The sequence below is a fragment of the Gemmatimonadota bacterium genome, assembly GCA_016712265.1.
In the GTDB taxonomy this organism is placed as follows: Bacteria; Gemmatimonadota; Gemmatimonadetes; order Gemmatimonadales; family Gemmatimonadaceae; genus RBC101.
The window spans coordinates 922,238-979,908 of the sequence record JADJRJ010000031.1; the positions used below are offsets into that span (position 1 = coordinate 922,238).

Here is a 57,671-nt window from a genome sequence, read left to right on the forward strand (position 1 = left end):
ATGCGATGGATGCGTATTGCGCGACCACCGGGACGAAACATGGGGCGGGCGCCGTGGGCATCCTCACCGCGGGACTCGTCGATCGCGCGCAGGCCTACGAGGTGCTCGTGGCCTATGCGCTGGCGCCCCTGTTGAGTGCACCCCTCTGGGCACCGGAGCCGCGATGACCGCGCCGTTTGTGATTCGTGAATACGTCCGCTGGGCCGACGTGGACATGGCCGGGATCATCCGGTACGACGCCTACACCCGCTTCATGGAGCTTGGCGAAGCCGAGATGTTCCGGTCCGTTGGGATTTCGCACCTCGACTTCCTCACGCGCTTCGATTTCACGATCCCGCGGCGCGCGATGCACCTCGACTATGAGTCGCCGCCGACCCTGGATGAACAGCTCACGGTCGTGGTCTACATTCCGAAAGTCGGCACGACCTCGCTGACCATCGCCTTCGACTTTGTCGGGGCTGGCGGTCGACGGCGCGCGTCCGGGTCCCTGGTCCTTGTGTGCGCCACGGCCGGGCACACCAGGTCGCAGCCCTGGCCGGCGGCCTTCCTGGAGTTGCTCGCGCCCTTCCGCCTGTCCGCAGACGAGGCGCGGTCGGCCTTGGCCCGGATGACCCCGTGACCGAGCCGCAAGAGACCTACTTTCGCAAGGGCCTCGGCGCGGCCGCCATCGTCCAGGGTGAGCTCGAAGCGGCCTACGCTGACGCCCTCGTCGATCGCCTCCGCGCCAATGACTATCGCCTCGTCGTTGGCGACCTCACCATCCTGCTCGCCAGGGAGTTCGGATTCTGTTACGGCGTGGAGCGGGCCGTGGACTATGCGTACCAGGCCCGTCGTCGCTTCCCGGATCGGCGTCTCTGGTTGCTGGGAGAGATCATCCACAATCCGCATGTCAACGAGCGGCTCCGCGACCTCGGGATCCAGGTCATGGAACCCCGAGTGGGGGCGACCGATGGGACGCCGCGGTTCGACTACGCTGCGGTAGATGCCGCGGATGTCGTGATCCTTCCCGCGTTTGGCGTAACCTACGCCGACTTCCGGGCCCTGCGGGCGCATGGATGCGTCGTGGTCGACACCACCTGTGGATCGGTTCTCAATGTCTGGAAGCGTGTGGAGCAATACGCCCGCGATGCACGCACCGCGTTGATTCACGGCAAGTGGTACCATGAGGAGACGCGAGCGACCGCGTCGCAGGTGCTCAAGTACCCCGGTGGCCACTACCTCGTCGTGCGCGACATGCCGGAGGCCGAGGTGGTGATGACGTACATCGAGGCGGTGGCGCGACACGGCCACGGCGATCGGGATGCCTTCATGGCGCGCTTCGAGCGCGCCGTATCGCCCGGCTTCGATCCCGACCTTCACCTGCGACGTATCGGCGTGGCCAACCAGACCACGATGTTGGCCAAGGAGTCGCTGGCCATTGGCGAACAGGTGGGGCAGGCGCTGGAAGCGGCCTACGGCGCGGACCATCGCGCTGAGGCGTTTCGTACCTTTGACACGATCTGCTCGGCCACGCAGGATCGACAGGACGCCGTCCTCGACGTGCTGGCGGCGGCGCCCGACGTGATGCTGGTGGTGGGCGGCTTCAATTCCTCAAACACCATCTCCCTCGCGGCGTTGTGCGCCGAGCGCGTGCGCACCTATCACATGGAGGATGCCGAGGGGATCGATCCGGTCACCGGTCGCCTTCACTACCGCGTCGCAGGGGTGGCCCACGTCGAGGCCGAGGCCGAGGCGTGGCTGCCCGCTGGACCCGTGACGGTGGGGATCACAGCAGGGGCGAGCACCCCGAACAACAAGATTGGGGCGGCCGTGGCCCGCGTGCTCGCGACCCGCGGGGAGCGCGTGCCGGGGTCGTGAGGCTCCCGTTCCTTCGCAAGCGCCCGCCGGTCCTGCCGGCCCCGAGGGACTTCCCGTTCATTGAACTGCGTGCGGGGGAGTCGTCGGTGCTGGTCGTACCATCGTTAGGCGGCAAGCTGGCGGAACTCTGGCTGGCGGGGCGCCAATGGCTCTGGCAGAGCGACATCACCCCGATGGCGCCCGGCGCAGACGGTGCGTCCTATGTGGAAACGGCGGACACCGGCGGGTGGGACGAGTGTTTTCCCACGGTCGGCGCCTGCCGGGTGCCTAGTTGGGTGAAGGGGGTGGGGGGCACCTCGCTGCCCGACCATGGAGAACTCTGGTCCCGGGCGGCCGAGGTGGAGGTGGCCACCGGGCCCGATGGACAAACGGCGACGTGCCACTGGGTGGGCGTGCGGTGGCCCTATGCGTTCGAACGGTCGGTCCGCATCGACCGGCAGGGCATGGTCCACCTGGGATATGCGGTCGCGAACCAGGGCACGGATCGCCTGCCGTTCCTCTGGAGTGCCCACCCGCTGTTCCCGCTCAGCGAGCGCACGCGCCTGGTGCTGCCGGAGGGGACGCGGTTGCGCGCGTGGGCGCGTCACGGGATCGACCTCGGCGAACTGCGGTCGGAACACCAATGGCCCTGGGTGCGAGCCGGCTCGCGCGCGTGCGACTTCCGGGCGCCCTTCGACGTGGCCAAGAAGTATGCGTGCAAGCTGTTCCTGGACATGCGTGAGGGGCTCGCGATACTCCAAGAGGGTGAGGTGGAGCTGGCCATGCACTGGGATGTCCGGGAGATCCCGCACCTTGGGCTCTGGTTGAACAAGCGCGGGTGGACGCCGTTCCGCAGCGAGCTGCCGTACCTCAACCTTGCCGTGGAGCCTGCCATTGGGGCGCCGGACACCGTGGACGACGCGTTAGGTGACTGGAAGTCGGCGGCATGGCTCGACCCGGGTGAGCGGCGCACGTGGACCCTGCGGTTGGAGGGCCGCGCCGTCACGCCGGTGTAGCCGCGGGCTGGCAGGACGGGGTGCGCGACGCATATTGGGCGCGCACTCACCCCGGAGCGTGTCATGCGCGTCGTCCTGCTACTGTCTGTCCTCAGCGCGACAGCCGCGCCGGCCCAGTCGGGCTATGACATCATCATCCGGGGCGGCACGATTGTCGACGGTACGGGGCAGCCACGCTTTCTGGGCGACGTCGCCATTCGCGGCGACCGTATCGTGCGGGTGTCGCGACTGCGCCTGCGCGGCGGTCCACAAACGCGGGTGATCGAGGCGACGGGGAAGGTGGTCGCCCCCGGCTTCATTGACCTGCACGCGCACCTGGAACCACTGCTGACGCTTCGTGGGGCGGAGAGCCATGTGCGACAGGGGGTGACGCTCGCGGTGGGTGGCCCGGATGGTGGTGGCCCGCTGCCCCTTGCTCCATACCTCGACAGCGTGGCGCGCGGTGGGGTAGGGATGAACGTGGCCTACCTCGTCGGCCACAACACCATTCGCGAGCGCGTGATGGGTGACGCCGCACGGGACCCGTCCACGGCGGAGCTTGCCCGCATGAAGGAGTTGGTCGCCCAGGGGATGCGCGACGGGGCCTTCGGGCTGAGCACCGGTTTGCGATACATCCCGGGCTACTATTCGAAGACCGCGGAGGTGATTGAGCTGTCCAAGGTTGCGGCCGCGTCGGGCGGGATCTACACCTCGCACCTGCGTGAGGAGGGACTTGGCCTGATGGACGGGGTGCGTGAGGCCATCGAGATCGGGCGGCAGGCCCGCATCCCCGTCGTCCTCACCCACCACAAGGCGGTCGGTCGCCAGATGTGGGGAAAGAGTGTTGAGACCTTGGCCATGGTCGACGCCGCTCGACGGCGTGGCATCGACGTCATGATCGACCAGTACCCGTACACGGCGAGCCAGACCGGGATCGATGTCCTCGTGCCGCCCTGGGCACTGGCGGACGGCGACACTGCGTTTGCGCGACGCGTCCGTGACCCGATGCTCCGCGACTCGATCGAGCGCGGGATCCTGGATTACCTCATGAACGACCGGGGCGGCGGTGACCTCAAGCGCGTGCAATTCGGCCAGGTGGCGTGGATGAAGGAATTGGAGGGAAAGACGCTCTACGACTTCGCCGTGATCCGCGGCGTCGAGCCGGTGCCTGAGAAAGCGCCGCCCCTGGTGATCGAGGCGGTGCTCAAGGGCGGTGCCCGGATGATCTATCACATCATCGATGAAGGCGACGTGCGTCGGATCATGCAGCACCCCCAAACGATGATCGCCTCGGACGGCCGATTGACGCGCCCCGGGGATGGCAAGCCGCACCCGCGGGCGTATGGCACCTTTCCACGTGTGCTCGGACGCTACAGCCGCGATCTCCAACTCCTCACGCTGGAGCAGGCCGTGCACAAGATGACCGGCATGCCGGCACGTCGCCTGGGGTTGGCGACACGAGGGGTGCTGCGTGAGGGCGCGTTCGCCGACGTCATGGTCTTTGACCCGGTCCAGGTCTCGGACCGAAGCACCTTCGAGGATCCCCACCAGTATCCCGTCGGTATCGAGTGGGTGTTCGTGAATGGCGTGGCGATGGTCGACGCTGGCCAGTTCACAGATCGCCGGCCCGGGCGGGCGCTCCGTCGCACGCCGCTGGTCGCCCCGCGACCGGCGCCACGGCGCCGGTAACGCGCGGGGTTGCTTGACGGCGCATGGTACGGACTGCAAGCTAGGCCGCGTAAGTGCTTTCTCATGGAGCGGCTGAGATGACGACGATCACGATCACCGTCAACGGCAAGGCCGTGACGCGTGAGGTGGAACCGCGCACGCTGCTCGTGCATTTCCTGCGCGAGCAATTGAGCTTGACTGGCACCCACGTCGGCTGCGACACCAGCCAGTGCGGTGCGTGTACCGTGCACCTCGATGGCCGGGCGGTGAAGTCCTGTACGGTCCTCGCCGTGCAAGCGGACGGGAGTGCCGTCACCACCATCGAGGGGATGGCGCGTGGCGAGGCGCTGCACCCCTTGCAGGCCGCGTTCAAGGAAGAACATGGGCTGCAGTGCGGCTTTTGTACGCCGGGGATGATCATGAGCGCGGCGGACTTGCTGGCGCGCACGCCGCAGCCGTCCGAGGCGGAGATCCGCGGGGCCCTCGAGGGCAACCTGTGCCGCTGCACGGGCTACCAGAACATCGTGCGTGCCGTCCAGACGGCGGCCCGCACGATGGCCAAGGCGTGAGGAGGGCCAAGCGATGATTGGCGCGAGTGTCAGACGAAAGGAAGACGGTCGGTTCATTACCGGGCGAGGCAAGTACACGGACGACATCAACTTGCCGGGGCAGCTGCACGCGGCCTTCGTGCGCAGTCCCTATGCGCACGCGAAGATTCGCGCGGTGGATGCGGCGGCCGCCCGTGCAATGCCGGGGGTGCGTGCCGTCTTCACAGGCGCGGACCTCAAGGCTGGCGGAGTGAACCCGATCCCGGTGGGGTGGCTGCACGCCGGGATCAACGTGGCGGAGCACCATGCCATCGCCGTCGATACCGCACGGTATGTCGGCGAGGCGGTGGCCGTGGTCCTGGCGGAATCCGCCGCGGGAGCGCGCGATGCGGCCGAGGCGGTCGCGGTCGACTACGAAGAACTGGCCGCGGTGGCATCTGCCGTGGACGCCCTGCGCGGCGGTGCGCCGCAAGTGCATGGCAATGCCGCGGGGAACGTGGCGTTCACCTGGCAGTTGGGGGATGCGGCGGGGACCGACGCGGCGATCAAGGGCGCCAAGACCGTCGTCCGGCAGCACCTGGGGAACCAACGGCTGATCCCCAACGCGATCGAGCCGCGCGCCTGTCTGGCGAGCTTCGACGCGGCCAACGACGAACTGACGCTGTACGTGACGTCGCAGAACCCGCACGTGCATCGCCTGATCATGGGGGCATTTGTCCTGGGGATCCCCGAACAGCGCTTCCGTGTGGTGGCGCCCGACGTGGGCGGCGGCTTCGGCTCCAAGATCTTCATCTATCCTGAGGAGGTCGTGGCGTGCTGGGCGTCGAAGCAGGTCGGCGCACCGGTCAAGTGGACGGCCACGCGCAGTGAGGCGTTCCTCTCGGACTCGCACGGACGGGATCACGAGACGGATGTCGAAATGGCGTTCGACGCCACTGGCAAGATCGTTGGGCTGCGGGTCAACACGGTCGCCAACATGGGGGCACACTTCACCCTGTTCGCGCCGGCGGTCCCGACGTACCTCTACGGAACGCTGCTGTCTGGTCAATACGACATCCCCGTGATCCACGTCTCGGTGACGGCCGCCTACACGAATACCGTGCCGGTGGACGCGTACCGCGGGGCCGGGCGCCCCGAGGCGACGTACGTGCTCGAGCGCACGCTCGACATCGCCGCCGGCACGCTGGGGGTGGACCCGGCCGAGCTGCGGCGCCGCAACTTCATCGCGCCGACGAAGTTTCCGTACCAGACGGCTGTGGCCCTGCAGTATGACTCGGGGAACTACGCCCCGGCGCTGGATAAGGCGTTAGGCATGGTGGGGTATGCGCAGCTGCGGTCGGAACAGGCGGCCGCCCGCGCCAACGGACGGTACATCGGCATTGGGCTCTCCAGTTATATCGAGGCGTGTGGCCTTGCCCCATCCCATGTGGTGGGATCGCTGGGCGCCCAGGCTGGCCTCTACGAATCAGGTGCCGTGCGTGTGCACCCGACGGGCAAGGTCACGGTCCTCACCGGCTCACATTCCCACGGGCAGGGACACGAGACGACCTTCGCCCAGATTGTCGCTCACGAGCTTGGCTGCGCCCTGGACGACGTCGAGGTCGTGCACGGCGACACGGCGAAGATCCCGTTCGGAATGGGCTCCTACGGCTCCCGATCTGGCGCCGTGGGTGGATCGGCCCTGTTCATGTCGCTGCAGAAGGTGAAGGAGAAGGGGCGCCGGATTGCCGCACACCAGTTGGAGGCGGCGGTCGAGGATGTCGACTTCAAGGATGGGACGTACTCCGTCAAGGGCGCGCCGGGCAAGCAGAAGGGCTTTGGGGAGATCGCGCTGGCGGCATATCTCGCGCACAATATCCCGGGCGACATGGAGCCGGGGCTCGACAGCACGTCGTTCTTCAACCCGTCCAACTTCGTGTATCCCTTCGGGACGCACGTTGCCGTCGTCGAGGTCGATGCCACGACCGGTCAGGTGATGCTCATGAAATACGTCGCCGTGGATGACTTCGGGAACGTGATCAATCCGATGATCGTGGATGGGCAGCTGCACGGCGGCATTGCGCAGGGGGTGGCCCAGGCGCTGTGGGAGGGCGGCGTCTATGACGGAAATGGCCAGCTGCTCACCGGCTCCCTCATGACCTACGCACTCCCGAAGGCCCACTTCCTGCCCATGGTCGAAACCGACCGGACCGTTACGCCTTCGCCGATCAACCCGTTAGGCGTCAAGGGTGCCGGCGAGGCCGGCACGATTGCGAGCACCGCCGCCACGGCCAATGCGGTGCTCGATGCGCTCGCTCCCTTCGGTATCACGCACCTCGACATGCCGCTCACCCCGGCGAAGATCTGGGCAGCCATCCAGACGGCCCGGGGAGGACACTAAACATGTATCCCGCATCGTTTGAGTATCATCGCGCCACCTCGGTGCCTCACGCGCTCGAGTTGCTGGCGACCTTTGGGGACGACGCCAAGGTCCTCGCGGGAGGGCATTCGCTGCTCCCGGTGATGAAGCTGCGCTTCGCGACCCCCGCGCACCTGATTGACCTGGGGCGGGTGCCCGGGCTATCGGGCATCACGGAGGCGGGTGGGGTCGTCACCATCGGGGCGATGACGCGGCACGCTGACGTGGCCACCTCGGCCGTGGTGCGCGCCAAGGCCCCACTCCTGGCCGAGGTCGCCGGCCACATCGGTGACCAGATGATCCGCAACATGGGGACGATCGGCGGATCACTCGCCCATGCCGATCCCGCGGCGGACCTGCCGGCGGCCATGCTCGCGTTAGGCGCGTCGCTGGTACTGCAGGGGAAGAACGGGAGCCGCACGGTGGGGGCCGACCAGTTCTTTGTCGACACATTCCAGACCGCGCTCGCCCCGGGTGAGCTGCTTGTCGCGGTCCAGGTGCCGGTGTCCAGCGCGGCCTGCGCCTATGCCAAGCATGCCGATCCGGCGTCAGGGTATGCGATCGCCGGCGTGGCGATTCAGCTGGGAGCGTCCGGCGGGCGTGTCGCCCTCACAGGGCTCGCCCCGCGACCGATGCGGCTGGCTGCCGTGGAGGCTGCATTGGCTGCGGGCGCCGGTGCCGCGGCCGCGGATCGTGCTGCCGATGGGGTGGAGTTCATCGAGGATGCACGAGGCAGCGTCGCCTACAAGGCCAACTTGGCCAAGGTCTTCACGCAACGCGCCCTGGCTGCAGCGATCGGCAGGAAGTAGTCACCGGCAGCGAGGACCTGGCGGAGGGGTCGGATGAACGTCCGACCCCTCCGCGCGTTCAGGAGCGTCCGAGCAGCCGCTTGATCCAGTCCACCAAGCTTCGCCAAAGGAGGGGCAGGAGCCGCAACTCCCTCGGTGCCTCCACCGCTGGCGGGGCCGACGGGCCGGTCACCGTGGTGGGCGTGGCGAGTACCGCCGTCTCTGGTGCCCGCTCCAGCTTCTCCCGCGCGGCGACTACGAACTGCTGGAAGAGCTGCTTCGACACCGACTCGATCAGGCCGCGGCCAAACTGCATGATGCGTCCCGCAATATCGATGGTGGCATCGACGGTGACGCTCGTCGAGCCGTCCGCGGTGGCCGTTGCGACCGCCACCATGTGCAGGCGCGCGGACCCGCTGCCACCGCTTTCCTTGCCTTCGCCGGTGATCGTCACGCGCCGCAGGGCCGGGTCCACCTCGGTGAGGACCGCCCGTCCCGCGTAGGCCGTGCTGACCGGTCCCACCTTGACCCGGACGCGCCCCACATGGGTGCGTGCGTCAATGCTTTCCGTCAGCTCGGCCCCAGGCAGGCACGTCACGACGTCCGCCGGGTTATTCAGGAAGGCAAAGACCCGGTCCGGGCTTGCCTGCACCGTGAACGCTTCGTGTATGACCAGGGACATGGGGTCGCCTCGCGCGAGATCCCAACGATATCCCCATCCCCGGGCGACCGGCAGGGCACCCGTCGGAGCCGCTGGGCAAGTGTGGCGAGGGAGCCCGCCAGGTCAGTAGTTGAACTGCGCCTGCAGCCGGAGGAATCCGCCCTTCTGTCTGTAGTTGGCTGGAAGTGCGGCGTCGAGCGTCAGACGGTCTGAGCGCGTGTACTGTGCCGTGAGCTCAAAGCTGGATGTCGGCAGCCATTCGACTCCTCCTTCGTATTCATGGACCTCGTAGTGTCGGGCGTCCTGCTCGACCTTCTTGCCACCAGAGTAGAAGTGCGCCCGGACGAACGGCTGGATGACCTGGCCGTCGACCTGCCAGCGATACATGGACTGCACGAAGCCGCCGCGCAGTCGCCCCGTCTCGATCGATCGGGTGCTCGCCTCATACTCTGGTCCCTCACCCCAATTCCACTCCCCGACCAACCCAAAGGGCTGCGCGTACCAGACCAGGGAGACGGCGACCCGGTCGTCGGCGTACTCCGGAAGTGCACGAACATTCGCCGTGCGCGAGGGAACGACGAACCGGCCCTTGTATCCCTGGACGCTGGCCTCGATGAACTGGCCGTTGGAGAGCCGGAACGGGTAGGTAGCGCGCGCCACGGCGTGGAGTGAATTGTTGGCCTCCGGCCGGTTGGCCGTCTGGCCATTCATGAGGCCGACGCCAAACACGCCGTAGTCACCCGTGCCCTTCAGGCCGCTGTCGGTCAGGATCCGGAAGCGACGGCGCGCCGTGCTTGAACTCCAATAGTAGAACAGCCCAAAGTCCCGCTCGTTCGGTACGGCGCTGTTCAAGCCGTCGTGCCGGTCGAGGGGGAGTCGATTGGAGCTCGATTGCAGGTTCTCGAACCCAAACGGGACCTTGCTCTGGCCAAAGCGCAAGCGGTGCTCCTTCGCGCCGTCCAGCCAGAGATCGAAGTACGCATCCCGGAGCTGCAGGTAGTGCGCAGTGCCGGCGGCGTCGGACGCGTAGTCCGGCTGAACGTAGATCGAGACCCGATTGTTGATGTCACCGGACAGGATGAGGCGGCCTCGACGCAGGAACAGGCCGCCGTTGTTTCCGATCGACCGGTCACATTGCGGGCAGGTCAGCTGCTTGTTGCTCTCAAGGAGTCGGTTGTACCGGATCTGGGCATACCCCCTGAGGCTGATCCGATCGTACCAGGCGCGCGAAGGCGCGGCCTGCGCCGGTGCGGCACTCTTCGGCCGGCCCGAATCCGCCGGTGCTTGCGCCACCGCGCTCTGGGCGACGCCGAGCAGGAGAATGACGGCGAGTCTGCGACGCGGGGCGAGGAAGGGATGGGGCACGGGAGTACGGGCGAGGTGCGGAAGGTGGCCGTTACAATTGTGCCTCAAGCTTGTTACAAATCTTATCGTTACAAAGCATTCTCCTTGCCCGTGACGACATCGTTACAGAATACCCCGCGCTCTGCCCGCGACGCGGTGCCCGCGCTATCGTCCAGCCGAACCCCATTCCCGATTCCGGGTTGTGAACGAGCGAATTCGTGAGATCCAGCGCGCGATGGAGGCCACGGCATACGTCACGGATCGGGACGTGGCGACAGCGGTCTTTCTCGCCACTACCCTCCAGAAGCCCCTGCTGGTCGAGGGGCATCCGGGAGTCGGGAAGACCGAGATCGCCAAGGTCCTGGCGCGGATCCTCAACACCGACTTGATCCGACTTCAATGCTACGAGGGGCTCGACGCCTCCAGCGCCCTGTACGAGTGGAACTACCCGCGGCAGCTGCTGCACCTGAAGCTGCAGGAGGGGTCGGCCACCCCCGCGGCGGAACGCGAGCGGACCCTCTTCTCTGAGGCGTTTCTCCTCAAGCGACCACTCCTCGCCGCGATCACGCACCCGGACCGCTCACCCGTCCTGCTCATCGATGAGGTCGATCGCGCGGATGAGGAATTCGAGGCGTTCCTGCTGGAGGTCCTCTCTGACTTCCAGGTGAGTATCCCCGAACTGGGCACTATCCGTGCGACCTACCGACCGGTAGTGATCCTCACGTCGAATCGGTCCCGGGACCTGTCCGAGGCATTGCGCCGCCGCTGCCTGTACACCTGGATCGGGTATCCGTCGTTTGACAAGGAGTTGCGGGTCGTGCGGGCCCGGGTGCCGGGAATCACGGAGCGCCTTGCCCGGGAACTCACGGCCTTCCTCCAGTCCCTGCGCACGCGCCGACTCGAGAAGACACCGGGGGTCGCCGAGTCGGTTGACTGGGGGCTGGCACTCGTTGCGCTCCACGCGGATCACCTGGATGCCGAGGTGGTCCAGGCCACCCTGGGCTGCGTGCTGAAGGACGAACGTGACCACGCGCTGGTGAGCGCCGCACTGGCCGACGGGCAGCTGCCGGCCATGCTAGCTGTCGGTAACTAGTGCACACAGCACCCACGGGGTTGGACGCGGCGGTGGTGCGCCTGGTGCGGCAGCTTCGCGCGCGAGGGATGGCCGTCGGCGCGGATCGCGCGGCGGCCGCGCTGGATGCCCTGCTGGCGGTCACCCTGGCGGACCGTGAGGACGCGCGGTTGGGGCTGCACGCGGTGCTCCTCACTCGGCCTGAGGATGCGGCCATCCTTGATGAGGAGTTCGCGCGGGCGTGGGGCGACGTTGGTGGGCCTGGCGACGCGCCGTCTCCCGGTGCCCCTGTCGCCGACGCCGCGCTCGCACCCCGGAAACCGGTGGCGGGGGTGGCGCCCGTTACCGTGGCCAACTGGATGAAGGGTGAGACCGCGGACCCCGCGGGATCCGTGGAGTTGAGATCGCCGAGTGCCACGGAACGCCTCAGCCAGCGTGACTTCGCGCAATGGGCCACCGTGGATGAGCCGGCCCTGGCCCGCGTGGCGGCGCGGCTGGTTCGACGGTTGACGCTGCGCCGGAGCCGACGGTGGCAGCGCGCCAACCGTGGGAACATTGACCTGCGCGGGACGGTGCGGGCCTCGACACGAGACCTGGGGGAGATGATCCGCCTGGTGCGGCGACAGCGTCGCGTCCGCCGGACGCGCATCGTGGCCGTGTGCGACGTGTCAGGTTCCATGGAGCTGTACACCGCGTTCCTGCTGCCCTTCTTGCACGCGCTCCAAAACACGGGGGCCACGGTGGAGACGTTCTTCTTTGCGACGCGACTCACTCGCGCGACGCACGCGATGCGCGGTGCCCGGTTTCGTACGGCACTGCGCGATCTGGGTCAGCTGGTGCGCGACTGGTCGGGCGGCACGCGGATTGGCGACGCGTTGGCGTCGTTGGTTCGCGGCTACCCCGGGCTGCTGGATCGACGCACGGTGGTGCTGGTCCTTTCTGACGGATGGGATGTTGGCGACCCGGAAGATCTTGGCGACGCCCTGCGCGAACTGCGTCGGCGCGTGGGACGCGTGATCTGGCTCAATCCGCTGATGGGGGCGCCGGGGTTTGCGCCGGAGACGCGGGGCATGCGGGCGGCGCTACCCCATCTGGATGCGCTCGTGCCGTGCCACAACATCGCCGCGCTCGAGGCGATCATTCCCCGGTTGGCGGTCTGATGGCGATGGACGGCGCCGTCACCGGTGGCGAGACTTCTCCGGATGCCTGAAGCGGGAGGAAGGACATGACAGCACCAACGCCTGGGGGGTTACCCACGCGACGCGCGGCAGTGGCGACCCTGATCGGGACCACTGGGTCCTCGCCGCGGACACCGGGGGCGCGCATGTGGGTGGACGAGGACGGGAGCATCGTCGGGGCGGTGACGATTGGCGGGTGTGTGGATGCTCGCGTCGTCGAGGCGGCGCAGGAAGTCTTGGTCTCAGGTGAGGCGCAGGTGGTGGAGATGTCCCTGGGCGAGGCCGATGCCGCGGCATTGGGGATGACCTGTGCCGGATCCGTGGAGCTGTTGATCGAACCCGTTGCACCCGTGCCGACCGACCCCGTCACCCGTGGACTCGAGGCGGTGCGAGCCGTGGTGGATGCGGGGCGAGCGGTCGCCCTGGTCATTGATCTGTCGGGATCGCGGGAGCGGCTGCTGGTTCATGAGGATGGGACGATCGAGGGGACGCTGGGTGGAGGGGTCGACCCGCGCCTCGCGCGCGAGCTCGCCCAGGTGCGCCTGCGCGACCGCGTGAGTGGCATCGAGGTCGTCGCCGGATCGCCGCCGCGTCGGCTGTACGTTGAGGTGCACGCCCCGGCTGCCCGCCTGGTCATCTTTGGGGCGACGCACGTGGCGCAGCCGCTGGCCGAGTTGGCGCGGGTGCTGGGGTTGTGGGTCGTCGTGGTGGACGGGCGCGAGCGGTATGCCACGACCGCGCGATTTCCGTCGGTCGATGAGGTCCTGGTGGGAATGCCCAGCGACATCGCGGGACGGCTGACCCTGCATCGTGACACCATGGTGGTGCTGCTCTCGCATGACTACAAGTATGACCTGCCGGTCTTGCGTCGGGTGCTGGAGAGCGAGGCCGGATACATTGGCTGTTTGGGGAGTACGCGGCGCGGCCAGGCGATGCGGGAGTTCCTGGCCGACCAGGGAGTCAGCGCGGCGTCGCTGGCGCGGGTCCGGATGCCGGTCGGCCTGGACATCGGCGCCCGCACGCCGGCGGAGATCGCGCTAAGTGTGCTGGCCGAGGGGTTGGCATCGCTGCGCGGTCGACCTGGGGGGGCGATGCGGGATCGACCGCCGCGGGAGCCGGGGGCCGGCCGGTGACGCCGTGGGTGCTCACGCGCTCGGCGTTAGGCACCGCCGTGCTGGAGGGATCCCTCTGCACCGTCCCCGTTCGGGACGGCGCGGGTCATGTCGTCCTGGAGAAGGGGACGCAGCTCGGCGACGGCGACCGCGTGCGCCTGGCCGATGGCGTATGGGAGGCGCTGCACCTGGTCCGGTGTGACGCCGGGGACCTGGTCGAGGCGGTGGCTGGGGGGCGCGTCGCACGCGCGGCGGCCGGCTCGGGCGTTCACGTGGATACCGTGACGCGCGGCCAGTGGCCGCTGACCGCCACATGGCGGGGGGTGTTGGAAGTTGACGCCGGGACACTCGCGGAGCTGAACCGCCATGAGGACCTCGCGGTGTACACCCTGTTTGATGGGCAGGTCGTCGAGCGCGATGAGGTGGTGGGATGTGCGAAGGTGATCCCATTCGTGGTCGGTGAGGCGGCGGTCGCGGCGGCCGAGGTCCTCATGACCACGCGAGGAGCGCCGCTTCGGGTCAGGAGGTTCTCGCCGCATCATGTCGCGGCGGTGGTGCTCGAGCGCCTCGGGGAACGGGCGCGCGCCAGGTTCGGCGAATCGTTTGGCGAGAAGGTGCGGTGGTTTGGCGGGACGCTGAATCGGGTTGACCATGTGGCACCGGACGCCATGGCGGTGCGGGAGGCGATCGAGCGGTCGGGGCGCGACTGTCACGTGACCGTCGTGGCGGGAACACGAGCGATGGACCCCCTCGACCCGGTCTTCCAGGCGCTCGATGCGTTGGGGGCACGGCGCGTCCGACGCGGGATGGCGGCGCACCCTGGCAGCCTCTGCTGGATCGCGCAGCTGGGTGACGGGTGGGTGATCGGGTTGCCAAGTTGCGGGGTCCTCTCGCAAGCCACCATTTTCGACCTCATCTTCACGTGGGTCTTTGCCGACATGGCCATCACGCCGGAGCGTTTGGCGTCCGTTGGGCACGGCGGCTTGCTCACGCGGGACATGGCGTATCGTTTTCCGCCGTATCGCGCCCAGCGCGAACGTGGCGAGGTGGAGTGACCTGGTGACGCTGCCGTATGGAGAGACGATCTTCGAGCATTTTCGGCGCCCGCGAAACCAAGGCGCCTTGGCGGCAGCGTCGGTGTCGCAGGAAGGGAGCAACCCCCTGTGTGGTGACCGGGTACGTGTTGAGCTGCGACTCGAAGGGGAGACGGTGGTGGAGGCCGGGTTCACGGCCAACGCCTGCGCCGTCTGCGTGGCCGCTGCCTCAGTGCTGACGGACCTGGTGCGCGGGGCGCATATTGAGGATGTGGCCACCTTTACGAGTGACGAACTGCTGCGCGCGTTAGGCGCCGAGTTGCCCCGCAGTCGGGTCTCGTGTGCGACGCTTCCACTGACGGTGCTGCATACCGGGGTGACCCTGTACCGGCAACGAGCACGGGAGGGCGTGCCATGATCGGAGCGATTGTGCTGGCGGCCGGGCGCGGGGCACGGTTTGGCGGGGTCAAGGTCCTGGCCATGCACGCCGGTGCGCCCTTGGTGGTCCACGTGATCGACCAGCTGCGCGCGAGTGGGCTCGACCGGGTGATCGTGACCGCCGGTGACCATGCCGAGGAGATCTCGGCGGCGGTCGCAGGTCGCGACGTCACGGTGGTGACCGTGGATCCCGAAGGCGGGATGAGTGCCTCCATCCGCGCCGGGATCGGTGCGCTTCCCAGGGAATGCGATGCGTTCCTCGTCGCGCTCGGCGACCAGCCGGGAATCGATCCTGCGGTGGTGCGACGGGTGATCGAGACCTGGGAAGGGTCCACTTCTGCGGCCGTCGTTCCGGTGTATCAGGAGGGCGTGCCCGGGCATCCGGTGCTGTTGGACGCGACGCTCCGACGCCGGCTCGAGCTCCTCGAAGGTGACCGCGGTGCGCGCGACCTGCTTCAGGCGCTGGGGGATCGGGTGGCCTGGATGCACGTCGACGCCTCGGTGCCGGTGGATGTCGACGTGCCGGCGGACCTCGACCGGCTTGGGAGCTAGACGCTCGCGCGGTGCGTGGTGGCGCGGTACGTTCCCGCCTCCCCAACGCCCCCGGCATGGCACTCAAGCGCACGTTAGGCACGACGGACCTGACCCTCCTCGTCATTGGGAATGTGATCGGATCCGGTATTTTCCTGGTTCCGAGTGAGGTGTTGCGCACGACGGGCGGATCGGTGACGACGGCGAGCCTGGTGTGGTTGCTCGGCGGCGTCCTGTCCCTCCTTGGGGCCCTGTCCTACGGGGAACTGAGTGCGATGGATGGGGGCTCCGGTGGCCTGTACGGGTTCATCCGCGACGGATTCGGTCGCCTCCCCGCGTTTCTGTACGGCTGGACCCTGTTTTTTGTCATTGGGTCGGGCACCATCGCCACCCTGGCCGTTGCGGCCGCCAACTACCTCGGCCAGTTCACGGAGTTGTCTCCGACGGCACGCAAGGTCATCGCGGACATCTTCCTGCTGGGCATCATGGTCATGACCGTGCGCGGGACGCGCGGCAGTGCCTCAGTGCAGAACGTGGCGACCGGAGTAAAGGTGCTGGCGATCCTCCTCATGAGCGCACTGTTGTTCGCCCTGGGAGATGGTGGAGCCGCAACGTCCGGTGCCGCGTCGGTGAACGCGCCGTCGGGGCTGACACTGAGCACGGCAGGGCTGGCGCTGATTCCCGTGTTGTGGGCCTACGAGGGATGGCAGTACGTCACGTTCAGCGATGGGGACGCCCTGGATCCCCAGCGCTCGCTTCCGCGCGCGATCGCGCTTGGCACGGTGGCGCTGGTCGCGATCTACCTCGTCGCGAACTTCGCGTATCTCGCGGCGCTCGGTCCGGCCCGGGTGATGGCGTCCGACCGGGTGGCCGGTGAGGCGGTGGCCGCGGTGCTCGGGGATCGGGCGGCGCAGCTGTTGGCGCTCGCCATCATCATCTCGATGTTGAGCGCGGCGCTGGCGACGGTGCTCACGGCACCCCGCGTGTTCTACAACATGGCAAACGACGGGGTGTTTTTCCGTGCGTTAGGCGCGGTGAATCCGCAGTATGGCACCCCGGCGCTCGCCATCATGGCGTGCTGCCTCTGGGCGATGGTGTTTCCGTGGGTCGGGACGTTCAGCCAGCTCCTGAACTACGTCGTCTTTGTCGGGTGGATCTTCTATGGACTGGGGGCGGCGGCGGTCATCGCCCTGCGCATCAAGCGGCCCGAGGCGCGCCGCCCCTTCCGTGTACCTGGGTATCCCCTGACGCCGGCGTTGTTCGTGCTCGCGGCATCGGCGATCGTCGTGAACACGGTGATGTCGCAGCCCCGTCAGGCCGCGATCGGGATCGGGATGGTGTTGCTCGGCGTGCCGGCGTACTACGCCTGGCGTCGCCGCGCGCGCGCCTGACACCGCCATCTGGTGCGACTGCGCGCAGGCGCGTATCTCTGTATGCAAATTGGAGTCCTCAACAAGGAGGGGTGATGCGTGAAAGGAAAACCGCGAGTCCGGGATGGGGAGCTGGCTGGCGACACCTCGCAGCTTTCGTGCTGTCGCTGGGGTTAGCCGCCCCCCCCGTCGTCGCGCAAACAGGCGTCGTCGGCGGCACCGTGGTGGACGCTCGAACGCTCCGCGGGCTCGACGGAGCCCAAGTGCAGGTGGAGGGAACGACGCTCGGGGCACAGACCGATGGATCGGGCGCTTTCCGTATTACGGGGGTGACGGGTGCGCAGGTGACACTCCAGGTGCGGCGGCTCGGCTTCAAGCCGGCGACCGTCACCGCGCGCGTGGGCCAGACGGATGTGCGCGTGACTCTGAGTGAGCAAGTGGCCTCCTTGAGCGAGGTCGTGATCACGGGAACGGCGGAACCGGTGGAGAAGCGCGCTATCGGCAATTCGGTGACCAAGGTCGACGCGGCGACGATTCAGGCTCTGGCGCCAGCCCCGGACATGACCACTCTGCTGAACGGCAAGGCGGCGGGGGTGGTGATGACGGGTGGGTCCGGGGCGGTGGGATCGGGGCCACGCATCCGCATCCGCGGCGCGGCCTCGCTCTCTCTGAATGACCAGCCGCTCATCTATGTCGACGGTGTGCGTATCGCCAATGACGTCTCCACGGGGCCCCGCTCGCAATTCTTCTCGTCCGGGGTGATTTCGCGCCTCAACGACATCGACCCGGAGAACATCGAAAGCATCGAGGTGATCAAGGGGCCAGCGGCCGCGACGCTGTACGGGACCGAGGCCAACAATGGCGTCATCCAGATCATCACCAAGCGCGGCAAGGCCGGGCGCTCCGTCTTTTCCCTGAACGTGCGTGAGGGTGGCAGTTGGTTCCAGAATGCCGAAGAGCGCATTGGGCAGACCTATCGCCGGTTGGCGGATGGAACGATCTCCGCCTGGAATCCCGTGGCGATCAACCGCGAGGCTGGCCTCGGCCTCTTCAAGACCGGGCTGTCGCAGTCCTACAACATGGGACTCAACGGCGGCACCGACGTCGTCAAGTACAACTTCAACGGTTCATACGACAACGACAAAGGCATCGAACCGACCAACTCCCTGTGGCGCTGGTCCGGCGGTGGAAACGTCGCTTTGTCGCCATACAAGAACCTGGATATCCAGGCCGTCTTCAACACCAACCAGTCGGTGGTGAACGTGCCGCTTGAGGCCGGCGGCGGTGCCTGGTTCTCGCTTTACTTCGGGCAGACCCCCGTCACCGATGCCGAGAAGCTGCGTCGGGGGTACTTCTCGGCGCCGCCCGAGGCGTTCTGGGGTGCGTTCAAGCAGTGGCAGGCGGTGAAGCGCACCACCGGGTCGATCCAGATGAACCACCGGTTGGGCACGTGGCTGAACCAGCGGCTTGTGGTTGGCAACGACCTGACGGGCGAGGACAACGTCAACCAGACGCAGCGCATGGGGCCGTTCTACCGGCAGTTCTTCACGAACCCGGTGGACCAGAACGGCAACAAGGCCACGCGCCGTCGCGAGCTGAGCGTCACGTCGATCGACTACGCGGCGTCGCTCAAGAAGGCGCTTTTCGGCCTGCAGACCAGCACGAGCGTTGGGGCACAGTACTTCCGCCGTCAGACCTACGCCGTAGCCGCGCGTGGTGAGGGCTTTCCGTCCGGTGGACTGACGCTCGTCGACGCCGCCGCCACGACGTTTGGCGGCGAGGACTTCTTTGAGAACTCAACGGTCGGGTTTTATGGTCAGGAACAGCTGAACTTCAACGACCGGATGTACCTCACGGCAGCACTCCGGGTGGATAACAACTCGGCCTTCGGTGAAGACTTCAGCTGGGTCACCTATCCCAAGGTCTCCGGGACCTGGGTCATCAATGAAGAACCCTGGTTCAAGCTCGGGTGGATCAACTCGCTCAAGCTGCGGGGCGCGTATGGGCAAACGGGCCAGCAACCGGACGTGAACACCGCGCTTCGCACCTATTCGGCGACCACCGGTGGTGACGGGAACCCGGCGGTGTCCCCCCTGTCCCTCGGCAATCCCGACCTCAAGCCGGAACGTGCGGGCGAGATCGAACTCGGGTTTGATGGGACCTTTCTCAGCGAGCGGGTGAGCGCCGAGGTGACCTGGTATCGTCGTGACACCAAGGACGGCATCCTGTTCCAGGACGTGCCGCCGTCGAGCGGGTTCGCGGGGCAGCGGGTGGTCAACATCGGCGGGATCCGCAGCACGGGTATTGAGCTGCAAACGCGGTACAACGCCCTGAACATGCGCAACCTGAACCTGGACTTCGGGTTCAACATCTCCAACAACAACAACCAGATCACGAGCCTGGGCAACACCGCTAACCTGGCGAAGGACCCGTTGGGTAACCCGTTCATCCAGATTGGTGGCAACCGCAACACCATCGGGAAGGCGGTGATGACCTGGTATGACTACAAGGTCCGTAGCGCGACGTACAACGCCACGACCCGCCGCGCCGAGAACATGAAGTGCGACGACGGCCTCGGGAAAGGCGGCGTGGTCGACTGTCTCACGGCCGCGGGGCAGCCCAATGCGCCGCGGGTCTTCATCGGCCGCGCGGACCCGGCAGTCGAGGGGTCGTTCAACACGACCGTCACTGCGTTCCAGAAGTGGCGTTTTTATGGCCTCGTGGACTTCAAGGGCGGACATCGCGTGCTGAATAACAACGACCGCGCCCGCTGCCAGGTGTTCAACCAGTGCCTCGCCAACATCGAGCCGGAGAAGTATGACCCCGTGTTCGTGGCGCAGGCGCAATCCAACGGCATCCTGCGCGAGTTCACCTACCAGAAGGCCAAGTTCGCGCGCCTGCGCGAGGTCTCGGCCAGCTACAACATGGGGCAGGACATGGCGCGCTGGGTCGGCGCACGGAGTGGAGCCATGACGCTCTCGGGTCGTAACCTTGCGTTGTGGACGCCTTACGGCGGCACGGACCCGGAGAATTTCTTCACGCTCCAGCAGTTCGTCCGGCTCGAGCAGGCGCAGGTGCCGCCCCTCGCGCAGGTGTTGTTTTCCGTCTCCCTCTCCTACTAACCGGCCACAGCCAAGGAGCGATCGATCATGATGTACCGCTCACGTGCCAGCGCGCGCCGGATCATCCGCCGGACTGCCATCGTCTTGTTGGGCAGCGGAACACTGACCGCATGCGACACTCTGCTCAGCGCGGATGCGCCCAGCCGTATTCTCGCCGAAACCCTGCTCCAGCCAAACAACGCCCCGGTGATGGTGGCCGGGGCGGTGGCGGATTTTGAGTGTGCGTTCGGTAACTATGTGCTTTCTGCAGGGACCATCGCGGATGAATTCATGGACTCCCAGGCGAATGCCGCGACCTGGGACATTGACCGCCGGTCCAGCAACCCGTCTTCGGCGCTGTATGCCACGGGTGGCTGTGGGGGCTTTGGCCTCTACACGCCGATCTCGGTCGCACGCTTTCAGGCGGACCAGGCCCTCAAGCTCTTGAATGAGTGGACCGACGCGCAGGTCCCCGGGCGCGCGGGACTCATTGCCCGCACGGCGGCCTACGCGGGGTTCGCCCACATCCTGCTCGGCGAGGGGTTCTGCTCGGCGGCGGTCGACCTCGGGCCGGAGCTGACGCCGGCGCAGGTCTTCGCGCTGGCCGAAGCGCGGTTCACGACGGCGATCGGCACCGCCGGTGTTCCGGACAGCATCCGGTACATGGCCCTCGTCGGTCGGGCGCGCGCGCGGATCAATCAGGGCAAGCGCGCGGAAGCTGCGGCCGACGCGGCGCTGGTTCCCAATAACTTCGTCTTGAACGCGCGCACCACCGCGGCCGCGGGTCGCGCGGAGAATCGGGTCTTCCGCATCAACAACACGAGCGGCACCGTGACGGTGGACACCCAGTTCCGCAACCTCACGATCAACGGGGTGGTGGACCCGCGCGTCCCGGTCGTGGATGCGGGACGTGGCGGCTCGCTCCCGGCCGTGCGCTTGTGGTCCCAGAACAAGTACACCTCGTTGACCGCACCGATTCCGATCGCGACCTGGCGCGAGGCGCTCCTGATCCGCGCCGAGGTGGCCGGGGGCCAGACCGCCGTCGGGATCATCAACCAGCTGCGATCGCGCTTTGCCGGGTTGCCAACGTTTGCCTCGACGGATGAGGCGGCGATCCAGGCCCAGGTGCGGGAGGAGCGTCGGCGCGAGCTGTTCCTGGAAGGGCATCGCCTGTACGACACGATTCGCTTCAACGTGCCGTTCAAGCCGGCGGCGGGAGCGCCGTTCCCCAACGGGGGTGGCACCTACGGCACGAACAAGTGCCTCCCACTCCCGGATATCGAGCGGCTCAACAACCCGAACATCGCGCGCAGCAGCTAGCGCGGGTGAGCTGTGTCCGGGCCCGTCCGCGCGCTGGCGCGGGCGGGCTCGTTGGCATCTGTGACGGTACGACCCACGCAGGATCCGCATCTGGAGGACAGACGCAATGCGACGCTTGGTTCCCGGACTCATGCTGGCCGTGGTTGGACCCTTGGTGGAGGCGCAATCGACGGTGGGGCCGGACGCGAAGTACGCGCCCCTGGCCACACGCCTGTCCCCCTTCATCGAGCACGAGATGAAGGACAAGGGACTGCCCGCCCTCTCGGTGGCCCTGGTGGAAGGTGACCGGGTGGTGTGGGCGCGCGGATTCGGGTACGCCGATAGCGCGGGCACCATCCCGGCGACGGCGCAGACGGTGTACCGCGTGGGATCCGTCTCGAAGTTGTTCACAGACATCGGGGTGATGCAGCTCGTGGAGCGCGGGGTCCTCGACCTCGATGCCCCGGTGACCCGGTACCTCCCCGAGTTTCGCCCGCGGAATCGCTTTGGTGGGACGATCACACTGCGGCACCTCATGTCGCACCGCGCCGGGCTGGTGCGCGAGCCCCCGGTGGGGAACTACTTCGAGACCTCCGAGCCGACCCTGGCGGCCACGGTCGCGAGCCTCAACCGAACGGCGCTCGTGTACAAGCCCGGCACGCGCACCAAGTACTCGAATGCCGGCATCGCCGTGGTTGGCCGTGTCCTGGAGAAGGTGCAGGGGCAACCGTTCGGTGCGTACCTGCAACGCGCGATCCTCGACCCGCTGGGGATGACGGGTGCGTCGTTTGTACCGACCCCCCGGACCGCGGACGCGGTATCCCACGCGCTCATGTGGACCCGACACGGGACGTCGTTTGCGGCGCCGCGCTTCCAGCTGGGGATGGCCCCGGCGGGGAGCATGTACGCGACCATGCCGGAGCTGGGGCGCTTTGTGTCGGCCTTATTTGATGGCGGGGCTCCGGTGTTGCGACGGGAGTCCCTCGAGGAGATGTGGGTGCCGCAGTTCAGCGCACCCGGTGCGACAGACGGGTTTGGCCTCGGGTTCATGGTGGGGTCGCTGGACGGTGAGCGCATGGTGCGTCACGGCGGCGCCATCTACGGCTTTGCGACGGAGCTGATCGCCCTTCCGGGGGCGCGCCTCGGCGTGGCCGTCTCGGCGGCCCGCGACTTCACCAATGGCACGGTCGAGCGGATTGCGATGGCCGTGCTCCGCGACGCCATGGCCATGCAGCGCGGAGGCGCCGCTGCCGCGCCGCGCCTCACAACCCCAACCACCCGGGAGCGCGCGCTGGCCCTCGCCGGCACGTACGGGAGCGGTGAGCGTCAGGTGCGGCTGGTGGCGCGCGATACCCTGCTGTACCTCGATCCCGCGCGCGGCGACATGCGCCTGCGATTACGGGTGTTATCTGGCGATACCCTGGTCGTGGACGATCCGGCGACCTACGGCTCGGTGGTCGTCCCGATCGCCAATGCCATCGTGGTCGATCGCGACACGCTGCGTCGCGTGGACCCCGCGCCGGCGCGCCGGGTGCTGCCCGCGCACTGGAGCGGGTTGATCGGTGAGTATGGGTGGGACCACAACGTGCTGTACATCCATGAGCGGAACGGACGGTTGACGGCCCTCATCGAGTGGTTTGCCGAGTACCCCCTCCGCGAGGTTGGCCCGAACGAGTACGCCTTCCCGGACTACGGGTTGTATGCCGGGGAGCGACTGCGGTTCATGCGTGACGCACGCGGGCGCGCGACGCAGGTGGTGGCCGCGGAGGTCACCTTTGCACGGCGGAAGATCCCCGGGGAGGACGCGGCGGTCTTTCGCATCACCCCGGTGAAGCCGGTGGACGAGCTCCGGCGGATCGCGCTTGCGGCGACTCCTCCGGTGGAGCGGGGGACCTTTCGGGAGAGTGACCTGGTGGAGTTGGCGCCACTGGACGCCACCATCAAGCTCGACGTGCGGTACGCGACGCGCGACAACTTCCTCTCCGTGCCGGTCTACACGCAGGCTCGCGCGTTCCTGCAACGGCCGGCTGCCGAGGCGCTGGTGCGTGCCCATCGCGCCCTGCGCGCGCAGGGGCTTGGCTTGCTGATCCACGACGGGTATCGTCCGTGGTACGTGACGAAGATGTTCTGGGATGGCACGCCGGAGGCGAACCATGTCTTCGTCGCCGATCCCTCGCGTGGCTCACGGCACAATCGGGGGTGCGCCGTCGACCTGACGCTGTACGACCTCACGACCGGGCGCCCGGTGCGCATGACCGGGGGGTACGATGAGATGTCGGACCGTTCGTACCCGGACTACCCCGGGGGGACGGCCCGGCAACGCGAGCTGCGCGAGATCCTGCGCACCGCCATGGAGGCCGAGGGATTCCTCGTCTACGAGGCGGAATGGTGGCACTTCGACTACAAGGACTGGCGCGAGTATCGGATAGGGAACCAGCGCTTTGAGGAGGAGCTGGGTCGGCGCTAGAACGCCATCATCTGCGTGAACTTCAGCACGAGCGACCGGCCAGCAATCGGGGCATCCGGCGTCAGGAAGCGCTGGTCATTGTAGACGAGGAACAGGTCGCTGAGGGGGTGGTGGATCAGGTTGAAGCGCACGTTGGCGTTGAGCTGCTTGGACGAAGGGTCGTATTGCGACAGCGCGTCGATGAACATGTTCGGCGAGAACGAGTAGTTGGCGCGTGTCGTCCAGAAGCTGTTGACGAACGTGCCCTTCGCCAGGTCGAGGTCCCCCGCCGTGCGCTGTACGCCGGAGGTGATGCGCACCCGGTAGTTGGGGCGCAGGGTGATGGAGGCGTTGATCGTCTGCTGGGTGCCGTTGTACAGCTCGCCCCACGCGAGGCGCGAGCTCAGCGAGACGCGACGGCTCTGGTCGGTGTTGGCGAGGATGCCCCATTCCTGCCAGCTGTACGGGCCGGCGGGGAGGGGATCGGCCTTGGGACTCAGGCGCAGGGGGCGGTCAAGGAGATTGAAGGAAGGGTTGTAGGACAGCTCGAAGACCGCCCCATTCTCGAAGAAGAAGGTCTGCCCGGTGTGCAGGCGTTTCTGGACCATGTGGTTCCCTTGGTCCGTGAAGAGGTCCCACACGATATGCGGGTGGAGTTCACGCACCCCGCGCTTGCGCAGCGCCTCGGGCCGCGGGCGGACGCCGATGTCCGCGAACCACTTCTTGACCCCAATGCGGCGATAGAAGCCGAGGTCGTTGTTGAAGTTCTCGCCGAGGGACATCACCCCGCCCTTGCCATGAAAGAAGTTGCCTTCCCAGTTGAGCGAGGTGCGGGCCGAGTACTGGCCCTCGGTGCGTCCCGGAGTGCGGGTGCCAATGAAGTACGAGTTCCAGTCGAGCCGCCCGAGGAAGCGGATGTTGGCGTCGATGCCGGCTACCCGGTTGTAGTTGTCCGCGTTCTCGGTGGACTGGCGCTGCATGAAGAGCACGCCGATGTCGGAGCCGCGTGACACGTTCCGGCGCAGGCGGACGACGGTGTAGTTGTTGGCGTCGGTGACGTCGTCCCCGCGGACCTGCATGTTGATCAAGCCGATGCCAAAGCCGCCGGCCATGCCGGTCAGGCGCGCGCCGGCGTCAATGGGGAGCGGCTTGCGGTCGTTGCGGATGCCGATGCGCCGCGAGAAGAAGAGCAGGTTGTCGTCGTCCGGGGTCGCCGGGACGAAGACGCGATTCAGTCGCGCCGCATCGCCGACGTAGAACATCCCGGAGTTCTCCAGGAAGGCCTCGCGCTTCTCCGGGAAGAACTGCGCGAATTGCGTGAGGTTCACCTGCTGCTCGTCGGCCTCGACCTGCGCGAAGTCGGGACGAATCGTGCCGTCGAGCGTCAGGCCACGCGTGACGGCAAACTTCATGTCGAGGCCGGCGTCGAACTTCTGGTCGTGGGCCGTGACGCCAACGTCGCGGACCGTATTCCCGAGGAGGTAAGGCTTGAGGCGGAGGTCGCGTCCCGCGGCACCGACCTTGAGGCCGGTGACATCGCCGGCGAGTGAGAGGCGCATGAGGTTGAACGAGCGCGGGACCGGCGACCAGAAGGTGACCTCGTTCTTGCGCCGAATGCGACGCGAGAAGTTGATCCCCCACGGTTGGTCGGCGCCTGGCTCGAACCTGAGCGTGCGGAACGGGATGCGCATTTCGGCGGTCCAGCCGTCGGCGCTGCGCCGCGTGCGTACGTCCCAGATGGCGTCCCAGCTGGAGTTGATCTCGCGCCCTTCGTTGGCGATTTGCCGGTCGACGCGGCCGCCCGCGGGGTTGGTGATGAACACGTATCCGTTGCGGCGGTCATGAAAGGTGTCGAGGATCACCTCGAAGTCGTCCTGGTCGTCCTCGCGGAAGTCCTTGCGGATATCGTTCACGATCTCGCGCGATGGGTCCGAGTCCCGCATGAAGGCGCCGATGTACAGGTTGTCGGCGTCGAAGGCCACGAAGACCTCGGTCTGTTCGGTCGCCGGCTGCCCCTCCCGCGGTTCGCTCTGCACAAACCCTGTCGCTCCCGGAGCGCGCTTCCAGACTTCCTCGTCCAGGGCGCCGTCCAGCCGGATGGGTCCGCCGGCGGGCAGTGCCACCAGTCCCCTGCGTGCTGCTGGGGAGACGGCACTGACTGCGGTGGCTGTTTGCGCTGCGGCCCGCACGGGGCCCGCAAGGGTGAGGGCGAGGCAAAGAGAGGCGGACCACAACGTCAGGGCGCGGCGCATGCGACGAGTCAGCTGGAGGGTATGTCTGGGTGCGAAACGTGGTGGGTGAGGTGAATGTTGGGAATGGCGGGGCGGTGGCTGAGCGCCCGTGGCCGGTGGCCGTAATCCGGAGGTCAGGTAAAGCCGAGTCTGGCGGCGTTTGGGGCTGGGCATCTTGTGTGTTGCCGCGGGACTGTGCTCGGCCGGGGCATCATCGGGGCGCCAGGATCGATTGCGACTCCAGGCGCTCCTCAATGAAAATCGTGGCTTCGGGCCCACGCCTCGCCCGCGTCGGCCTTGAGTGCGGTGAACTGCTCGCCTCGGAGGTTGACGACCTTTCCCTCCACCTGCAGGGTACCGCGCACCAGCAGGAGTGGTGATGTGGAGATGAGCAGGGCCTGCTGTTCGAAGCGTTTCGGCGTGACGACGACATTGAGGATGCCGGTCTCGTCTTCCAGTGACAGGAAGACGAACCCTTTAGCTGTTCCGGGGCGTTGTCGGCAGATGACGAGGCCGGCATGGGCGACCTTCGTGCCATCGCGGCCATGGGTGAACAGTTCCCGCGCGGTCACCACGCCGTTGGGTGCGAGGAGGGCGCGCAGGTGTCGCATGGGATGCCCGTTGAGCGAGAGGCCGGTGACGCGATAGTCCGCGTCCGTGGTTTCCAGGCGGCTCATGGGAGGCAACGGAGCCCGCTCGCGCCGGCGGTGCGAAGGGGCGAGGGGGCCGGCATCGCCGCGTGTGGCCTCGAGGACGCGCCAGAGGGCGGTGCGTCGGCGTTCGTTGGGTGGCACGTCATTCGCCATGGTGTCGAAGGCACCGGCTTCGGCGAGGGAGCGGAGGGCGCGCTGGTCGAGGCCAGCGCGCTGGACCACGTCGTCGATGTCTACGAAGGGTCCCTCACGCAGGGCCAGCGCGAGCGTCTCCCGTGCGGCCGCGCCCAGGCCGCGCACGAGGCGGATGCCGAGCCGGACGGCGGGCGGAGGCGTGGAATTGCTACCAGTGGCAATGGCATGATGACGCGCGGTGTTGGGTCGCGTCGTATCTTCGAAATCGGGGGGGGCCCCCCGTGCCCCTGGCACATCGCCGACCTGCTCCCGCCGCAGCACGCGCACCTCGGTCCCGAACGGCACCACCACGCGCCCATCGGCGCATTCCAGCGCCGTATCCCACGCCGACCGCGTGAGGTCGATCGGGTGCACCACCACGCCATGTCGCTTCGCGTCCTCGATCAGCGTCCCTACCGAGTAGAACCCCATGGGCTGCGCATTGAGGATCGCCGCCGTGAACTCGGCGGCGTAGTAGTGCCGCAGGTAGGCCGAGGCAAAAACGATGAGGGCAAAACTCGCGGCGTGGGATTCCGGAAAACCGTAGTCGGCGAACGCATTGATCTGGTTGTAGATCCGCCGCCCGACCTCGTCCGGGATGCCGTTGGCGCGCATGCCCGCCAGGAGTTTCTCGCAGATGGCCGCCATGCGCTCGCGCGAGCGCTTGTGTCCCATCGCCCGACGCAGTGTATCGGCCTCGCCCGGGGTGAAGCCGGCGGCCGTGATAGCCACCTGCATTCCTTGCTCCTGGAAAAGCGGGATGCCTAACGTGCGTTTGAGGATGGGCTCGAGGGTGGGGTGGGGGTATGTGACGGGCTCCTCGCCCGCGCGGCGCCGCAGGTAGGGATGCACCATCTCGCCCTGGATCGGCCCCGGGCGGATGAGGGCGACCTCCACCACCAGGTCGTAGAACGAGCGAGGCTTGAGGCGCGGCAACGTATTCATCTGCGCGCGGCTTTCGACCTGGAACACGCCGATGGTATCGGCCGCGCAGATGTCGTCGTACACGGCCTGGTCGGTCATGTCGAGGCGACCCAGCTCCACCGTGACACCACGCGAACCGCGGATGTACTTGAGGCAGTCCTGCAGCACGGTGAGCATGCCAAGGCCGAGCAGGTCGATCTTCACGAGCCCCGCCGCGTCGAGGTCATCGCGTTCCCACTGGATGACCGTGCGACCGGGCATCGACGCGGGTTCGATGGGCACCACGGTGCGCAGTGGCTCGGCCGTGAGCACAAAGCCACCGACGTGGATCGAGCGATGCCGTGGGGCCTGGTGGAGCCCCGCGACGATATCCGGGAGCACCTGCACCCTGCGGTCGTTCGGATCGAGCCCAGCCTGGGACAGGATGGGGTGCACAGCTGTCGTTGGGGCAGCCGGCGGAGTGGAATCAGGCGGCAGGCGGCGGGCGGCAGATGGCGGGGGCGAGTGGCCTGATGTGATGCCTAACGGCGCGAGGACATCGCTGGCCCGGGTATTCTGTTGTGCCGTATCACGCCCGTTGGCATTCCCGTACGGCTCATACCCCTTCGATGTGCGACGCCCACTCGGCGCCTCGGATGGCGGCGCGTCATCGTACTGATGCTTGCGACGCCCCGTGAATTCAGGCCGTCCACTCCGCGCCGCCAGATCAGCCCGCTCTCGTGCTGCCCGTGCCTCTCGGGCTGCGCGTGCTCCTCGTGCTTCGCCGTCGACGCGGTCTCCTGCCGCCTGCCGTCCGCCGCCCGCCGTCTCGCTCCCACTCACCGCCCGCCGTTCGCTATCCACCGTTTCGCCCTCGATCGCCATCTTCCGCCCCCGCGCCCGTTCCTCGCGCAACTTCGCGCTGGTGTACGTCCCCGCCATCATGTCCTGCCCATATCGTTCCGCCAGCAAGCGCTCGGCGCTCCACTCCTGCGTCTTCTGGCGGGGATCGTCGGGAATGCCCGGGCCATCGCTGCGCGGGTCCTTGTCGTACTCCTTGCCCAGCATCTCCTCCGGCGTGGTGGGGCCGCGGAGTGCGTCCGCCGTGGCCTGGGCGGAGAAGCGGTCGCTGAGTGCGCTGAGCATGTCGGCCTGCTGGACCGAGAATCCCAACACGCGGGCAGCATCCCGCACGGCCGAGCGGCCTCGGTAGGTGATCTGTTCACAGACCATCGCGGCATGTTCGCGACCGTACCGCTCGTACACGTACTGCAACACCTTTTCGCGATCCCGATGGGCGAAGTCGATGTCGATGTCCGGGGCTTCCTTGCGTTCCTCGCTGAGGAAGCGCTCGAAGAGGAGCTCCAGTTTGACCGGGTCGACGGCGGTGATCCCCAGGCAGTAGCAGACCACCGAGTTGGCCGCGGAGCCGCGCCCCTGGCACAACACGCCTTCGCGATTCGCGAACCGCACGATATCCCAGACGATGAGGAAGTAGCCGGAGAAGCCGAGGCGGCGGATCAGGTCCAGTTCGTGGGTGATCTGGCGCCGGTATTTGGCGTCGAGGGCGTCCAGGGGCCTGCCCCACCGGTCCAGGGCGCCCTGTTCCACCAGGCGGGCCAGGTAGTCGTCGGCGGACACGCCGGGCGGCAACGGAAAGTTTGGCAGCGTGGGCTTGAGGTCGGCGAGGCGAAAGGCACAGCGCTCGGCGATGGCCAGCGTGGTGCGCACGCCGGTGAGGTCGGCCTGCCAGCGACGGGCGACCTGGGCCGGGCCCTTGAGGTACCACTCGCCATTGGGGCGGAGGCGTGTCCCCATCTCGTCGAGCCGCTTCTGGTGGCGCAAGGCGGACAACACGTCGTGCACCAGGCGCCCGGTCGGCAGGGCGTAGTGGACGTCGTTCGTGACGACCCAGGGGAGGTCGAGCGATCGCGCGAGGGGGATGAGTTGCCGGACGAGGAGGCGTTCCTCCGGCAGGCGATGGTCCCAGACTTCAATGGCCACCCGCCGTTCGAAGAGGTCGATGAGCGTGGCCGCGGCATCACAGGCTTCGGCGGGTTTGTCGGCGGCCAGGAGCGACGGGATCCAGCCGCGGGGGCACCCGGTGAGGGCGAAGAGGCCGTTGGTATGCCGGGCGAGGGTGTCGAGGGAGACCCGCGGGGATCCACGGGGGTGGTCGAGCCGCCCGCGCGTGATGAGCGATGCCAGGTTGCCGTAGCCTTCGCGCGTCTCGGCGAGGAGGACGAGGTACCGGGGATGTCCGTCCACCTCGAGGGTCAGCTCCGTGCCGAGGATCCCGTCGAGCCCGACGTCACGCGCGGCCGTGGCAAACCGCACCGCCCCGCCGAGGTCGTCATGGTCGGTGAGGGCAAGGGCGGGCATTGCCAGCGCCTTCGCGCGCGCCACGAGGGCCTCGGGCTCGGAGGCGCCATCGAGGAGCGAGAAGACGGAGTGGCAGTGGAGTTCGGCGTACATCTAGTCATACCAGCCCTGCACAAACCACGACGTGCTGCCATCGGTCCCGGGGAGGCGCTCGTGGTAGAGCACGAGGTCGGGACCATGATCGGCATCTTCCACGCGCCAGTAGTCGCGGTCGTAGGTGGCCTGCCACCATTCGCCGCTGAGTCGTTCGGGGCCGGTGGTGCGATGGACGCGAATCCACCGGTCGCGCCAGCGCAGGGCGCGTGGGGCATCGGCTGTCCCGACGGGCTCCACGTCGATGCGTTCCGGCGGGTCCAGTTGGCGAAAAGTGCGGCAGGCTGTGCGCGCGAGCATGGGGCTGGCGAGGTGCGCGTGGGGGGCGGGGCCGGTGTCGTCGACGCGTTCCCAGACGGCGGCCTGCTCAGGGCGATGCGTGTCGCGGGCGACGGGCCGGACGACGGCCTCGCTGCCTAACGTGGATCGCAGGCGGGCAAAGGCGGCGTCGGCCGCGGCGGGATCCCGCCAGCTGGTGTCGAGCAGCTCTCCCTGGGCGCCCGAGAGGGGAGCCGTGGCGGTAATGGCCACGCGGACGCCACAGACAGGGGCGGTCAGGGGCCACGCCTCGAGCAGGGCGCGACACCGCTCGAGGAGTGGCATGGTGCGCGCGAGCGGTCGTGGCAGTTGCACCTCCCGCGTGATGGTGTGCGGCTGGCTGGTGGGGAGGGCGCCGCGCGCGTCGTCGAGCGTGAGGGTGATGGCGAGAGTGGCGGCGGCGCGGCCGTCGGCGATGAGGGTGTGGACCAGGCGGTCGAGGGCTGCGCGCACGAGGAAGAGGATGGGTTCCGTGGTGTCGACGCTGGGCGACAGGTCTGTCGACACGGCCCGGGTCGCCTCCAGGCGGGTGAGCCCGGGACGTCGCTCGTCGAGGCCATGGGCGAGGCGCCAGGCGGCGAGCCCCAGGTCACCCCAACGACGCTCAACATCTTCGGCGGTGAGGCGTGCCAGGTCCCCGATGGCGTGGAGCCCCAGGGTGCGGAGCGAGGCGTGCAGGTCCGCGTCGATGGTGAGGAGGCCCAGCGGGGCCGGGGCGAGGTAGGCGGCGCATCCGCCAGGAGGGATGAGGACCGGAGTGGGGTCGGCGGCCTGGTGCGAGCCGGTTCCGGTGTCCCAGGTGGCGGCGCGGGCGGCGACACAGGAGTCCGCGATGGCGACGCGGGCGCGCGGGTGCCAGAGGCGCGCGATGGAGGCCAGTTGGCGGGCCAGGCTGGGCTCTCCGCCTAACGCCTCGACGCCATGTGCCCCGATCCACCAGAGGCCAGGAGCGCCGGCGGCCGGGGTGACCTGGGGGCTGGCGCGCACGAAGGCGGCGGTCGCGCGCGTGACTGCACGGCCGATGAGGTCCTCGTCCCAGGGCAGGACCTGTAGCGCGGCGCAGCGGGCGCGCGCCTCGGCGATCGTCATGCCCGCGCGGATGCGTGCCTGCCCGGCGGCCGCGGTGGCCGTGCGGATGCGTTGGCCGTCCACGAGGACGATGGGGAGGTCGTCCCAGTGGTGCCACGGTCGCTCGTGTGTGCCGCCGCCTGCCGTCTGCTGCTTGCCGTCCCGACCCCCCCGAGGCCCCGCGTCAGCGGTCGCTGCTGCTCGTGTGTTGGGCGCGCTGCGCCGGTGGTCGGTGGGCGTCTGTCGACTGCCGTCCGCCGTCTGCCGCCTGCCGCCTATGGCCTGCCGTGACATCCAGGAGGAAGGACTCCCGGCTGGTGTCGGGTTCTGCAAACCGCCGTTTGTATGGGAGGCTGGTGCCTCCCACGCCATCGGGAGGGGGAGTTGCTCGTCGCGCGCCGGGGGCATCGGGGGCGGCCCGTTCACCGAGCCGGTTGCGTGGTGCCACACCACGCCGATCGGGAATCGCGGGATTCGGACACAAGCGACGCGGGAGGTCGTGGGCACAGGTCACCTCGACGGCCAGGGGGCCATCGTGTCCGGCCCCCTTGGTGATGGTGCAGGTGAAGGCGTGCAGGGTGCGGTGGGCAGGGGGGGCGTCATCGGTCGAGCGCGTGGAGACCGGGGTGAGGGATTGACCATGGGCGGCGCGCGCGAGTCGGGTTTCGACGCGTCGCCAGGCGGGGCGTTCGTGGCGTGGGCGGAGGCGGCGTTCCATTTCCAGGCGGAGGGCGCTCCCGACCAGGCCGCGTCCGGCGGGCTGGTGATGCACGACGAGGAGGGCGGCCTGGGTGTCCTGGGCGAGGCGCGAGAGCCGGATGACGATGCTGCGGGGGATGGGGGTGGTGTCATCCAGCACGACGAGGCGAAAGGCGCCGCTGCGCAGGAGGATGTCCGCGCACCAGGTGCCATGGCCGTCGGTGGGCGGCCGGATGACCCAGAGGAGCCCGGTCGTGGCGAGGGGGGCCCAGTCGCCCGGGGCCAGCGTGCGGGTGGCGTCGATATATGCTACAGGTTGTTTGTCTACGATGGCCCGGGCGACGATGGCATGGGCCAGGGACGTGGCCCCGCTGCCGGACGCTCCCGCGACCTCGGTGAGCCGGCCACAGGGAATGCCACCGCCGGGGAGCGTCGCATCCAGGGCCAGGATCCCGGTCGCCAACGTGCGCTCCACCGCTGGCGTCGGGGCGACGACAGTGGCCAGTTGGGCCCGGAGGGTGGCGAGTGCGGTTGACACAGGGACGCGGATCGAGGGAGGGAGGAGCCAGGGGAGGGGCACGCCCGCTTGCGGCCGTGCTGGAAATCGTTAGGCTGGAGGCGTCCGTCTTTCCGGCTCCCCATGTCCGAACCCTATGTCGGCACCGTCCACGGTCCGGGTGCGCCCCCGCCGCCACCCCCTTCGCCTCCGCGCGGGATCTTCGTACGCACCGGAAATGCCGCGCGCGCCGGGATCACGATGGGAAGCACCCTCGCCATGGTGATCTCCTGGAGCGTGCACAAATCCATTGTGTGGGCCGTGATTCATGGAGTGTTCTCCTGGTTGTATGTCGCCTACTATGCGCTGACCCGGCCGACGTGACGTGTGGGACACCGCGGGCTCCGTCGGCGGCGTTCCCTTGGCCGTCAGCTCGCCGTCAGGAGCTCCAGCTGTGCGACGTCCGGTGAGGGCGTGGGGGCCGGTGTCGCGTCATCCCCCATCCAGGCTGTGCCGGCACGTGGCTCGAAGGCCCGTTCGTCCGGTGTGCCGTATTGCAGCCCGACCTCGGCGCACAGCTGCTTCATGAAGCGACGCAGGCCGTCACGGTAGCCTGGGGTCATCTCGTGGCTGTGGGCGTAGGCGTCTGCATAACGAGTGACGAGGTGCGGGAACTCCGTGGCCAGGAACGGCAGGTACCGCGCGCGGGCCGTCGCCCGCAACCGCAGCGGGCTGGGGTTCACGTGGGTCCCGCCCTCTGCCGCAATGCGCCGAACCAGTGCCGCCAACGCGTCGGGGCGGTCCGTCACCCCGGGGAGCACTGGCATGATGTTGACTCCCGCTTCGATCCCCGCCGCGCTCAGGCGCCGCAACGCCCGGAGCCGGGACTCCGGCGTGGGCGCGCGTGGCTCGATCCGTCGCGCCAACTCCCGGTCCAACGTGATCAGGGACAGGTGCACCGTCAGCGTCGAGCGCTGGGCGATGCGCACCAGGAGGTCCATGTCGCGCGTGATCAGCGGCGACTTCGTGATGATCACCAGCTTGAGACCTTTAGCCTCAGCCAGCACCTCGAGCACGCCTCGCGTCACGCGAAAGAGGCGCTCCGCCGGTTGGTACGGGTCGGTCGCCGTGCCCAGCACGATCGTCTCGCCCCGCTGCACGGCGCCGGCCGCGGAGCTCCGGTCCCGCAACGTGCGGCGCAGGACCTCCGCCGCGTTGCGCTTCACGAAGATCCGCCGCTCAAAGGCCAGCCAGGGAGGCAATACCTCAGCTCCGTCCCCGTCTCCCTCCCCCTCGACACCCTCCGTCGCGAGGGTGCCCCGCTCCATGACAAACCGATGCGCGTACCGCGCATAGCAGTAGGCACACCCAAAGGCACACCCGACATACGGGTTGATGGACCAGAACGGCATCCCCGTACTGTCCGGACTGTTCAGGAGAGTTCGCGCCTGACTGCCGTAATACCGGATGTCCTTTTGCTCCCCCACCAGGGGATGCTGGGAGGACGTCGCCTGTGCGTCCCCCAATGGCATGGCCTGCTGCATCTCGGTCTCCGCGTTGTCCCCCGCGCGACGGGCAGCGAGGGACGCCTATAATACCGAACAAAACCCGAAGATCAAGACGCCGGAGGAGACCGGTCCCAACCCGGTACCGGGTCGCCAGGTCTCAGGATGGCAGGTCAAAATGACGCGCCGTGCTGCTACCAGCCCCGGCGATCAACGCCATCGCGCCACCATCATGAGAGTCCCACGTCGGCCGATGGGTCCGGCAGGTACATTCGAGCGACCACACCACGCCTCCAATGCGCCTCGTCAGATCCAGCATGCGATGGGCGGCCTTGCTCGGTGCCGCCGTCCTCCCGGCACAAGGCCGGCTCCCCGTCACGGCCTCCCTTCGCCCGTACGTCAGTGTCGATGCTCCGGTGGTCGCCCTGACCCACGTGCGGCTGATCGACGGCACGGGCGCGGCCCCGCGCGAGGACCAGACCATCCTCCTGAAGGATGGGGTGATCTTCGGGATCGGCCCAACGGGCCGCCTGGCACCACCCGCTGATGCCCAGGTGCTCGACCTTGCCGGGCACACGGTCATCCCCGGCCTGGTCGGGTTGCACGAGCATACGTACTTCCGCCAGACCACGCGCACGACCCAAATGACGATGAGCGGGCCGCTGGCCTACCTCGCCAATGGCGTCACGACGATCCGCACGGCCGGCTCCATGTTCCCGTACCAGGAGCTGAACATGAAGCAGGCGGTGGAATCGGGGAACCTGCCCGGGCCGCGCATGCACATCACCGGCCCCTACCTGAATGGTGCCGCCGGACCAGAATCCATGAACCGGGGGCTGCGCACGCCGGACGAGGCCCGCCGCGTGGTGGCCTACTGGGCCGAGGAGGGCGCCACCTGGCTCAAGCTGCAGGGGAACCTCACACGGGCCATCGCCGGCGCCATCGTGGACGAGGCCCATCGGCATGGCATGAAGGTCACCGGGCACCTCTGCTCCCTCAGCTTCGCCGATGCGGCCGCGTTAGGCTTCGACGCCGTGGAGCACGGTTTCATCACCAATAGCGCCTATGTGCCGGGCAAGCGTCCCGACACCTGTCCCGCGGAGAACATGCGGATCCAGGCGGACGTGGATGTCGCGAGCCCGGCGGTCCAGGCCTCCATCAAGGAGCTTGCCGACAAGAAGGTCGCCGTCACGTCCACCCTGGCCGTCTACGAGACGTTCACCCCGGGCCGCTTCAAGCTCCACCCGCGCGCCATGGAGTTGCTCGCCCCCGACACGCGGGCCGAGGTGGAGGCCGAATACGCCGCCCTCGGAACGCAGGGACTGGTCGTGCCGGAGCGGCTCATCCGCAAGATGATGGCGTGGGAACGGGACTTTGTCCGGGCCGGTGGGCTCCTGGGGGCCGGCGTCGACCCCTGGGGCAGCGGGATGCTTCCGGGCTTTGGTGACCTGCGCAACTACGAGATGCTGGTCGAGGCCGGCTTCAGCCCCGGGGAGGCGATCCAGGTGATGACCCTCAACGGCGCCCGCATCCTCGGCGAGCAGGCCACGCGCGGCAGTATCGAGTTGGGGAAGGTGGCCGACCTGGCGGTGATCCGCGGCAACCCGGTCGCGACTCCCGCCGCGATCTACGACGTGGTGACGGTCTTTCGCAGTGGGACCGGGTTTGATTCGGCCAAAATGCTGGCGGCCGCGAAGGGCCTGGTGGGGATCCGATGACGCGGTCGGCCGGTGAGGTGGCGCGCGACATCGCCCGCGGGCACACCACGGCCTGCGAGGTCGTGACGGCCTCGCTCGAGGCGATCGAGCGGACGCAGCCCCATCTCAATGCGTTCATCACCGTCATGCGTGAGAGCGCCCTGGCCGCCGCCGGGGCCATCGATCGACGCCGCGCAAAGCGTGAGCCCCTCGGTCCGCTGGCCGGCGTTCCCCTCGCGGTGAAGGACCTGATCTTCACGCGCGATGCGCTGACCACCGGCGGCTCCCGGATCTACGGCGACGGATTGCCAGCGCAGGCCGATGCCCCGGTCGTGCGTCGCTTACGGCGGGCAGGGTGCGTCGTGGTCGGCAAGGCGAACCTGCATGAGGTCGCGTTAGGCGTCACGAACGTCAACGAGCACTTCGGCCCGGCCCGTAACCCGTGGAATACCGACCGGGTCTCCGGGGGCTCCTCCGGGGGGTCGGCCGTCGCCGTGGCGGCGGACCTCTGTCCGCTGGCGGTCGGGACCGACACGCGCGGCTCCATCCGGATCCCGGCCGCCGCCTGCGGGATCACCGGGTTCAAGCCGTCGTATGGCCTCGTGTCCGTTGAGGGGGTGATTCCCCTCGCCCATTCCCTCGACCATGTGGGTCCGATGGCCCGTGGGGTGGACGATGCTGCCCTCATGCTCGCGGCGATGCTTCCACCGGGGAGGGGGGCGGCCTTGTTGAAGGGATCGCGCGCGCCAGTGAAACGGCTCGTGATTGGAGTGTCCGAATACCACATGCGCGACCTTGATGGGCCGGTGGCGCGTGCCCTGGAGTCGGCCCTGAAGGCGCTACGACCGCTGGTGCGTGACCTGCGGGAGGTCCGGATACCAGAGCTCGATGGGGTGCAGGACGCGTCCACGGTCCTGGCGAGCAGTGAGGCGGTGGCATTCCACGATGAGTACCTGCGCAACCGACCGGATGGCTACGGTCCCCAGGTGCGCCAGCGCATGGAAGCCGGGTACGCGCGGACCGCCGTGGAGTACCTTCGCGCGCAGGAGAAGCGGTCCATGGTTCAGGCGGCCTTCGCCGCGGCCTTTGCATCGGTGGACCTTCTGGTGGGGGCGACCCTTCCGGTGGTCCCGCCGCCGATCGATGCCCCGGCCATGGTCCGGATCAACGGTCGCGAGTTGACGACCGTCGAGGCGTTCACGCGCTGCAACGGGCCGCAGAACGTGGCGGGGATCCCCGCGCTCAGCGTGCCCGCGGGAATCGCGGGCGGGCTTCCGGTCGGCCTCCAGGTGTTTGGTCCGATGGGTGCCGACGCCCAGGTCCTGGCCCTTGGCCGCGCCTGGCAGCGGCACACCGACTGGCACGAACGGCGCCCGCGGGGGCCAGCGAGCCGGCGGGCGGGACCGTAGTATTGTGTATCGCACCAGCCTCCACGATACCATGGCCGTCGCACCGCTCTCGGATATCGAGATCCACCGTGAACTGGGCTCCCTGCCCGGGTGGTCGCGTCGCGGGAATTCGCTGGTGAAGGTCTTTGCGTTTCCCGACTTCATGGCCGGGATCGCCTGGGTGCGCCAGGTAGCCGAGGCTGCGGAATCCCGCGATCACCACCCAGACCTTGATATTCGGTATACGAAAATCACCGTGACGCTGTCCACGCACTCGGCGGGAGGCATCACGGTGAAGGATTTCGAGCTGGCGCGCGCGATCGACGTGCTGCCGGTGGGGCGTTAGTCGCGGCTGCGACCTCCGAGGAGGTGCAGGATCGCGAGGAACATGTTGAGCAGGTCCAGGTAGATGTTGACCGCTGCGGCCACGTAGTCATCCGGACCGTAGAGGTTGCGGATGCGCCAGGTATCAAACACCAGGAGCCCGCCAAACACCATGACGGTGGCGCCGGAGATCCACAGCGACGCCGTTTCGTTCTGGAAGAACAGGTTGAGGAGTGAGGTCGCAATCAGGACCCACACGCCGATCATGAAGAATGACCCCCACGCACTGAAGTCGCGCCGCGACAGCCAGGCGTAGACGGTGAGCGCCCCGAACGTGGATCCGGTGAGGATGCCGGCCTGGCCGATGAGGGCCGGGTTGGTCTTTGAGTAGAGGTAGACGATCGGGGAGATCGCGATTCCCTCGACAAACGTGAAAAGGAAGACCAGCCCGAGGTTGGCCGGGAACGCGTTCCGCATCTTCATGGCGATGAAGAGCGGTGCGAGCGTACACAGCATGGTGATGATCGGATGCCGGATCACGGCTTCCATGATCCGCGGCTGCCCCATCGCGAACCAGACACCCGCCATCGTGACGAGCACGCTCGCGAAGACCAGCGTGTAGGTCCGTCGCACGAGCGTGGCGCGCTCGGCGCCGGTGCGGACGACAATCGGGGGATTGAGCGGGCGGTACGAGACGCCCATGGGAGGACTCCGGGAGAGAGGCGTCCGAAAGGTAGGGGGCTCTGCGGTCGGCCCGGTAGTGCCCGTGGGTGAAAGCGTCGACGGGAGGAGACAACTGATGCAGTACGAGCAGCACGACTGGGGCAGCACGCGTCCCGTGCTGCTCGTGCTGCTCGTGCTTCGCTGTGGCTCCTGAGCTGTCCCTACTGTTTCCGAAGCTCCACGCTTCCGTTCACAGTCGAAAAACTGATGCGTCGTCCGCCGTCTCCAACCTTGGCGCGCAGGTGACGCGGGTTGATCCGGCCACTGAGCGTCATGGGGAAGTCGGACTCCACGCGCCCGTTAACGGTGCGCATGTCGAGATCCGCGTCGAGGCCTCCGGGCACCCACACCTCGATCGATCCGTTGACCGTACTAAAGTCCAGGTTGCCGCGGCCCAGGTCAGCCATCTTCACGGTGATATCTCCATTGACCGTGGATGCCTTCACGGGGCCGCCTGACGAGGTGGCGTCGATGGACCCATTCACCGTGTTCGCCTCGACCTCGGCGCTGGCACCGCGGATGTCGAGTCCGCCATTCACGGTGCTGGTGACAAGCTTCACGCCTTCGGGCAGCTGCACGACAAACTCGACCGAGGTGTCATTGTTGCGGTCGCGCTCACTCCGGCTGCTGTTGCGCGTGCGATACCCTTCCTCGTCGCACCGGGTGTTTTCGTTCCAGGTGGCGCAGATGATGACGTCGTCTCCCGACTTCTTCATCTCGATGCGGACGTTGTCCGGGTTGCCGCGTCGCCAGCGCTTGGTCCCGACGACCTCGACGCGGCTCCCTGAGCCGCGCTCCACGCGGATGGAGCCGTTGAGGTTGCGGACGTAGAGCCAGCGGCCCGCCGGAACGTTGCCTTCCCAGGTAAACGCGCGGTCACTGCGGCGTTCCTGCGCGCCGGCCGTTGCGGCGAGGAGGGCGCCAGCCACCAGGGTTCTCAGGGTCGTGGTCATGGGACTCAGCGTTTGCGGATCTCGACGTTCCCCGTGAACGTCTCGGCAATGATGCGAGGGCCGCCGGTGCCAACGGCAAACTCGAAGCGGCGGGGCCGGCGGTTGAGGCTGCGTTCGCCGGGGAGCAGCGTGATGGGGAAGTCGGAATCGATCTCCCCGCTGAACGTCTCGATGGCAAACCGTGCGCTGCTGGCCGATGGGATGGTGAGCGCAATGGTGCCGGAGTGCGAGTGGAACTCGTACCGGCCATCCGCCTCGATGTCGCCCGTGTAGGACACGTCGCCACTCGTGGTGGAGAGCTCCACGTCGCGTCCACGCCCACGTTCGACGACCACGTCACCGCTGGTGGATTCGGCCTTGAGGTCGCCCTCGAGGTCCGCGACCTCGATCGATCCGCTGGCGGTCGCGGCCTCCACGCGTCCCTTGACGCGGCGGATGATCACGTCCCCGGAGATCGAGCCCACGTCCACGCGCGCCGCGGCGTCATCGATGAGCACATCACCGCTCATCGAGCTGGCTTCCACCTCACCCCCGGCGCCACGGACCTCGATGTCGCCCGAGCTGCTGCGCACGAGCACCCGTGCACCGCGTGGAACGGTGACTTCGTACGTGATCGTCCGGTGATCGCGATTCGAGCCACCGGCATGTTGCTCCAGCGTGAGGCGACTGGCCGTGAGGTCGAGGTCGAAGCGCCCCCGTTCCGACTCGGCGCGCACGCGGGCCTCCTTGCGATCCCAGCCCGTCACGATGATGTCGCGGGACATCACCGAGAGGTCCACCACCCCGGTCGCGCTGAACGCGAACGTGGTGTCGATGCGACTCAACTGTCCCTCGCCGTCGGCATCGTCGTTGCGCTCCCATCGCGCGCGTGCGGCGCGTTCGCGGCGGTTCTTGTCGTCGAACTCCCGCTCGACACGCCGCGCGACTTCGTTGGCTTTCCGTTCGACCTGCGCGGCGATCCGTTCGGCGGCCGCGGCGATCGAGGCGGCCCAGCGCTCGATGTTGCGGTCCGTCGACTGGGCGCCGGCTGCGCGGGTTGCCGCGAGCAGGGTGGCGGCCAGGAGAGTCAGGGAGCGGCGCGTCATGGGCGGGTCAGGTGCTGCTGGCGAGCAGGGCGGCCTTGCGGAGCAGGCCAAGCTTGCGTTCCAGCGACTTATTTAGTTGCGACTCCAAAAAGCGGGATGCAGGATCATTTTCCAGGGCCGCCTTGGCCTCGACAATCGCCTGGTCGATCGTGGCGATGCTGCTCTGGATGATTGCGACAGTCGCGGGGTCGAGATCGTTTGCGCGGGCGGCGACGAGCGCCTGCAGCCGCGTAATCTCGTCCGCGTAGGTCACGCGCGCCGAAGGGCGTGTGGCCTGTGGGTTCGCAGCGACCGGCGTGATGACTGGCGTCGGGGCCGGGGTCGTCAGGGCGGCGGCCGGCGTGGCGGTGTCCAGGGGCGCAGCCGACGCGGCCACGACCCGGGTCTCCACCGGGGCGGTGCGACGCGCCACCTGCCAGGTGGAGAGCGCCGTGACCGCCACCAACCCGGCGGCGACCGCCCCGAGCTGCCAGCGGGGCCGTGCGGGACGCACTGGCAAGGCCACGACCGGCGCCGCAATGCGCGCCTCGATCCCGGCCCACAAGTCCCGTGAGGGAGACAAAACGGGCAATGCAGCGGCGGCGTCCGCCAGTCGCTCCAGCTCGGCGACCACCGCGCGGCACGCGGCGCACGCGGCGAGGTGCAGCTCGGCGTCGGCGGTGGCCGAGACATCGAGCTCACCCTCGAGCCAGGTGGGCAGCTGGGCCTCGAACGCCTCGCATGACAAGTTGGGATGGGTCATCGGTTCAGTGCCTCGCGGAGCAGCATGCGGGCCCGATGCAGCTGGGCCTTGCTGCCACCCGCCGTGATGGAAAGCATCTCACCAATCTCCTCGTGTTTGTACCCTTCCACATCGTGCAGCACGAAAATGCGGCGGGCCCCGGGGGGGAGGGCCGCAATGGCCGCTTCCAGATCCAACGAGGTGCCCATGGGGGCACCTCCCGGTGCCGGGACTCGATCCATCGCCTCTTCGTCGTCCGAGAGTCGAGCCCGTACGCGACCATCCGACTTTCTCGCGTTCAGTACTACGTTCACGGCAAGGCGGTGCAACCAGGTGCCAAACGCCGCCTCACCGCGAAATTGGGACAACTTGTCCCAAGCACGAACGAAAACGTCCTGCGTCAGCTCCTCCGCCTGGTTCCGGTCCCCCACCATGCGGGCACACACCGAGAACACACGGTTCTGGTGGGCCCGGTACAAACGCTCGAAGGCTCGCCGGTCCCCCGACGCGGCCAAAGCCACGTCGGGCGCTTCGCTCTCGACAGAGAGGGTGTCGCGCTGGGGTTGAGTCAAGAGCATCGGGAGGGCCGTCCTTCGCCTGGCACCGGATTGGATGGTCCGGGACCGGCAAAGGGTTTGAATCGACTACGGCCCTCCGGCCGGCCACGGTTTCTCTGCTACAGGCTTCGACCGGGGGGGAGCCACGGCGCCAGCTGCTCGCGGAGGGTGCGCAGGGCACGAGCCATGTGCGCCTCGACCGCCTTCACCGATATCCCCATGGCCGCGGCGACTTCCGCATACTTGAGCCCCTGCACGCGATTCAGTTCGAACACCTGGCGGCAGCGAGGCGGCAGCGAGTTGACGGCTCGTTCCAGCGCCGCCTCTACTTCGCCAGCCGCGGCCTCTCCGTCGCTGGCCCCCCGGGAGGGAAGGGTGTCTGCATCGAACTCGTCATCGCGGTTCTCGACCCGAAGGTGACGGAGACGATTGAGCGCCCGATTTCGCGTTGACTGGTAGAGGTATCCCTGCGGAGATCCGGTGATCACCAGTGTCTCGCGCCGCTTCCACAGCTCCAGCATCACATCCTGCACGACCTCCTCGGCGCCTTCGCGCTCGCGCAGAAGGCGCTCCGCGAACTGGACCAGAGGCGGGTACCACGCCCGGAAGAGGGCGTCGAAGGCGACCTCGTCCCCCGCCCGGAGGCGTTCAACCTGCTGGGCGAGAAGGGTGGGGTCTGGCGTCGACATGGGCGGATGATACCGTGAATCGGGACGGTGGCGATAGCTGGTCAAATGCCGGAGATTCCCGGCTAGGGTACTTTCGTTTACGCGTGTATCGAGGGGTATGACGGATCACACGAACGGCGATTCCACCGCTCCGGACTGGGAGTTGGCAGCCCGGCACATCGCGGGGGAGGGCGACGCTGGCGACCGGGCGCGGATGGAGTCGTTCCTGCGCGCGAATCCGGCGGACGCGGAGCTGTTGCGTGCGCTCGATACCCTTTCGCGGAAGGTACCTGCGGCATTGCCGAGCGGTCTGGATGTGGAGTCGGCGCTCCGGCGAACGCGGGAGCGACGGGACGAGGCGTCGGTGGTGTCCCTGGCGTCGCGTCGTGCAGGCTCGCCTCGACCGGCTATTCGCTGGGTGGGGCTGGCCGCGGCGGCCGCGGTCGCGCTGGTGTTCGCGCGGAACTGGTTAGTCCCCACGAACACGGATGGCACCGTCGCGGGATCGGTGTATCGCGGCACGGTCGGGCAGGTGGATTCCGTCCGCCTGGCGGACGGAAGTGTGGCGATGCTGGCGCCGGGTGCGACGCTGACGATCCCGGCTGGATTCCCCGCGGAGAACCGCAGCCTCCGACTTGAGGGTCAGGGTTGGTTCCGAGCGACGCACGAGGAGGAGCATCCCTTCACCGTACTGGCCGGAGATGCAGTTGTCCGGGACATCGGCACCGTGTTCTCGGTGCGTTCCGGGGTTAACGGCGAGGTGCGTGTGGCGGTCCATGAGGGTGCGGTCGCCGTCCGGGGAACCGGGGCGGCGGCCGAGGTACAGCTCTCGCAGGGAGACGAGGTAATGGTGGCGGCTGGAGCGGTCCAGGCGGCGTCGCGCGGCACGGTGCCCGAAGGTGACGCGGACTGGACGTCAGGGCGCCTGCACTTCCGTGATGTCTCCATGGAGGAGTTCAGCCGCACGGTGGCATCTTGGACCGGATGGGTCGTGCGCCTTGAAGATCCGGAATTGCGCGTATTGAGGGTGACCCAGGACCTGACGCTTGCCGAAGCGCGGCAGCGAATGGAAGAGGCGGCGTTGGTGCTGGGGGCGCGGGTGACGTGGAAGGGCGACACGGCCGTGGTCTCGCGGGGTGGAGGCCGGTAAGCCGAAGCAAGACTTCTTGAGGGCAGCACACCGTGAAGCGACTGCTCCTGATGGTGGCACTCGTCTTTCCTTCCCTCGCGGGAGGGCAGGATGCGTGCGCGCCGGCGGAGGGAGGACGCTGGGCGACCCCATTGGATAGGCTCATTCGTGTTGGTGCTGGCCTGCCCGTGCGGGACGCCATTGACCGCGCGGGACGTCAGGCGGGCGTGACCTTCGCCTATTCGGTTGACCTGTTGCCAGCTGGTGCCACGTCGTGCACCGCGGCGTCCGGGGTTCGCCTTGGGGATGCCTTGGCGTTGTGGTTGTCTGGATCGACGCTCGAGCCGGTGATCACCGGTCCCGACCGGATCATGTTGGTGCCCGGTCGGCGACCGCAGCCTCCGGCGGACGGCGTCTCCGACTCACTGCCTGCGCCCGCGTTGCTGGCGCAGGTGAGGGTCGAGGAGGCACGGGGGATTCCGCTGGTCGGTATGGTGACGGCGGCGCGCACCATCGTGGATCGAGCGGCGATCGAGGCGAGTGGCGCCTCGACGATCGCCCAGTTGCTGACGACGCACGTCCCTGGCATGTGGATCTGGACTCCGTCCCCCTCGAGCCTTGGCGCTGCCGTGGCCAGCCTGCGGGGGGCGAGTTCGTTTGGCGCCTCGTATCCCAAGGTCTACGTGGATGGGGTGGAGGTCGCGAACCCCTTGTTCCTCGCGCAGCTGGCGCCGGACCAGGTGGCGCGCATCGAGGTCATTCGCGGGCCGCAGGGTGCCGCGCTGTACGGCAGTGGGGCCGTGAGCGGTGTCATCGAGATCACGACCCTCCAGGCGAGCGGGCTGTCGGCGCCCTCGCACCTGTCCGTGCGGAGCAGCGCCGGGGTATCGGAGAGCGCGTACGCGCCCCTGGGAGCGTTTGTGCAGGAACATGCCTTCAGTGGGCGGATGGGTCGGGAGGACCGCTCACTCTCGGCGGGGCTGGCGATGGCGACGACCGGGGCATTCGTGCCCGGCGCGTACAGCCGGCAGCTGCAAGGGACGGTTGGGGCCGCCGTACTGGGCGCGCGCGCGCGCTGGCAGTTCACGGCGCGCGGGGTGTCGCAGGAGGCGGGCAATCCGTTGAGCCCGCTGTTGCCGGCGGCGCAAGCGGCGCCGGCGTCATCGCTGCAGCCACACGCGGCCATCGGGGCGCCCGAGGTCACGCTGCCGTGGGACAGCACGCGCGCGCAGTCGGTGCGGGAATACACCGTCGCAAGCACCCTGGCGTTCGAGCGGGCGTTGTGGTCGCACCAGGCGACCGCCGGGGTCGACGGCTACGTGCTCGACAACCTCGCGGCCACTGCGGGCCGGTACCGCACCCCCGGGGATAGCGCGTTGTTGTCGGCGGCGGGCAATGCCCAACGCGTGAGCTTGCGCTGGTCCGGCAATCGGCATTTCGTCGCTGGGACCGTTGGCACTGGCGCCGTGACCTTCGGGCTGGACCAGTCCAGCCTGCGAGACGCCACCCGTGGGGCGTCGTTTGCGCCGGCCCAGACCGGGGAGTCGGCGATCTGGCGTCACACCACGGGGCTGATGGCCCAGGGCGAAATCACGTGGCGGGGCGCCTTCGTGCTGAATGGCGGGCTGCGCCTGGAGCACAACGTCGGTTATACCCTCCTGAGCGGCGTCGAGACGCTGCCAACAGTCGGTGCCGCCTGGCGCCACACAGCGGGGCCGACGGCGATCACGCTCCGTGGGTCGTATGGCCGCGCGATCCAGCAGCCGCGCGTCGGGAGCCGGGACAACCCCTGGGGTGGGCGCTCGCCGGCGGTGGTCGTCCTGGAGCCCGAATCGCAGGCGGGATTCGAGTACGGATTCGACCTGCGATATGGCACAGCCGCCACGGTCAGCCTCACGCGGTTCGACCAGCGGGCGACAAACCTGATCCAGCCGGTGCTCTCCACCGGCCCCGGGGGACGGGGCCTGACCACGCGACTGGAGAATATCGGGGCGATCGACAACCGGGGATGGGAGCTGGAGGGGCGCGTCACCCGCGGCGCCCTCAACCTCACGGGATCGCTTGGGCTCACCGACAGTCGCGTGGAGCGGCTGGCGCGCGGGTACCAGGGCGACCTGCGCCCCAACGACCGGGTGCTGCAAGTACCGGCGCACACCGTCAGTCTTGCGGCCAATTGGCTCGGCCGCGGTTGGTCGGCGACCGCAAACGTCGCGCGGGCGGGCAACTGGATCAACTACGACTGGCTCTCCCTCACGTCGGCGGATCGGCCGCCGACCGGCGACGCGTTGCGGGGCTACTGGCTGCGGTATCCCGGCACGACCCGGGTAGGCCTGGTGTTCACGCGCGAGGTGACGTCGGCGTTTGAGCTCATGGGCAGCGCCGAGAACCTGCTGGGGACGCAGCGCGGCGAGCCAGACAACGTGACGATCGTCCCGGGGCGCACCATGCGCGCGGGGCTGCGCGCGAAGTTCTAACGCGTCAGGAGGACGCCACACGCCACGGCGGCCTGCGCATCGGACACCCGCGTCGCCGCGCGCTCCAGGAGCACGGCGAGTGTAGGCTCACGGGTGTCCCCTGCGAAGTTCATTTCGCCGGGGCGGGCAGGCGCAACGTGAACACCAGGTAGTCTGCCTTGGCCGCATGCTCCGCCGTCGGCGGCGCGTCCAGGGTTGGCACCGGGATGGCGCTGACGACCAGGGTGCGAGCGCCGGTGCTGCGCCGAACGGCCCGCGCTACGGTCCCCAGTCGGTAGTCGCTGTGGAACGCCCCGTCGTAGTGCACGACGACGGCGGATGGATTGGCGCGCCACGCCGTGGCAACCGCCTCGCCCATCGCCTCGTCCTTGCTGCACTGCGCCTCGTAGAACCGGTCCACCATGCGCTTGCTCGCCTCATCCAGCGCGGGGCCTGACGGCCCGCCATTCCCGTGTCCCTGCATCGACTCGGCGAAGCGGCGGTAGTACTCATCGTCCCTGGGGCACTGGTGCTCGGCTGCAATCCATCGCTTGTCAGCGGCCGGAATGGTGTCGAGCGTCGCCAGTCCACCACGACTCACGGCGCTGGCCAGCCGACGCGGGATGTTCGAGGCGATGACCGGCCAGCCGCGCGCGCGGGCCAGCTCGACCATCCCGCGGTAGTCGGTGGTGTAGCGATCCCAGGGCCGAGTTGCCGCGAGGAACTGTGGTTCAGCGGACCGTCCGGCGAGGTAGGCGTCCATCGCCTCCTGGACGTCGCGCTCGAACATCTCCATCGACAGGACAACCTTGGCGCGTCGCTCGCCAATCGCGGCCAGCAGGGCCAGCTCGGTGGCATGCGTGACGGGGTCGTCATGCTGCTCACCGAAGAACACGAGGTCGGCTGCGGCTGCGGCGCGCGAGAGGTCGTCGAACGAGACCATCCGGCTGGCGCGGGTGTCCCACACACGCAAGACAGCGGAAGGGCTGGGTGCCGTCGACGGTGCCCCAGATGGGGCACAGGCGGCGCCGAGGGCGAGGGCCAGGGCGGGGGTGGCGAAGCGAGGCAGGAAGCGCATCATGCCACAAGCTGCCTCGCGTGCGCTCACGGGGCCAGCGGGGGACTCCCGATGATGGCCTCCGCGTCCATCTCGACGAGGTACTCGTCGCCGATGGGCGGGGCATGGACCAGGGTATTGGCCGGCTGGATGCCGCGAAAGCGCTCGCCGTGTGCGCGCGAGATTGGCTCCCATTGCCCGGGGTCCCGAACATACACCCTTGTGCGGACCACGTCATCCAGCGTTCCGCCGAGCGACAGGATGGCACCCTCCACCTTGTCGATGATGGCATGCATCTGCGCTGCGGGGTCGTTGGCCCCGAGCGCGCGATTGCCGTGGGTGGCCGTCGTGCCGGACACCATGATGCGATCCCCGACGCGCACCGCGCGGGCAAAGCCGGCGATCTCCTCCCACGGGGTGCCCGACAACGCCACGCTGCGCCCCTGCCGCCGCTCCGTCGCATAGGGGGCCGGGAAGGTCTCGAGATGGTGGCTCAAGTCGCCGCTCGCCGTCAGGAACGGCGGCTTTCGGTATTCGTCACCGCAATCACCGGGGATCGAGCGGAGCCCCTGCACAACCGCGGCAATCTCGGCGCGGCTGGCGTCGTCGAGGGCGAAGGTGGCCAGTCGCACCGTCTCTTCGACATGCGCGCTTTCACCGAGTCGCGCCCCGATGATGATCCCCCCAACCGCCGGCTGTTCCATCATGTAGCGGCAGGCCACGTTGGCGATGGACACCCCGTGTCGACCGGCGACGGTGCCCAGCACCTGGAGCAGGCGTTGCAATGCCTCCCAGCCGCCCGCTTCGGTCACAAACCGCCGGTACTTCATCTGCGACCATGTCGCGAGCGACGCGGGATCCGGCTGTCCCAACCAACGCTCTGACAGCAACCCACCGGCAACGGTGCCAAAGGCGAGCAGCTTAACGCCATGCGCCAGGCAGAGGTCGGTCATCGCTCCGGCGGCACGCTGGTCCAACAGGGAAAAGCATACCTGGTTGCTCACCACCGGGATGCCGCTGGTGAGCGCGATGCGCAGGTGCGCCGTGTCGAAGTTGGTCAGGCCGAGGTTGGCGATCAGACCCTCGGCGCGCAGTTCGGTAAGCCAGAACAGCGCGTCGAGCCAGGCGGGGTTGGCGTACTGCCAGGCATGGAATTGCAGGAGTGGCAACTGGTCAAGTCGCATGCGGTCCAGCGAGCGCTGCACGGCGGTCCGCACGGCCTCGCGCGTGATCGGCCCGGGCTCCGGCACCCACTTGGTCAGCAGCTCAACAGGACGGGCACCCGGACGGTGACGGTAGCGCCCGACGACGTCCTCGGCGGAGCCGTAGTGGTCCGCCATGTCGAACGTCGTCAGGCCGGCGGCCGCGTAGGGTTCCATGGCGGCGGCCATCGCGTCCAGATCGACGGCGCGTCCCTCGCGCTCCATGTCAGCCACCTGCCAGAGGCCGGTCAGTACACGCGAGATGGACAGGGAGGGTGACAGGGCGAGGCGAGGAATCATGACGGCTACTTGATGGAGTTGTCGATGTCGGCAGCAATGAGCCACCGGCCCGTGCGGTCCTTGCGCAGCGCGAGGACAAACTTCCCGATGTCGGGCGAGGTCCGCTCGCCATAGGCATACGCGCCGACGATCCACCCCACCGAGTCGGCCGTCGCGAAGGACAGGGCGCGCAGGCGAAGCGGTCCCGCATTGCCCTCGTACGCCGCCCGGATCTCCGCGTGTCCCTTGGCCGGCGGCTTGCGATTGGGGAGGGCGAAGCCGTCGGCGGCGAACAGTCGTGACACTGCGTCCGCATCGCCCTTCTCCCAGCCTTGTTCGTAGTCGCGTAGCACGCGATCGAGCGCTGCGGGCAGGGTGATCGATGGCGGCTGCTGGGCGGGGAGCGGGGCCGCCAAGCAGGCGACGAGGAGGGCCAGGGTGAGGCGCATGCGATGTCTCGGGTGATGGACCAACCGCCCTACGTGAGCTGCGCGCGAAGTTCCGCGGCGTTGCGAACGACGGCTGTCGGTTGTTCCGCACGGAGCGTGGCCTCGGGAAAGGCGCCCCACGTCACCGCGATGGAGTCGATCCCGGCCGCGCGCGCGGCGCGGAGGTCAAAGGGCGAGTCACCGATGTACACCGACTCGGAGGGATCACCGCCGAGCCGTTCCATGGCAAACCACAAGGGGTCGGGATTGGGCTTGTGGCGTGCGGTGCTCTCGATCCCGACCACCAGGGGGAAGTGGTGGTGGAGTCCCACATGCTGCAGGGCGCGATGGGCGAGGGGTTCGATCTTGGAGGTCACCACGCCTAACGATCGACCGGACGCCGCCAGCCAGCCGACGACGTCATTCACCCCGTCGTAGGGTTGGGTCATCGCGTCGTGGTGCAGAAGCTGGTGCTCGCGGTACGCGGCGATCAGCTGCTGGAGCTCCGCCTCGTCGCGCGCGTACTCGCCGAACTGTGTCATCAGGGGCTTCCCGATGCCGGCCACGATCTCCGCGCGGTCAGGCGAGCGCCCCTGCACCGAGGTGAACGCCCAGGTCGCGGCCCGGACGATGAGTTCAATGGAATCGACGAGGGTGCCGTCGAGGTCGAAGAGCACGACGCGATGAGTCATGCGCCAAGATAGCAGGGGGCCCGCCGGGGTCACCCTTGGACGAGGGCCAGGATCGCGATGGGGACGATCCGGGTGACTTCGTCAGCGGGGCGTACCCTCGGCTGCATCTCCTCGATGAGAGCGTGAATGGCGGCGAGGTCCCTGGAACCCAGGGCCAACCAGTCACCAAGGAACCGCTCGGCTCCGGCACCACCGGCACGACGGACGAGCGATACGGCGTGCGCCACCGAAGCGAGTGTGACGGGCCGGTCACTGCGGGCCGCCCGCGCTCCCACTTCGTGAAGTCGGCGCAGCGCAGCCCGACGGATTGGTGTGCCGAGGGAGGCGACATCCCCAAGGACCTCCTGCTCACGGCACCAGCGACGCACCCGACGCTCCGCGGCGGTGGCGTGGCGTCCAACGCAGCTCCCTGGCTTCGCCCCGGAGGAGGCCTCAAGAAGTTGCGTGATGCGAACAAGGTCGAAGGTGACTCCGGCCCCATCGAGTGCCATGAGGAATCGTGCCGCTCCTTGCTCTAGGACGGCGACCACGCACCCGGCGCTTCTCGGAGCGCATGCGCAGGCGGTGACACACGCAGCGGCGGTGGGATCGTTTGACCGCCACGGACGCACTGCGTCGAGGGCACGCTCGAGCGTCGACTTCGCATCGAACCGACTGGTGCCGGGGTTGAGGGTGTCGAGGTCGATCCCGGCGGCCGTACGCGAAGTGCGGGCCTTGTCGCAGAGCCGGCGGATCAGGCGCAGGAAGCGTTCGGCCATCGTCGGTAGGCGAAAGGCGTATTGCACCACTTCGGCATGCGGTGAGCCCGGGCGCCGCAAGCGGCCGAGTCGTTGTTCGAGGCGCGCCGGCGTCCACGGCAGGTCCAGGTGGACTAGCGTCCCCGCCGCCTGCAGGTCTACCCCTTCCGAGAGGACATCGGTCGAAACGAGCAGGTCAACGCGCATGGGATCACGGTCGCGGGCCTCCGGTCGGTTCGGGCGGAGTCGCTCGAGGATGTCAGCTCGCGGCACGCGTCCGCTCGCTACCCACGCATGAGGGCCCCAGATCCCCGCCGTGCGGCGTGACTGGTGGAGTCGACGAAAGACTGCCTGCGCCGTCGCCGCCGAGTGCGTAAAGGCAATCGCAGGCGAGTGGGACGGATCGCGAAGAGCGTTGAGGATGGCGTCCGCTCGTCTCGCGTCCGCGTCGGGTTGGGACCGGAGCAACGCGAGGAGGTCATCGAGGGCGGCGATCCAGCGGGCCAGCGTGCGATGCCATTCGTCGGGACGCGGCGCCGGGGAGCTGTCGAAACCAAGCGAGAATTGCAGCGCATCGTCGCCGACCACGCAGCGGCGCACGGCCGCGAGTGTTGGCGCATCCCCGCGCTCCACGAGGAGCTGCATTGCCTCGGCCGCCAGGCGGCGGCGGCGCAGGCTGCGTTCGAGCGCGGCCTGGCTGGAGAGCCACTGGCGGACGAGGCTGAGGACGCCTAACGCGTGTGCGTGGCCGGCGCCATCCGCCGGTAGGGGCGGTGGGAGCGAGAGGATCGGCGCCAGGAGTGCCGACGTCGCGGGGTTCTCAAGCCACTGCACCGCACGGACGCGCGGCATCCCGGGCAGGGCCGGGTCACTGCGCCGGAGTGTCACCGCGTCCGCCGTACCCGGGGCGCGTCGCGCAAACAACTCCACCAACGCCTCGAGGTCCCGCGCGCTGTTGTGGATCGGCGTCGCGGTGAGGAGTACGACGTCGGCGCCCCAGGTGAGCCGTGCGAGGGACTGGTAGCGGCGCGTCGCCGGGTTGCGGGCGTGATGGGCTTCGTCGACGATCACCAGCGAGCGTGGGGGCGGGAGGGGCGGCACGGTCCGCGACAGGCTCTCCAGGGAGTGCCACGTGGCCTGCTGCCCGGTGCGGTCGAGGGCCCGACGCCACGTGTCGCGGAGGACGGCGGGGGCGACCACGGTGGTGGTGTGATAGAAGGCAGCACAGGCAATAGCCGTGTAGGTCTTTCCGGCGCCGACCGGGTCGGCCAGCAGCGCGCCGCCCAGCCGGCGGCAGCGGTCGAGCACGAGCGCGGCCGCCTCGACTTGGTGGGGGCGCAGGGTGACCGCGCCCAGGGTTGGGGGGACGACCACCGATGAGCGGACCGCCTCGGCAATCCGGGCACGGACGGCGCCTAACGCCATTGCCACTCGACGAGCGGCCCGACGCTGCGCAGGCTGACGCGGTAGGCGTCGCACGCGGCGGCCAGCAGGTCGGTGTCCGACGGGATGTCGCCGGCCATCGCCCGTTGTCCCAGCGGGGCGAGGACGTCGCGGGCCCGCGCCCAGTCGGCCGGGAGGGGCAGCGCGGCCACGGTCCAGGCCAGGAAGCGCTGGTACCCTCCCCGCGCGGGCTCGGCGATGGAGGCAAGCCACGCCGCGACGATGGGTGTGTTTAGCAGGGTGGCGAGCGCGGCCGCATCGGTGTCGTCGCGACACGGGAGGACATAGCAGGTGTTCAGCGGGACCACCGGCGAGCGTGCCGGGAGGATCAGCGCGCGTGGGCCGCGACTCATGTCTGCCCACACGACGCGCGGACGGTCATTGAGGGCGGCGTCGATGCGGAAGAGGGACCACCAGGCGGTGGACCCGCGGACGTCGCTCCGTTCGGCGAGGGTCCCACGCCAGCGCCCCAGCCAGCGCGCCGTGGCCTCGGGCAGGGTGCGCAACGGTCGTCCATCCACACCGTGGGTCCAGATCACGCACTCGGTCGACGGACGGGGTTGCCAGGGACGCACATGCTCCCCGCGCAGGATCGGTCGCAGGATCTCGCGCTCGATCCGGATGTTGCCGCGAGCCGTGGTCACGATCGTCGCGCCCTGCTCGGACCGTGGGTGCGTCACAAGGAAGGCCTCATTGCATCCGCACTTCAGGCCGAGCATTGGGGGTTGGAGCTGGGCCAGCGGAGCGCCCACTTCGGCCAACCGACGGAATGCACGCTGCGCGTCCGGCGGCAGGGTGATCCACGGCGCACCGGGCGTCGCATCAAACGCGAGGTCTGCGCGTGGACACCGCCAGCTGACGGCGAGCCGGCGTCGATGGACGGTCATGCGGACCGCTGCGGTGGCATCGGGCGCTGACTTGCGGACCACGACCAACGACGGATAGGCGGCCGCGTCGAACGCGGCTGGCGCGTCGGACCAGTCCTCCACGACGCGCACCCGATGGCTCTCATGCAGCAACCGGCGCACGCCGCCGCCGGCAAGGGAGCGCCACAATTTCATGGGGAGGAGCAGGGCCAGGATGCCATCCGGGCGCAGGAGGCGCAGGGACTGCTCCGCAAAGAGGGCGGCGAGGTCCACCTGGGCACCGAACGACGCGCCGCGCGACGAGGCACCCTCCCACGCGGCATCGCGAAAGACTCGGTACGTGGCGCGGAACTGGTCGCGCCGCTCCGGCGGGATCCGGTGCAGGCGCACCCACGGCGGATTGCCTATCACCAGGTCGAACCCGCCGTCGTGGATGGCATCCGCGAAGTGCGACGCGAAGCGAAACGGCAGGGCGGCGCCGTCCCGCAACGCGTCCCGCTGGCGACGGAGCCTGCGGGCCGTCGCCTGCAGCTCCTGTCGACGCGCGCGCTCTTCCGGCAGGGAACCGCGGCGACCCCCGAACAGGTCGCGACCGCGCGACGCGACGAGCAACGACCAGCGTTCTTCGGCCACACCGGCCAGTCGCGCCTCGACGACGCCGATCGCGGCGCGTCGTTCGGCCACATCGAGGCGGCGGGCCAGGAGCGCCTTGCGCGTCCCGGTGCTGCGCGCGTACCGCGCCCGGTCACGGGCGATCTCGCGCGACACGGTGCATGACGATTCCCATTCCCCGCCATCGAGGGCGTCTCCGACGCGCACGTTGCGATCGAGGTTGGGGAGGGGCGGCAGGTCCAGCGGATCGTTCACCTCGAGTTCCACCAGCGTGGAGAGCCACAGCCGCAGTTCGCACAACCACACGGCCATCGGGTTGAGGTCGACGCCGAAGATGGACCGGGTGAGCACCAGCCGCTTGAGGGCGGCGCGCGGGGTGTCGTCGCCCGCCGTCGCGAGCAGCCCCACGATGCGGTCCAGGGCAAAGACAAGGAACGCGCCCGATCCACAGGCCGGGTCGAGGACACGGACCCGCTGCAGGTGGTCGCGCAGCTCGATATCGTCCCCGGCGCCACCGGCCAGCCAGCGTTCGACGGTGGGTTCTGGTACACCACGCGCGTGCAGGTACTCGCCTAACGCGGCCTCGGTCGTGCGCTCCACCAGCGCGTGTGGAGTGTAGAAGGCCCCGGTCTCCCGCCGGTCGCGGGACGCCATCAGGCTCTCGAAGGCCCGACCGAGCATCTCCGGGTCGATGGCGGCCTCGGACGCGTCCGTCCGATCCTCGTAGGCGGTGAACCGATAGCGGGTGATCACCTCGTCGAAGAACGTGGCGAGTTCACTGTCCCGGAATCGCATCGCGCGATACCGATGCTCGAGGGGCGATCGGTTGAAGAGGCCGCCATTGAGGAACGGGACGCGCCCGAAGGCGCGTGCCCGCACGGATCGCTGGGCATACGGCGTGTTGAGCGTCCCGAAAAACAGGGGCTCGAGCACACGCCGGTGGACCCCCCCGCTGGCGAGGGCGGCGTCGGCGTGCCGGGTCAGGAAGTTGGCGTCGCCGTCGAGCCACCCACGGCCCTCAAGAAAGGCGAGGAAGAGCAACCGCGAGGCGGTGGAGAGCGCGAGGGCGTGTCGCACCTCCGCAGGGGCGGACCCTTCCGCACCCTCGCCTAACGCGTGGACGTGTCGCTCCAACGCACGATAGAACCTGGTCGACAGGGCATCCCGGCCCAGGATCTCGTGCCAGCGGGCGTGCACCAGCAGGTCCTCCCCGCCCGCCGCCGCAACCACGGCGGCCAGGGTTTCGGCGTCACTCTGCCGTGGCTGGCGCGGGTCGAGGAGGAGGGTGGCGCGCTGCGGACGGCCGTTGCCCTCGAGGAAGGTGGAGAGCGCGGCCGCATGGCCCGCACTGGCGATGACGAGGAGGGTCCACCGGAACTCTGGTGCGCGAGCCGCCAGGCGCGCCGTGCATTGCTCGACGACCTCCCGTACCTCGTGCGTATGGGCGACCAGCGCCACCGCCCGCAGCGTGCCGGCGCGGCGGGCGACGATTCCACCCGCCGCGTGGGCCTCGATGCCTAACGCGCGCGCGGTGGCAGCATCCAGGCGAGCCGCATGGCCGAACCCGAGGGCGCTGAGGAGGGGCGGCGCGCCGACCGGCCGGACCAGGCCGGCCAGGAGCGCGTGGGAAGCACGGGAGGTGAGCACCCTCCGAACGTGTCGGCGAGCCTCGCCCCGGCCGTCACCATGGCCGCGCAGACCACAACAATTTGTTGCATGCCCGGCCGCGCGTCAGGACGCGGGCGATTCCCCACGGCTGATGACTACGGCGGCGGCCATGTCACCGGTGACGTTCGCCGTGGTCCGAAACATGTCGGGGACCGTGTCCACGGCCAGCAAAACGCCCATCCCCTCAACGGGCACGCCGGCGGCCATCATCGCCGGCACCATGGCCACGATGGACCCGGCGGGGATCCCGGGGATGCTGAACGTCGTGAGCACCACGGTGAGGACGATGCTCGCGAGCTGCGACGGGCCCAGCTCAATGCCATAGAGGCGGGCGATGAACACGATCCCCGTCGTGATGCCTAACGCGCCGCCGATGCGAAAGGTCGACGCCGCCAGCGGCAGGAAAAACGCCGCCACATGCTCCGGCAGCGCCAGGCGGGTGCGGGCCATGTCCATCATCGCCGGCAGCGAGGCGAGCGAGGATCGCGCGCTGAACGCCACGGCTTGCGCCGGGAGGATCGCGCGGGCGAAGGTCGGCATCGAGATCCGCCCGGTGATGGCCGCGAGGGGATACAGCACGACCAGGCCAAACACCACACAGACGGCGGAGGTGACCACGATATATCCCAGCAGCGCGCCCGCGGCGGAGAGCCCCAGCCGGGCGGCCAGCGGCACGCTCAGGGCGAACACGCCGACTGGTGCGAGGGCGAGCACCCACCGGACCATTGTCAACGCACTGTCCGCCACCCCGGTAAAGAACCGCCGGAGCACGTCGCGCCCCTCGGCGGAGATCCGGCCAATCGCGAGGCCAAGGGCCACCGAGAAGATGATCAATGGGAGGAGCGCCCCGTCCGCCGCGGCCTTCACCGGGTTCGTCGGCACCAGGTCGATGACCCACTGGGAAAAACGTGTGAGCTTCTGGGCGCTTTCCCCCGCGGTGCCTGCCGACTGCGACGCACTGGCCCGCAACGCGTCCGCCGCCGCGGGGTCGATCGGCAGGAGGGCAAACAGCGGCGGGGCGACCAGCGCCGCGAAAACCGCTCCGGCCACGAGGAGGGTGACAAACAGGAGCAGCGCGCGGCCTCCCACGCGGCCAATCGTGCGCGGATCCGGGGCCGCCGTGACCCCCACGATGATGCTCCCGACGACCAGCGGGATCACGGTCATCCGGATGGCATTGATCCACAGCGTGCCCAGCGGCTCGATGACCGGCACGAGGCGGGTGATCGCCGGGATCTCCAGGACCGAGATCGCGATCCCCGTGGCCAGGCCAGCCACCAGTGCAATAAGGACTTTCGTCGTCAGGCTCACCGGGCGAAACTACCCCTTCGCCCGCCGTCTCGCGAGGCAATCCTCCTACCCCATCGACTGTGAAGAGCGCCGCCGACCTCATCTCCGACGCCAAGGCCCGCATCCGCCAGGTGACCGCATCCGACACCATGCGGCTGCGGGAGGCGACGCCGTCCCTGGTCGTGCTCGATTGTCGCGAGCCTAACGAATGGAACCTCGGCCGCATTCCCGGGGCGCTGTTCATCCCGCGCGGGATCCTCGAGACGAACATCGAGGCGGCGGTCCCCCGGGACCGTCCCCTCGTGATCTACTGCGCCTCCGGCAATCGATCGGCTTTTGCCGCCGACACGCTCCAACAGATGGGGTACACCAATGTCGCCTCGATGAGCGGGGGCTTCCGCGGATGGGTCGACGCGGGCGGCGACGTCGAAGACTGACGGCGAGTGGACCAGCTCATCGCACGACTTGAGCGTTCGCTCACCGGGCGGCCTCCCGCACGGGCTGCCACGGATGGGGCGCCGCCCCGGGCGGCGGTCTCGGTGACCTTTCGCTCCGACCGCGGTGAGGCGGAGTTCCTTCTGATTCGTCGCGCCGAGCGCGACGGGGATCCGTGGAGCGGGCAGGTCGCACTGCCCGGCGGGCGATGGCAGCACGACGACACGTCGCTGGAGCAGACAGCCCTGCGGGAGACCCACGAAGAAACGGGGCTCGACATCCGTATGAACGGACGCGTGATTGGGGCGCTCGACGAGTTGCGTCCGCGGTCGCCGTTGCTTCCGCCGATCGTCGTCACGCCGTTCGTGGCGCATATTGCGCCGACTGCTCCACTGGTCCTCAGCCACGAGGTCGCCGCGGCGTTCTGGGTCCCGTGGTCTCGGCTCCTGGACCCGGAACTGGATCACGAGGCGGAGGTCAGTACCCGCGGGGCGACCTGGCGCGTGCCGGCGTTCCACCTGGAGGGGCACGTCGTGTGGGGCATGACCGAACGCATCCTGCGCCAACTGATCACCCGAGTGCACGAGGGACCATGACACACCTGCGAACCGCTTGCCTGGCCGCCACGGCCCTCCTCAGCGCCACCGCGCAAGCCCAGCGTCCCGACTGGGGTACATTCGATCGTTGGGTAGCGCAGGGGGTCGTTGACTGGAAGGTGCCCGGGCTCGCTGTCGCCGTGGTCAAGGACGATTCCGTGGTGTTCAGTCGCGGGTACGGCGTGCGCCAGCTCGGCGCGCCGGGGAATCGGGTCGACGACCATACGCGATTCGCCATCGGGTCCACCACCAAGGCCATGACGGCCCTGGCGCTGCTGATGCTCCAGGATGAAGGCAAGGTGCAGCTTGACGACCCCGTGCAGCGGT

General features: G+C 68.4%; 47 protein-coding genes (2 of these 47 running past the window's edge). 27 read left to right on the forward strand and 20 right to left on the reverse strand.

Translation table 11 applies throughout. From position 1 onward, the window contains the following. The 8 genes from IPK85_24795 to IPK85_24830 form a co-directional block, all read left to right on the forward strand. Positions 1–167 carry the 3' portion of a DUF84 family protein gene (locus IPK85_24795; protein MBK8250586.1) on the forward strand. It extends 370 nt beyond the left edge of the window, so 167 of the gene's 537 nt are visible here — the last part of the coding sequence; its start codon lies off the left edge, out of view; its stop codon occupies positions 165–167. Beyond that, positions 164–619, forward strand: a complete 456-nt coding sequence (locus IPK85_24800; protein MBK8250587.1) for an acyl-CoA thioesterase — start codon at positions 164–166, stop codon at positions 617–619. Before IPK85_24795 ends, IPK85_24800 begins: the two co-directional genes overlap by 4 nt. Beyond that, positions 616–1,857, forward strand: coding sequence for a 4-hydroxy-3-methylbut-2-enyl diphosphate reductase (locus IPK85_24805; protein ID MBK8250588.1), 1,242 nt, complete (start codon positions 616–618; stop codon positions 1,855–1,857). Before IPK85_24800 ends, IPK85_24805 begins: the two co-directional genes overlap by 4 nt. After that, positions 1,854–2,852, forward strand: coding sequence for an aldose 1-epimerase (locus IPK85_24810; protein ID MBK8250589.1), 999 nt, complete (start codon positions 1,854–1,856; stop codon positions 2,850–2,852). Before IPK85_24805 ends, IPK85_24810 begins: the two co-directional genes overlap by 4 nt. 63 nt (positions 2,853–2,915) lie before the next feature. Then, the gene (locus IPK85_24815; protein MBK8250590.1) at positions 2,916–4,520 is read left to right on the forward strand and encodes a D-aminoacylase; all 1,605 of its coding nucleotides are present in this window, start codon (positions 2,916–2,918) and stop codon (positions 4,518–4,520) included. A gap of 77 nt (positions 4,521–4,597) precedes the next feature. Then, positions 4,598–5,068, forward strand: a complete 471-nt coding sequence (locus IPK85_24820) for a (2Fe-2S)-binding protein (GenBank protein ID MBK8250591.1) — start codon at positions 4,598–4,600, stop codon at positions 5,066–5,068. A gap of 13 nt (positions 5,069–5,081) precedes the next feature. Continuing rightward, the gene (locus IPK85_24825; protein ID MBK8250592.1) at positions 5,082–7,427 is read left to right on the forward strand and encodes a molybdopterin-dependent oxidoreductase; all 2,346 of its coding nucleotides are present in this window, start codon (positions 5,082–5,084) and stop codon (positions 7,425–7,427) included. A gap of 2 nt (positions 7,428–7,429) precedes the next feature. After that, on the forward strand, positions 7,430–8,254 hold the full coding sequence (locus IPK85_24830) for a xanthine dehydrogenase family protein subunit M (protein MBK8250593.1): 825 nt from the start codon (positions 7,430–7,432) through the stop codon (positions 8,252–8,254). A gap of 58 nt (positions 8,255–8,312) precedes the next feature. Here the strand turns inward: IPK85_24830 and IPK85_24835 are convergent, their stop codons facing one another. Beyond that, positions 8,313–8,915 (reverse strand): SRPBCC family protein, encoded by a 603-nt coding sequence (locus IPK85_24835; protein MBK8250594.1) that lies wholly within the window; start codon positions 8,913–8,915, stop codon positions 8,313–8,315. A 102-nt stretch (positions 8,916–9,017) separates the two neighbouring features. Further along, on the reverse strand, positions 9,018–10,187 hold the full coding sequence (locus IPK85_24840) for a porin (GenBank protein ID MBK8250595.1): 1,170 nt from the start codon (positions 10,185–10,187) through the stop codon (positions 9,018–9,020). A gap of 286 nt (positions 10,188–10,473) precedes the next feature. Between IPK85_24840 and IPK85_24845 the strand changes: the two genes are divergently transcribed. From IPK85_24845 to IPK85_24890, 10 genes are all read left to right on the forward strand, one after another. Further along, complete coding sequence (locus tag IPK85_24845; GenBank protein MBK8250596.1) at positions 10,474–11,331, forward strand: MoxR family ATPase; 858 nt, start codon at positions 10,474–10,476, stop codon at positions 11,329–11,331. Continuing rightward, a complete protein-coding gene (locus tag IPK85_24850) occupies positions 11,331–12,470 on the forward strand; it encodes a VWA domain-containing protein (GenBank protein MBK8250597.1) in 1,140 nt (379 codons plus the stop codon). The genes IPK85_24845 and IPK85_24850 overlap by 1 nt, the downstream gene beginning before the upstream one ends. A 65-nt stretch (positions 12,471–12,535) precedes the next feature. Further along, entirely contained in the window at positions 12,536–13,621 is a 1,086-nt protein-coding gene (locus IPK85_24855; GenBank protein ID MBK8250598.1) for an XdhC family protein, read from the forward strand. A gap of 8 nt (positions 13,622–13,629) precedes the next feature. Continuing rightward, positions 13,630–14,655 carry a hypothetical protein gene (locus IPK85_24860; protein ID MBK8250599.1) on the forward strand — a complete coding sequence of 342 codons (1,026 nt, stop codon included), beginning with the start codon at positions 13,630–13,632 and terminating at the stop codon, positions 14,653–14,655. Between the two features lie 4 nt (positions 14,656–14,659). Then, entirely contained in the window at positions 14,660–15,052 is a 393-nt protein-coding gene (locus IPK85_24865) for an iron-sulfur cluster assembly scaffold protein (protein MBK8250600.1), read from the forward strand. Further along, positions 15,049–15,624, forward strand: coding sequence for a nucleotidyltransferase family protein (locus IPK85_24870; GenBank protein ID MBK8250601.1), 576 nt, complete (start codon positions 15,049–15,051; stop codon positions 15,622–15,624). The genes IPK85_24865 and IPK85_24870 overlap by 4 nt, the downstream gene beginning before the upstream one ends. A gap of 56 nt (positions 15,625–15,680) precedes the next feature. Further along, positions 15,681–16,994 (forward strand): amino acid permease, encoded by a 1,314-nt coding sequence (locus IPK85_24875; protein MBK8250602.1) that lies wholly within the window; start codon positions 15,681–15,683, stop codon positions 16,992–16,994. A 74-nt stretch (positions 16,995–17,068) separates the two neighbouring features. Continuing rightward, the gene (locus IPK85_24880; protein ID MBK8250603.1) at positions 17,069–20,095 is read left to right on the forward strand and encodes a SusC/RagA family TonB-linked outer membrane protein; all 3,027 of its coding nucleotides are present in this window, start codon (positions 17,069–17,071) and stop codon (positions 20,093–20,095) included. A 27-nt stretch (positions 20,096–20,122) separates the two neighbouring features. Continuing rightward, the gene (locus IPK85_24885) at positions 20,123–21,394 is read left to right on the forward strand and encodes a RagB/SusD family nutrient uptake outer membrane protein (GenBank protein MBK8250604.1); all 1,272 of its coding nucleotides are present in this window, start codon (positions 20,123–20,125) and stop codon (positions 21,392–21,394) included. Positions 21,395–21,500: 106 nt separating this feature from the next. Further along, positions 21,501–23,840, forward strand: coding sequence for a serine hydrolase (locus IPK85_24890; GenBank protein ID MBK8250605.1), 2,340 nt, complete (start codon positions 21,501–21,503; stop codon positions 23,838–23,840). On the opposite strand, the gene IPK85_24895 is transcribed toward IPK85_24890, so the two are convergent. From IPK85_24895 to IPK85_24910, 4 genes are all read right to left on the reverse strand, one after another. Beyond that, complete coding sequence (locus IPK85_24895; GenBank protein MBK8250606.1) at positions 23,837–25,942, reverse strand: carbohydrate binding family 9 domain-containing protein; 2,106 nt, start codon at positions 25,940–25,942, stop codon at positions 23,837–23,839. The genes IPK85_24890 and IPK85_24895 overlap by 4 nt on opposite strands. Before the next feature lie 359 nt (positions 25,943–26,301). Then, positions 26,302–30,255 (reverse strand): DNA polymerase III subunit alpha, encoded by a 3,954-nt coding sequence (locus tag IPK85_24900; protein ID MBK8250607.1) that lies wholly within the window; start codon positions 30,253–30,255, stop codon positions 26,302–26,304. Continuing rightward, on the reverse strand, positions 30,256–31,725 hold the full coding sequence (locus IPK85_24905) for a hypothetical protein (protein ID MBK8250608.1): 1,470 nt from the start codon (positions 31,723–31,725) through the stop codon (positions 30,256–30,258). A 100-nt stretch (positions 31,726–31,825) separates the two neighbouring features. Next, the gene (locus IPK85_24910) at positions 31,826–32,878 is read right to left on the reverse strand and encodes a hypothetical protein (GenBank protein ID MBK8250609.1); all 1,053 of its coding nucleotides are present in this window, start codon (positions 32,876–32,878) and stop codon (positions 31,826–31,828) included. Positions 32,879–32,980: 102 nt separating this feature from the next. Between IPK85_24910 and IPK85_24915 the strand changes: the two genes are divergently transcribed. Next, positions 32,981–33,220 (forward strand): hypothetical protein, encoded by a 240-nt coding sequence (locus IPK85_24915; GenBank protein MBK8250610.1) that lies wholly within the window; start codon positions 32,981–32,983, stop codon positions 33,218–33,220. Positions 33,221–33,264: 44 nt separating this feature from the next. Here IPK85_24915 and IPK85_24920 read toward each other — a convergent pair whose 3' ends face one another. Beyond that, positions 33,265–34,380: a radical SAM protein gene (locus IPK85_24920; protein ID MBK8250611.1), complete on the reverse strand. Its 1,116-nt coding sequence runs from the start codon at positions 34,378–34,380 to the stop codon at positions 33,265–33,267. 257 nt (positions 34,381–34,637) lie between these two features. Here IPK85_24920 and IPK85_24925 point away from each other — a divergent pair, with 257 nt between their 5' ends. Genes IPK85_24925 through IPK85_24935 form a run of 3 tightly spaced genes read left to right on the forward strand, consistent with a single transcriptional unit; the run spans position 34,638 to position 37,772 of the window. After that, positions 34,638–36,059 carry an amidohydrolase family protein gene (locus IPK85_24925; protein MBK8250612.1) on the forward strand — a complete coding sequence of 474 codons (1,422 nt, stop codon included), beginning with the start codon at positions 34,638–34,640 and terminating at the stop codon, positions 36,057–36,059. Then, positions 36,056–37,447 carry an amidase gene (locus IPK85_24930; GenBank protein MBK8250613.1) on the forward strand — a complete coding sequence of 464 codons (1,392 nt, stop codon included), beginning with the start codon at positions 36,056–36,058 and terminating at the stop codon, positions 37,445–37,447. The genes IPK85_24925 and IPK85_24930 overlap by 4 nt, the downstream gene beginning before the upstream one ends. A gap of 31 nt (positions 37,448–37,478) precedes the next feature. Next, complete coding sequence (locus tag IPK85_24935; GenBank protein ID MBK8250614.1) at positions 37,479–37,772, forward strand: 4a-hydroxytetrahydrobiopterin dehydratase; 294 nt, start codon at positions 37,479–37,481, stop codon at positions 37,770–37,772. Here the strand turns inward: IPK85_24935 and IPK85_24940 are convergent. The 6 genes from IPK85_24940 to IPK85_24965 form a co-directional block, all read right to left on the reverse strand. Next, on the reverse strand, positions 37,769–38,452 hold the full coding sequence (locus tag IPK85_24940; protein ID MBK8250615.1) for a Bax inhibitor-1/YccA family protein: 684 nt from the start codon (positions 38,450–38,452) through the stop codon (positions 37,769–37,771). The two genes, IPK85_24935 and IPK85_24940, sit on opposite strands and share 4 nt — an antisense overlap. Before the next feature lie 182 nt (positions 38,453–38,634). Further along, positions 38,635–39,426 (reverse strand): DUF4097 family beta strand repeat protein, encoded by a 792-nt coding sequence (locus IPK85_24945; GenBank protein MBK8250616.1) that lies wholly within the window; start codon positions 39,424–39,426, stop codon positions 38,635–38,637. A 5-nt stretch (positions 39,427–39,431) separates the two neighbouring features. Next, on the reverse strand, positions 39,432–40,511 hold the full coding sequence (locus IPK85_24950; GenBank protein ID MBK8250617.1) for a DUF4097 family beta strand repeat protein: 1,080 nt from the start codon (positions 40,509–40,511) through the stop codon (positions 39,432–39,434). A gap of 7 nt (positions 40,512–40,518) precedes the next feature. Beyond that, complete coding sequence (locus IPK85_24955; protein MBK8250618.1) at positions 40,519–41,253, reverse strand: zf-HC2 domain-containing protein; 735 nt, start codon at positions 41,251–41,253, stop codon at positions 40,519–40,521. Further along, positions 41,250–41,810 (reverse strand): RNA polymerase sigma factor, encoded by a 561-nt coding sequence (locus tag IPK85_24960; protein MBK8250619.1) that lies wholly within the window; start codon positions 41,808–41,810, stop codon positions 41,250–41,252. The genes IPK85_24955 and IPK85_24960 overlap by 4 nt, the downstream gene beginning before the upstream one ends. A gap of 98 nt (positions 41,811–41,908) precedes the next feature. Continuing rightward, positions 41,909–42,478, reverse strand: coding sequence for an RNA polymerase sigma-70 factor (locus IPK85_24965; GenBank protein MBK8250620.1), 570 nt, complete (start codon positions 42,476–42,478; stop codon positions 41,909–41,911). A 97-nt stretch (positions 42,479–42,575) separates the two neighbouring features. On the opposite strand from IPK85_24965, the gene IPK85_24970 reads away from it, so the two are divergent. Together IPK85_24970 and IPK85_24975 are read left to right on the forward strand one after the other, a co-directional pair. Then, complete coding sequence (locus IPK85_24970; protein ID MBK8250621.1) at positions 42,576–43,607, forward strand: FecR domain-containing protein; 1,032 nt, start codon at positions 42,576–42,578, stop codon at positions 43,605–43,607. Between the two features lie 32 nt (positions 43,608–43,639). Further along, positions 43,640–46,060 (forward strand): TonB-dependent receptor, encoded by a 2,421-nt coding sequence (locus tag IPK85_24975; GenBank protein MBK8250622.1) that lies wholly within the window; start codon positions 43,640–43,642, stop codon positions 46,058–46,060. Between the two features lie 109 nt (positions 46,061–46,169). Here the strand turns inward: IPK85_24975 and IPK85_24980 are convergent, their stop codons facing one another. From IPK85_24980 to IPK85_25010, 7 genes are all read right to left on the reverse strand, one after another. Further along, complete coding sequence (locus IPK85_24980) at positions 46,170–47,120, reverse strand: ChaN family lipoprotein (protein ID MBK8250623.1); 951 nt, start codon at positions 47,118–47,120, stop codon at positions 46,170–46,172. 23 nt (positions 47,121–47,143) lie between these two features. Then, the gene (locus tag IPK85_24985; GenBank protein MBK8250624.1) at positions 47,144–48,598 is read right to left on the reverse strand and encodes an aldo/keto reductase; all 1,455 of its coding nucleotides are present in this window, start codon (positions 48,596–48,598) and stop codon (positions 47,144–47,146) included. 5 nt (positions 48,599–48,603) lie between these two features. Further along, positions 48,604–49,026, reverse strand: coding sequence for a DUF4440 domain-containing protein (locus tag IPK85_24990; protein MBK8250625.1), 423 nt, complete (start codon positions 49,024–49,026; stop codon positions 48,604–48,606). 29 nt (positions 49,027–49,055) lie between these two features. Next, positions 49,056–49,697 (reverse strand): HAD hydrolase-like protein, encoded by a 642-nt coding sequence (locus tag IPK85_24995; protein ID MBK8250626.1) that lies wholly within the window; start codon positions 49,695–49,697, stop codon positions 49,056–49,058. A 29-nt stretch (positions 49,698–49,726) separates the two neighbouring features. Next, positions 49,727–51,859: a DEAD/DEAH box helicase gene (locus IPK85_25000; GenBank protein ID MBK8250627.1), complete on the reverse strand. Its 2,133-nt coding sequence runs from the start codon at positions 51,857–51,859 to the stop codon at positions 49,727–49,729. Then, positions 51,850–55,002 (reverse strand): N-6 DNA methylase, encoded by a 3,153-nt coding sequence (locus tag IPK85_25005; protein ID MBK8250628.1) that lies wholly within the window; start codon positions 55,000–55,002, stop codon positions 51,850–51,852. Before IPK85_25005 ends, IPK85_25000 begins: the two co-directional genes overlap by 10 nt. 84 nt (positions 55,003–55,086) lie before the next feature. Next, positions 55,087–56,334 carry a dicarboxylate/amino acid:cation symporter gene (locus tag IPK85_25010; protein ID MBK8250629.1) on the reverse strand — a complete coding sequence of 416 codons (1,248 nt, stop codon included), beginning with the start codon at positions 56,332–56,334 and terminating at the stop codon, positions 55,087–55,089. A 128-nt stretch (positions 56,335–56,462) separates the two neighbouring features. On the opposite strand from IPK85_25010, the gene IPK85_25015 reads away from it, so the two are divergent. The 3 genes in view from IPK85_25015 to IPK85_25025 are tightly spaced (at most 6 nt apart) and all read left to right on the forward strand, a layout consistent with a single transcriptional unit that may run on beyond the window. Next, a complete protein-coding gene (locus tag IPK85_25015) occupies positions 56,463–56,750 on the forward strand; it encodes a sulfurtransferase (protein MBK8250630.1) in 288 nt (95 codons plus the stop codon). 6 nt (positions 56,751–56,756) lie between these two features. Beyond that, on the forward strand, positions 56,757–57,344 hold the full coding sequence (locus tag IPK85_25020) for a CoA pyrophosphatase (protein ID MBK8250631.1): 588 nt from the start codon (positions 56,757–56,759) through the stop codon (positions 57,342–57,344). Beyond that, a protein-coding gene (locus IPK85_25025) for a serine hydrolase (GenBank protein ID MBK8250632.1) crosses the window boundary here: on the forward strand, positions 57,341–57,671 show its 5' portion. 1,181 nt of this gene lie beyond the right edge of the window; the window shows 331 of its 1,512 coding nt (coding positions 1–331); the start codon lies at positions 57,341–57,343; its stop codon lies beyond the right edge, outside the window. Before IPK85_25020 ends, IPK85_25025 begins: the two co-directional genes overlap by 4 nt.

What these genes read in the sequence shown, in the direction of transcription:
- IPK85_24830 (MBK8250593.1), top strand. Translation starts at nt 7,430, where the DNA reads ATGTATCCCGCATCGTTTGAGTATCATCGCGCCACCTCGGTGCCTCAC.
- IPK85_24985 (MBK8250624.1), bottom strand. Translation starts at nt 48,598, where the DNA reads ATGATTCCTCGCCTCGCCCTGTCACCCTCCCTGTCCATCTCGCGTGTA.
- IPK85_24970 (MBK8250621.1), top strand. Translation starts at nt 42,576, where the DNA reads ATGACGGATCACACGAACGGCGATTCCACCGCTCCGGACTGGGAGTTG.
- IPK85_24885 (MBK8250604.1), top strand. Translation starts at nt 20,123, where the DNA reads ATGATGTACCGCTCACGTGCCAGCGCGCGCCGGATCATCCGCCGGACT.
- IPK85_24855 (MBK8250598.1), top strand. Translation starts at nt 12,536, where the DNA reads ATGACAGCACCAACGCCTGGGGGGTTACCCACGCGACGCGCGGCAGTG.
- IPK85_24800 (MBK8250587.1), top strand. Translation starts at nt 164, where the DNA reads ATGACCGCGCCGTTTGTGATTCGTGAATACGTCCGCTGGGCCGACGTG.
- IPK85_24960 (MBK8250619.1), bottom strand. Translation starts at nt 41,810, where the DNA reads ATGCTCTTGACTCAACCCCAGCGCGACACCCTCTCTGTCGAGAGCGAA.
- IPK85_24870 (MBK8250601.1), top strand. Translation starts at nt 15,049, where the DNA reads ATGATCGGAGCGATTGTGCTGGCGGCCGGGCGCGGGGCACGGTTTGGC.
- IPK85_24900 (MBK8250607.1), bottom strand. Translation starts at nt 30,255, where the DNA reads ATGTACGCCGAACTCCACTGCCACTCCGTCTTCTCGCTCCTCGATGGC.
- IPK85_24980 (MBK8250623.1), bottom strand. Translation starts at nt 47,120, where the DNA reads ATGATGCGCTTCCTGCCTCGCTTCGCCACCCCCGCCCTGGCCCTCGCC.
- IPK85_24845 (MBK8250596.1), top strand. Translation starts at nt 10,474, where the DNA reads ATGGAGGCCACGGCATACGTCACGGATCGGGACGTGGCGACAGCGGTC.
- IPK85_24920 (MBK8250611.1), bottom strand. Translation starts at nt 34,380, where the DNA reads ATGCAGCAGGCCATGCCATTGGGGGACGCACAGGCGACGTCCTCCCAG.
- IPK85_24835 (MBK8250594.1), bottom strand. Translation starts at nt 8,915, where the DNA reads ATGTCCCTGGTCATACACGAAGCGTTCACGGTGCAGGCAAGCCCGGAC.
- IPK85_24990 (MBK8250625.1), bottom strand. Translation starts at nt 49,026, where the DNA reads ATGCGCCTCACCCTGGCCCTCCTCGTCGCCTGCTTGGCGGCCCCGCTC.
- IPK85_24820 (MBK8250591.1), top strand. Translation starts at nt 4,598, where the DNA reads ATGACGACGATCACGATCACCGTCAACGGCAAGGCCGTGACGCGTGAG.
- IPK85_24930 (MBK8250613.1), top strand. Translation starts at nt 36,056, where the DNA reads ATGACGCGGTCGGCCGGTGAGGTGGCGCGCGACATCGCCCGCGGGCAC.
- IPK85_24935 (MBK8250614.1), top strand. Translation starts at nt 37,479, where the DNA reads ATGGCCGTCGCACCGCTCTCGGATATCGAGATCCACCGTGAACTGGGC.
- IPK85_25015 (MBK8250630.1), top strand. Translation starts at nt 56,463, where the DNA reads ATGCGGCTGCGGGAGGCGACGCCGTCCCTGGTCGTGCTCGATTGTCGC.
- IPK85_24815 (MBK8250590.1), top strand. Translation starts at nt 2,916, where the DNA reads ATGCGCGTCGTCCTGCTACTGTCTGTCCTCAGCGCGACAGCCGCGCCG.
- IPK85_24945 (MBK8250616.1), bottom strand. Translation starts at nt 39,426, where the DNA reads ATGACCACGACCCTGAGAACCCTGGTGGCTGGCGCCCTCCTCGCCGCA.
- IPK85_24925 (MBK8250612.1), top strand. Translation starts at nt 34,638, where the DNA reads ATGCGCCTCGTCAGATCCAGCATGCGATGGGCGGCCTTGCTCGGTGCC.
- IPK85_24995 (MBK8250626.1), bottom strand. Translation starts at nt 49,697, where the DNA reads ATGACTCATCGCGTCGTGCTCTTCGACCTCGACGGCACCCTCGTCGAT.
- IPK85_24880 (MBK8250603.1), top strand. Translation starts at nt 17,069, where the DNA reads ATGCGTGAAAGGAAAACCGCGAGTCCGGGATGGGGAGCTGGCTGGCGA.
- IPK85_24825 (MBK8250592.1), top strand. Translation starts at nt 5,082, where the DNA reads ATGATTGGCGCGAGTGTCAGACGAAAGGAAGACGGTCGGTTCATTACC.
- IPK85_24890 (MBK8250605.1), top strand. Translation starts at nt 21,501, where the DNA reads ATGCGACGCTTGGTTCCCGGACTCATGCTGGCCGTGGTTGGACCCTTG.
- IPK85_24915 (MBK8250610.1), top strand. Translation starts at nt 32,981, where the DNA reads ATGTCCGAACCCTATGTCGGCACCGTCCACGGTCCGGGTGCGCCCCCG.
- IPK85_24940 (MBK8250615.1), bottom strand. Translation starts at nt 38,452, where the DNA reads ATGGGCGTCTCGTACCGCCCGCTCAATCCCCCGATTGTCGTCCGCACC.
- IPK85_24875 (MBK8250602.1), top strand. Translation starts at nt 15,681, where the DNA reads ATGGCACTCAAGCGCACGTTAGGCACGACGGACCTGACCCTCCTCGTC.
- IPK85_25000 (MBK8250627.1), bottom strand. Translation starts at nt 51,859, where the DNA reads ATGGCGTTAGGCGCCGTCCGTGCCCGGATTGCCGAGGCGGTCCGCTCA.
- IPK85_24950 (MBK8250617.1), bottom strand. Translation starts at nt 40,511, where the DNA reads ATGACGCGCCGCTCCCTGACTCTCCTGGCCGCCACCCTGCTCGCGGCA.
- IPK85_24965 (MBK8250620.1), bottom strand. Translation starts at nt 42,478, where the DNA reads ATGTCGACGCCAGACCCCACCCTTCTCGCCCAGCAGGTTGAACGCCTC.
- IPK85_24955 (MBK8250618.1), bottom strand. Translation starts at nt 41,253, where the DNA reads ATGACCCATCCCAACTTGTCATGCGAGGCGTTCGAGGCCCAGCTGCCC.